Genomic DNA, 57,671 nt, shown 5'->3' on the forward strand with positions numbered 1-57,671 from the left:
GCAAGGCCGCGGACAGCGCCGAGAACGTCGGAAACTGACGCCGCAGACTCGCGATTCTGTAGCTATGTCGACTTCTGCGGGTCAATTTCGCCCGTAGAAGTCGAGGTTGGCGCCATCCAGGGCACGCAGTACCCCGATCGCCGCGTAGCTTTGTCGACCGGGGGTCCACCGCCAGCCGCTGAGGGAGCAGTCTTGGCACGGAATATCGGCAGCCGGTACACCGCCCACCAGATCCTGGGGCGCGGCAGCGCCGGCACGGTGTGGCTCGGCGAGGGGCCGGAAGGCCCCGTCGCCATCAAGCTGCTGCGCGAGGACCTCGCGTCCGACCAGGAGCTCGTGGGCCGCTTCGTCCAGGAGCGCACCGCCCTGCTCGGACTCGATCATCCGCACGTCGTGGCCGTCCGCGACCTCGTGGTGGACGGCACCGACCTGGCGCTCGTCATGGATCTCGTACGCGGCACCGATCTGCGCACCCGGCTCGACCGTGAGCGCAGGCTCGCCCCCGAGGCCGCCGCCGCGATCATCGCCGACGTCGCCGACGGCCTGGCCGCCGCGCACGCCGCCGGAGTCGTCCACCGCGACGTCAAGCCGGAGAACATCCTGCTCGACATGGAGGGCCCGCTCGGCCCCGGCGGCTCGCACCCGGCCCTGCTCACCGACTTCGGCGTCGCCAAGCTGATCGACACCCCGCGCCGCACCAAGGCGACCAAGATCATCGGAACCCCGGACTATCTGGCCCCGGAGATCGTCGAAGGCCTCCCGCCACGCGCCGCCGTCGACATCTACGCCCTGGCGACGGTGCTGTACGAGCTCCTCGCCGGATTCACGCCCTTCGGGGGCGGTCACCCCGGAGCCGTCCTGCGCCGCCACGTCACGGAGACGGTCGTCCCGCTCCCGGGCATCCCCGAGGAGCTCTGGCAGCTCCTGGTCCAGTGCCTGGCCAAGGCGCCGGCCTCCCGGCTGCGCGCCTCCGAGCTCGCGGTCAGGCTCCGCGAGCTGCTCCCGCTGCTGGGCGGCATCCCGCCGCTGGACGTGGACGAGCCGGACTCCGAACCCGAACCGCAGACCTACGACGAGCAGCAGTACACCCCCGCCGCGGAGGAGCCCCGGCGCCGCGGCGCCGTTCCCCTCGTACCCGGCTCCTCCCCGGACTCCAACCGGGACACCCACACGAGCATGCGCGTCCCGGCCCCCGACGAGCTGGCCGGAGGCCCGCTCGGCACGGCGCGCGCCCCCCGCGCGCCCGGCCGCCCGCGCCCCGGCTCGGCCCGCAACAAGTCCGCCGCCGTGCGTAAGCGACGCATCACCCTGGGTGTCGCGGCGGTCTTCCTCGGTGCGGCGGTGGGCGTCGGCGGCTGGCTTGCCACCGGCGGCGACGACGCGGGCGCGACCCCTCAGGACAGCAGGAACTCGGCGCCCACATCGCCCTAGGGCGGGCACGAAGGGGGGCCGGGTCCCGGGTGAGGGACAGCTTCACCCGTCCAGCCGTTACGCTGGACCCGTGGCAGTCGTCGATATTTCCGAAGAGCTGAAGTCCCTCTCCTCCACCATGGGGTCGATCGAGGCCGTCCTGGACCTGGATACGTTGAGGGCGGACATCGCCGCGCTCGAGGAGCAGGCTGCGGCGCCGTCCCTGTGGGACGACCCGGAGGCCGCACAGAAGATCACGAGCAAGCTTTCGCACCTCCAGGCCGAGGTCCGCAAGACCGAGGCCCTGCGCGGCCGTATCGATGATCTCGGCATCATGTTCGAGCTCGCCGAGGACGAGGGCGACGCGGACGCGCTGGCCGAGGCCGAGTCCGAGCTGGAGTCCGTGCGCAAGGCGCTGGACGAGATGGAGGTCCGCACCCTCCTGTCCGGCGAGTACGACTCGCGCGAGGCGCTGGTCACCATCCGCGCCGAGGCGGGCGGCGTCGACGCCGCCGACTTCGCCGAGAAGCTCCAGCGCATGTACCTCCGCTGGGCCGAGCGGCACAACTACAAGACCGAGGTCTACGAGACGGCGTACGCCGAGGAGGCCGGCATCAAGTCGACCACCTTCGCCATCGAGGTCCCGTACGCGTACGGCACGCTCTCCGTCGAGCAGGGCACCCACCGGCTCGTCCGGATCTCTCCCTTCGACAACCAGGGCCGCCGCCAGACGTCCTTCGCGGGCGTCGAGGTGCTGCCGGTGGTCGAGCAGACCGATCACATCGAGATCGACGAGTCCGAGCTGCGCGTCGACGTGTACCGCTCGTCAGGCCCCGGCGGCCAGGGCGTCAACACCACCGACTCCGCGGTGCGCCTGACCCACCTGGCGACCGGCATCGTCGTCTCCTGCCAGAACGAGCGCTCGCAGATCCAGAACAAGGCGTCCGCGATGAACGTCCTCCAGGCCAAGCTCCTTGAGCGCCGCCGCCAGGAGGAGCAGGCGAAGATGAACGCGCTCAAGGGCGACGGCGGGAACTCCTGGGGCAACCAGATGCGTTCGTACGTCCTGCACCCGTACCAGATGGTCAAGGACCTGCGTACGGAGTTCGAGATGGGCAACCCCGAAGCGGTCTTCAACGGCGAGATCGACGGCTTCATCGAGGCCGGCATCCGCTGGCGCAAGCAGAGCGAGAAGTAGCCCCACGCATCGAGCAGTTGAGCCCGGCCGGCCGTCCGCCGCCCGGGCTCTTCCGCGTTCCGGCGCATGTGGAGTTGGGGGAACCGCGTGGTGAATGCGTCACAGTCGTGATTCCGAATGCCCGTCAAGTTGCCCTATACCGGTGCGCATTACACGAAACGGCCTTGACGTAATCCTTAAGTCTGGACAGGGTGCTTAGGCAGCCATGCGTATGTCCGGGACGGGTGCGAACGGGGGCGGGCGGGATGACCACGGCACGAAGTGGCCCCGCCGAAATCGCAACCCCGCAGGGCCGCGGCCCCGCATATGGCTGCTCCATATTCAGAACGGCTACTGGGGGTAGCAGCAGATGACCAAGAAGACGCGAGTCCGCGTCGCGCGGATAGCCGCAGGTGCGGTAATCGCCGCGGGCGCCTCGCTCACCGCTGCCGGTGCGGCACAGGCCGTCGGCATCGGTGTCGATGTCGCCGGTCTCAGCGTGCAGGCGGAGGCCAACGAGCAGGGCCTGGAAGTGGGTGTCGACGCCTTCGACGGCGAAGACGCCGGTGGCGGCGACGCCGCGGCTGCCGGTGGTGGCGACGCCGCGGGTGGCGCTGACGCGGCAGGCGGCGCCGATGTCGCCGGTGGCGCCGACGTAGCCGGTGGCGCCGACGCTGCGGCCGGTGGCGGTGACGCCGCTGCTGCTGGTGGTGGCGACGCGGCTGCCGCCGGTGGTGGCGACGCTGCTGCTGCGGCCGGTGGCGGTGACGCTGCCGCTGCTGGTGGTGGCGACGCGGCTGCCGCCGGTGGTGGCGACGCTGCTGCTGCGGCCGGTGGCGGTGACGCCGCTGCTGCTGGTGGTGGCGACGCGGCTGCCGCTGGTGGCGGTGACGCTGCCGCTGCTGGTGGTGGCGACGCGGCCACGGGCGGCAACGGCACCTCCGGTAACGCAACCGCTGGTGCCGGTACCTCCGGCACGGACGGCGGCGCGGGCTGCACCGTCAACCTCGACGGCGTCGGCTGTGCCGACAACACCGACACCGACAGTGTCGGCAACCAGCCCGTCGAGCAGGGCAAGGGCAAGGACGAGCTCGCCGAGACCGGTGCGGCCGAGATCACGTTCCTGCTGGTCGGCGCCGCGACGATGATCGCCGGCGGCATCGGCTTCCGGATCCTTCCGCGCCTGGTGAACGGTCGCACGGTCGCCTAAGGGCGATCAGCGGCAGAGTGCGTACAGAGGGACCCGGCCCGCGCAAGCGGACCGGGTCCCTCTGTATGTCGTAGGCCCCTTGGAGGCGTGCCCGGCGGGGTCTGTGAGGCCTGCTCTACGCGAGCAGTGCCAGCGCGGCGACCAGCAGCACCATCAGTGCGATCAGCATCGCGGGATTCAGCCCGGCGAAGGGCCCCTGTTCCCGCTCCTGCTCCTGCTGCATCTGCAGCCGCACCGCCCGGCAGACGCGGCAGCGCCCCTCGTTCACGGGCGCCGCGCAGTTCGCGCACACCAATCGGTCATAGGTCATGCGCTTTCCTCCTCCCGCGCGGCGGAGCCGCATACACGTTCTCTCCGCACAACGCTCCGGGAAACGCGACTGTTCCCCCTATCACTGTGCCAGCTCCGGCGGATTTCGGCGCGCGCCGCCCGTCGGCGCCCCGCCGGATCCCGTCGGAGAGGAGCCGGAGGGCGCCGGTTTTGCCCGTTCCGGGCGTCACAAAACGCCCATTGCCGGAGCCCGCCTGCACGCCTGAGCCCGGTTCGCGTATGGTCACGCTCACCTATTCCCGGCCGACCGTGGTGCACTCGTGATCCGATTCGACAACGTCTCCAAGACCTACCCGAAGCAGAGCCGTCCTGCTCTCCGGGATGTCTCACTCGACATCGAGAAGGGCGAGTTCGTCTTCCTGGTGGGCTCTTCCGGCTCCGGCAAGTCCACTTTCATGCGGCTGATCCTGCGTGAGGAGCGCGCGAGCCAGGGCATGGTCCATGTGCTCGGCAAGGACCTCGCGCGCCTGTCCAACTGGAAGGTGCCGCAGATGCGCCGTCAGCTGGGCACGGTCTTCCAGGACTTCCGGCTGCTGCCCAACAAGACCGTCGCCGAGAACGTGGCCTTCGCGCAGGAGGTCATCGGCAAGCCGCGCGGCGAGATCCGCAAGGCGGTGCCCCAGGTTCTCGACCTCGTCGGCCTCGGCGGCAAGGAGGACCGGATGCCCGGTGAGCTCTCCGGTGGTGAGCAGCAGCGCGTGGCGATCGCGCGGGCGTTCGTGAACCGCCCCATGCTGCTGATCGCGGACGAGCCGACCGGAAACCTCGACCCGCAGACCTCCGTGGGCATCATGAAGCTGCTGGACCGGATCAACCGGACCGGCACCACCGTGATCATGGCGACCCACGACCAGAACATCGTCGACCAGATGCGCAAACGCGTCATCGAGCTCGAGCAGGGCCGTCTCGTACGTGACCAGGCGCGCGGCGTCTACGGCTACCAGCACTGAGAGGGCCCCGCCCTCGGAGCATCGAGTACTGAAAGGACGCCATGCGCGCCCAGTTCGTCCTGTCGGAGATCGGTGTCGGTCTTCGTCGCAACCTCACGATGACCTTCGCCGTCGTGGTCTCCGTCGCCCTCTCGCTCGCCCTGTTCGGCGGCGCGCTGCTGATTCGCGACCAGGTCAGCTCGATGAAGACCTACTGGTACGACAAGGTCAACGTCTCGATCTTCCTCTGCAACAAGAGTGACGCCAAGGACGTGCCCAAGTGCGCCAAGGGTGCGGTCACCACGGAGCAGAAGAAGGAGATCAAGGCTGATCTCGAGAAGATGGAGGCGGTCGAGAAGCCGGTCCTCTTCGAGACGGTCGACCAGGCGTACAAGCACTACCAGGAGCAGTTCGGCGACTCCCCGATGGCCGGCAACATCACGCCGGACCAGATGCAGGAGTCGTTCCGCGTCAAGCTGAAGGACCCGCAGCAGTACAAGGTCGTCGCGACGGCCTTCGCGGGGCGTGACGGGGTGCAGTCCGTCCAGGACCAGAGATCCATCCTGGACAACCTCTTCGAGCTGATGAACGGCATGAACACGGTGGCGCTCTTCGTCATGGCGCTGATGCTGGTCATCGCGCTGATGCTGATCGTCAACACCGTGCGCGTCTCGGCGTTCAGCCGCAGACGGGAGACGGGCATCATGCGGCTCGTCGGGGCCTCCGGGTTCTACATCCAGATGCCGTTCATCATGGAGGCGGCCTTCGCCGGCCTGATCGGTGGCCTGCTCGCCTGCGCCATGCTGATAGGGGGCAGGTACTTCCTCATCGACGGCGGACTCGCCCTCCAGGACAAGCTGAACCTGATCGAGTTCATCGGCTGGGACGCGGTTCTCACCAAGCTGCCCCTGGTCCTCGCGATCGGCCTGCTCATGCCGGCCTTCGCCGCGCTCTTCGCGCTCCGCAAGTACCTCAAGGTGTGAGATGCGCCCCTGCGCCGCGCGGCCGACCAGCCGTGCGGCGCAGGGGCGTTGTCCTAGACTCGACGCCATGCCGGGCCCTTCGTACCGCTTCGGGCCCCGCGGTCTCCGCCGCGGGGCGGCCCTGACATTGATCTTCGGGTGTGTGCTCGCCACCGCCGCCGCCACCGGGTCGCTGCCGCGTGAGGCAGGCTCCGGAAAGAACCCCGGCATACAGACCCGCTCCGTGGCCTCGGCCGCCGACCCCCGGGACCGTGAAGCGGTCCAGCACGCCGCCGCCGAGGCCGAGGCCGACGGGAAGTCCGTGACGGACGCGGCCCAGGAGGCCGTCAGCCGCAGCGGGGACCGCTGGGGCGCGGTTTACGACGAGCAGGAGTACGAGGACTTCGAGCAGGCCCTCGACGGCTCGTACACCGGTGTCGGCCTCTCCGCCCGGCGCTCGGCGGGCGGAAGCGTCTCCGTGTCCCGTGTCGAGCCCGGCGGCCCGGCCGACCGGGCGGGCATCCGTAAGGGCGATCAGCTGCGTACGGTCGACGGCCACCGTGTCGACGGGCGCCCCGTCGCCGAGGTCGTCGCCCTGCTGCGCGGAGACCGTACGGACGCCGACGCGGGCACCGTCGTGGTGCTGGGTCTCCGGCGCGACGGGCGCGGCTGGTCCGAGACCCTGCGCCGGGAGAGGCTCTCCACCGAGGCCGTCACGGTCCGGCGCCTGGGACACGGCTCCTCGTCCGCCGTCCTGATCAAGGTCACCGCCTTCACCAAGGGGGCGGGCCGTGAGATCCGGGACGCCGTGCGCGCGGCTCCCGGGGGCGCCGGAATCCTGCTGGACCTCCGTGCCAACGCGGGCGGCCTGGTCACCGAGGCAGTCACCGCCGCCTCCGCGTTCCTGGACGGTGGCCTGGTCGCCACCTACGACGTGCACGGCGAGCAGCGCGCCCTGAACGCCGAACCGGGCGGCGACACGGACCGGCCCCTCGTCGTCCTCGTCGACGGCGGCACGATGAGCGCGGCCGAACTCCTGACGGGCGCGCTCCAGGACCGGGGCCGCGCCGTCACCGTGGGTACGCGCACCTTCGGCAAGGGGTCCGTGCAGATGCCCAGCAGGCTCGCGGGCGGTTCGGTGGCCGAACTGACCGTCGGGCACTACCGCACACCGGCCGGCCGCGGCGTCGACGGCCAGGGCATCACACCGGACCTGGTGGCCGGTGCGAGGGCCCAGCAGCGGGCCGAAACAGTATTGAGTGGCCTCGGGGGTGGGTCGTAGTGCGAAAATGACCGCACTATGGCCAAGGAAAAAGACACAGGGCGCAAGATGATCGCGCAGAACAAGAAGGCGCGGCACGACTACACCATCCTCGACACCTACGAGTGCGGCCTCGTGCTGATGGGCACGGAGGTCAAGTCGCTCCGGATGGGCCGGGCCTCGCTGGTCGACGGCTTCATCCAGATCGAGGGCGACGAGGCGTGGCTGTACAACATCCACGTCCCCGAGTACGTGCAGGGGACCTGGACCAACCACGCGGCCAAGCGCAAGCGCAAGCTGCTGATGCACCGGGCCGAGATCGACAAGCTGGCGTCGAAGTCGCAGGAGACGGGCCACACCATCGTGCCGCTCGCGCTGTACTTCACGGGCGGCCGGGTCAAGGTCGAGATCGCGCTCGCCAAGGGCAAGAAGGAGTACGACAAGCGCCAGACGCTGCGGGAGAAGCAGGACACGCGGGAGACGAACCGTGCGATCTCGGCGGTCCGGCGACGTCAGCGGAGCGCCTGAGCCGGAATAGGCTGGCACCGGCGTGCGTCGGTCACGTACGATGGCAACTGCACCCCCCGGGGTGTGGCACCACCTTTGAAAAAAACACATGGGGATGATCGGTTTCGACAGCGGATGTCGAAGCAGGGGAAGCGAGTCGAGGAAGCGGCAATGATCTCGTAAACCACATGTCGCAACCAATAATCGCCAATTCCAAGAGCGATTCCCAGTCCTTCGCCCTCGCTGCCTAATAAGCAGTGACTGAAGGACCCTTAATGGGTGTCAGCCCGGGGGTGTTCCCGACCCGGACCCTGGCATAATCTAGGGGACTAAACCTCCGAGCCCGGTCACGGGGTTCGGTGGGAAATCAAACAGTGGCTGGGCCCGTCGGAGACTTGTTCGCGAGATCTCCGGGGCCGAGAAAAGCGCAGCGAACTGCACTCGGAGAAGCCCTGTTTCTGCACCGTTGGACGCGGGTTCGATTCCCGCCATCTCCACAATTCCCATGTACACGAGGACCCCGTTGCCTGCCGGCAACGGGGTCCTCGTGTTTTCCCACCGGTGCGACAGCCGTCAGGCGCGCCGGATTCCGATGGCCGCGACGACGAGGGCCAGACCCGCCGCGCCCATGGGCACCGCGTAGCCGGTCACCGTTCCCGCGTGTTCCACCGTCCAGCCGCCGGTCGCCGAACCGGCGGCTATGCCACCGAGTAGTGCGGTCACCGCGACCGTCATGCCCTCGTTCAGCCGGCCTTCGGGGGTGAGGCGCTGCACCAGGGTCATCCCGGTGACCATGGTCGGCGCGGTCGCGGCGCCCGCCACCAGGAGGCAGCCCGCGAGCACCAGCCGTGAGTCGGTCGAGGCGGCGGCGAGCAGGGGCAGGGACATCAGGGCGGTCATCGCGGCCAGGCAGAGGAGCAGCCGGCGCCGGGTGTCCCCGACGGGGCGCAGGGAACCGTAGAGCAGACCCGCGGCGCAGGAGCCGGCCGCCTGGAGGGCGAGGATCGCGCCTCCGGCGTGGGCGATGGACACCACCTCCATGGCGCCGAACACGGCCCCCGTCGCCAGGAAGGTGGCGAGGAGGACGGGCATTCCCGCCGTGCGGAACGGAGAAGCGGTGTGCGTACGGGGCGCCACCGGCGGTTCGGTGGCCCGCTGGGCCATGAAGATCAGGATGCCGGTCATCATCAGGACCGCGCCGGCCAGCGTGCCGGCCTCCGGGAACAGCGCCCCGCACAGGATCGCGGCCAGGACCGGGCCGAGCATGAAGCAGAGCTCGTCGGCGGCCTGCTCGAAGCTGTTCGCCGTGTGGAGGGCCGCCGGGTCGCCCCGGTGGATGTGGGCCCAGCGGGCCCGGGACATGCCGCCGGTGTTGGGTGAGGTGGCCGTCGCGGCGTAGGCGGCGAAGAGGGTCCAGACCGGGGCGTCGAGGTGGACGCACAGGGCCAGCGCGAGCGAGCCCGTCGCGGCGATCGCGGTGGCCGGCACGGCGACCCTGGCCTGGCCGTAACGGTCGACGAGCCGTGCGGTCCAGGGGGCGACGACGGCCATGGCTGCGAGGCCGGTCGCGGTGACCGCGCCCGCCAGGGCGTACGAGCCGTGCGCCCCGGCGATCATGATCACCGCGCTGACGCTGAACATGCCCGACGGCAGCCTTGCCAGCAGGCTGCCCGCGGTGAACGCGCGGACACCGGGCCCGGAGAGCAACTGACGGTAGGGGTTGACGTGCCTCTTCGGCGCTGCGGGCAGGGCGGGGCCAGGACGGCGCGTGGCGCCGGTGGCGGTGTCGGGCGGCATGGGTCCAGCGTCGCGGCGCCCCGCCCGCGCGGTCCAACACCTACTGCGTCACCATTAACGCGCATGTGTTGTAAATTCTGCGGGTGGCACACTCCGACATCGATCCCCGGCTCCTGCGCGCCTTCCTCGCGGTGGCCGGCGAGCTGCACTTCACCCGGGCCGCCGCCCGGCTCTACGTGGCCCAGCAGGCGCTCAGCAGGGACATCCGCCGACTGGAGCGCGAGCTCGGTGCGGAGCTGTTCGTGCGCACCACCCGCCAGGTCTCCCTCACCGCCGACGGCGAGAGGCTCCTCCCTCACGCCCGGCGGGTGCTGGACGCGCATGACGCGCTGGCCGCCGCCTTCGGTGATCCGGCCGCCCGCCCGCTGCTCGTCGACCTCAACACCGACGGCATGACCGCCGCCCGGGTGCTGGCCCGTGCGCGGGAGCTCGCACCGGAGTGCGAGCTGATGGCGCGCTTCGAGAGCGGACTCACCTGGGCGGCCGGTGAGGTGCTCGCCGGGCGGATCGACGTCTCGTTCGGCCGGGCCGCGGGGCTCGAACCCGCGGTGCGGTCCCGGCTCTCCGTCCAGCCCGTGCGGTACGAGCCGATGGCAGTTCTGCTGCCCCGTGATCATCCACGCGCCGGACAGGAGGCCGTCGCGCTGGACGAACTGGCCGGCGAGACCGTCTACGCCGGGGCGGGCAACGAGCGCACCCAGGAGTGGACCGACCTCGCCCGGCTGCTCTTCGACGAGTGGTCCATCGTGCTCGCTCCTCCCGTTCCGCTCGCCGTCGGAGTGGCCGAATTCCAACGGGTCATGGCGAAGTCCGGGAACCCGGTGCTCGCGGTCGTCGACTTTCCGCCCGTGCCCGGAACCGTCGTCCGGCCGCTGGTTCGGCCCGTGCCGGTGTCACCCCTCGTGATGGTCTGGCGCAACGGGCTGATTCATCCCGGTCTGTCCGCTCTGCGGGCCGCTGCCGCCCAACTTGCGGCGGAAGAAGGGTGGATGGTCCGCCCGTCTGGATCTTGGTTGCCTGAAATAGATGCGTCACTGATGTGTCACCGTTCCTGAACGAGACCTGGTACCGGAGCTTGAGCGTCCGGGTCGTGCGCTACATTCGTGGTCCGGGTGCACTGGGACAGGCGCGCGTGGACAGGGCTGGGGGCCCTTTCGACCGCGCGAAACCGGTCATTCCGCTTGCTCCCGGTTCTTTGAGTGGGGGATGTGCGTATACCTGTGGAAAATTGGCGTGAAGGTACCCGAACCGGGCATACGCACGAGCCGAACGAGGTCACACTCCAACTCGACGGCATAGGACGGCAACTCTCCGAACTGGCCGTCGAACCGGGCACTCCCGAGGGCTCCGACGGTCCCGTCTTCGTCGACGAGAGCGGCCGTCGCAGCAAGTCCCTCCGGCGCGTGGGCTGGCTGCTCGCGGCGATCTGCGCCGGCTACGCGGTGACGCTGGTCGTCGCCCTGCTCGGCGGCAGTTCCAACGCGCCCTGGCTGCCGCTCTCCGGCCAGGACGAGAAGTCCGCGGAGGTGGAGGTACAACCCGCGCCGTCCGAACCTGCCGGCTCGGGGACGCCCTCCGGCACCGCCACTCCCACCGCCCCACCCACGGAGACCGAAGTCCCCGGCAGCGCCGCGCAGTCGGCCAACGGCGCCGACCAGGTGCCGGCCGGAAGCGCGTCCTCCAGAGGCGTGTCGGTCCCCGTCGTGCCCTCCCGGGCGGAGGAGGCGGCAGCGTCGTCCTCGGCCCCGGCCGCGTCGGCCTCCGAATCACCCGCACCCAGCTCCTCCTCGCCCGTCGAGCCCTCGGAAAGCCCGGACCCGCCCGTCGAGACGACCGCTCCGCCGGTGGATGAACTAGAAGGCGCCCAGTAGATGACACCCCCCGCCCCGCGGGACAGGAACCACCGGAAGAAGCGGGCGAAGCGCAGACTTCCCATGCGCTATCTGCTCCCGTCCCTGCTCCTCGTCGCCCTGCTCGCCATGCTCATGCTGCGCGGCTACGTGCACAGCGAGATCCTCGCCGACCACCGTGTCCAGGCGCCTGCGCCCACCACGCAGGTGCCCGCGAACGTGCTGAAGGGCGGTCCGGTCATCGACGCCCGGTCGGACACGGGGCCCGCGAAGACGCTCCGCATACCTGACCGCAAGATCGTGCTCACCTTCGACGACGGCCCGGACCCGGTCTGGACGCCGCGGGTCCTGGACACGCTGAAGAGGTACGACGCGCACGGTGTCTTCTTCGTCACCGGCACCATGGCCTCGCGCTACCCGGGCCTCGTCCAGCGCATGGTCGACGAGGGCCACGAGGTCGGGCTGCACACCTTCAACCACCCCGACCTCTCCTTCCAGACGCCCGGGCGCATCGACTGGGAGCTCTCCCAGAACCAGCTGGTGCTGGCGGGCGCGGCAGGCATCCGCACGTCCCTGTTCCGGCCGCCGTACTCCTCGTTCTCCGACGCCATGGACAACAAGTCCTGGCCCGTCACCCGGTACATCGGCAGCCGCGGCTACCTCACCGTCGTGAACAACACCGACAGCGAGGACTGGAAGCGCCCCGGTGTCCGGGCGATCATCGAGCGCGCCACGCCCAAGGGCGAACAGGGCGCCATCATCCTGATGCACGACTCCGGCGGCGACCGCTCCCAGACCGTGGCCGCACTGAACTCGTTCCTGCCGAAGATGGCGCAGCGCGGGTACGAGTTCACCAACCTGACCGCGGCCCTCGGCGCCCCCAGCGCGCACACCCCGGCGACCGGGTTCGCCCTGCTCAAGGGCAAGGCGTTCGTCAACGCCGTCAGCGTCTCGGAGCGGATCACCGACGTGCTCGTGGTGGGCCTCGCGGCCATCGGCGTGCTGGTCATCGCCCGCTTCGGCCTGATGCTGCTGCTCTCGTTCATGCACGCGCGGCGGGTCCGCAGGAAGGACTTCAGCTGGGGCCCGCCGGTCGCACGGCCCGTCTCGGTCCTCGTTCCCGCCTACAACGAACGGGAATGCATCGCCGCGACCGTGCGGTCGCTGATGGCCAGCGACTATCCGATCGAGATCATCGTCATCGACGACGGGTCCACCGACGGAACGGCCGACATCGTCCAGGCGCTGCGGCTGCCGAACGTCCGCGTCGTCCGCCAGCGCAACGCGGGCAAGCCCGCCGCGCTCAACAACGGCATCGCGCACGCCCGGTACGACATCGTCGTGATGATGGACGGTGACACGGTCTTCGAACCGGCCACGGTCCGCGAGCTCGTCCAGCCCTTCGCCGACCCCCGGGTGGGGGCGGTCGCGGGCAACGCCAAGGTCGGCAACCGTGATTCGCTCATCGGTGCCTGGCAGCACATCGAGTACGTGATGGGCTTCAACCTGGACCGCAGGATGTACGACCTGCTCGGCTGTATGCCGACCATCCCCGGTGCCGTCGGAGCCTTCCGCCGCGACGCGCTGGACCGGGTCGGCGGCATGAGCGAGGACACGCTCGCCGAGGACACCGACATCACCATGGCCCTGCACCGCGACGGCTGGCGGGTCGTCTACGCCGAGAACGCGCGGGCCTGGACCGAGGCGCCGGAGTCCGTGCAGCAGCTGTGGTCGCAGCGCTACCGCTGGTCGTACGGCACCATGCAGGCGATCTGGAAGCACCGCCGCGCCGTGATCGAGCGGGGACCCTCGGGCCGCTTCGGACGGGTCGGGCTCCCCTTCGTCTCGCTCTTCATGGTCGTCGCCCCGCTGCTGGCACCGCTCATCGACGTGTTCCTGCTGTACGGGCTGGTCTTCGGCCCGACGGGCAAGACGGTCGCCGCCTGGTTCGGCGTCCTGGTGGTGCAGGCGGTCTGCGCCGCGTACGCGTTCCGGCTGGACCGGGAGCGCATGGTCCATCTGATCTCGCTGCCGCTCCAGCAGATCCTGTACCGCCAGCTCATGTACGTCGTGCTGCTCCAGTCGTGGATCACCGCTCTCACCGGTGGCCGGCTGCGCTGGCAGAAGCTGCGCCGTACCGGAGTGGTGGGGACGCCCGGCGCCCAGCAGAGCGGGCGCACGGACGCAGGACGGGACCGGAGGCCCGTGGCATGACCTACCCGAACCAGCCCTTCCCGCCGGCGCGTCAGCCGTTGCCGCACCAGCCGTTGCCACACCAGCCCTCTCATCACCGGCAGACGCCGCCACCGGCCTCGTCGCCGGTCAAGGCCGAACCGGCGACGAATCCTGGGACGAAGCCCGGCCGCGACCGCTATCTCGACCTGCTGCGCGCCGTCGCCCTCGTCCGCGTCGTCGTCTTCCACCTCTTCGGCTGGGCCTGGCTGACGGTGATCTTCCCGTCCATGGGCGTGATGTTCGCACTGGCCGGTTCGCTGATGGCGCGCTCGCTGGCCCGTCCGGCGTGGGGTGTCATCCGCAGCAGGCTGCGGCGGCTGCTGCCGCCGATGTGGGCGTTCGCGGCGCTCGTCGTGCCGCTCATGTTCGCGCTCAGCTGGAAGCCCGTGAGGGAGGAGGGGCTGTGGTGGTTCATCAGGCTCGGCTGCTACATCCTCCCGATCGGCTCCCCGCCGTTCCCGTACGAGAGCGGATCACCCGGCGGGCTGCTTGAGGAGTCCTGGGCCGACCAGGCCGTGGGCCCGCTCTGGTACATCAGGGCCTACCTCTGGTTCGTCCTCGCCTCGCCCCTGCTGCTGAAGGCGTTCCGCAAGCTGCCGTGGGCGACGATGCTCGCCCCGATCGGCCTCACCGCCGTGCTCGGCACGGGTCTGGTGACGGTCCCCGGCGCGGCGGGCGAGGGACTCCTCGACTTCGCGGTGTTCGGCTCCTGCTGGATTCTGGGATTCGCCCACAACGACGGGCTGCTCCAGCGGGTTCCGCGCTATCTGGTGGTGTCCTCCGCCGCGATCGTCATGGGGTTCGGCCTGTGGTGGGCCTCGGGCCACCTCACCGAGGAGGGCTGGAACCTCGACGAGATCCCGCTCGCCCAGTCCACCTGGTCCTTCGGCTTCTGCGTGATCCTGCTCGTGTACGCCCCGTCCTGGCGGCAGCTCCCGGACAGGCTCGCCGGGTGGGACGGCCTGATCACCCTGGCGAACAACCGGGCCGTGACGATCTACCTGTGGCACAACCTGCTGCTGATGGCGACCTCGCCGATCATCGACCAGCTGTGGAACGTCCCCTGGGTCGGTGACCACCTCGGCACGTACATAGACCAGTCGTACACCGTGCTCATGCTGATCCTGATCTGGCCGCTCATAGGGGTGGCGATCCTCGCGGTGGGCTGGGTCGAGGACGTGGCGGCGAAGCGCCGGCCACGCCTGTGGCCGAACGGCACGCGCAAGGAGCCCGGGAAGGCACCGCGGACACTCACGGACGCCCACGCCGGCTGACCGCTCCAGCCCCCTCACCGGGCCGTCCCCGGCCCGGTGAGAGCAAGGTTGCCTACCGGTCACCTCACAGCACCACACCGAAACGCGCGCTCCATACGGTCGGGACACAAGCACCCGACACCCCTGTGGAGGCGCGTGATGGCCGGCCGTTGGATCGAACAGTGGGACCCGGAGGACGAGACCTTCTGGAGTGAGACGGGCGAGCGAGTCGCCCGGCGGAACCTCTGGTTCTCCGTGCTCTCGGAGCACATCGGATTCTCCATCTGGACCCTGTGGTCGGTGATGGTCCTGTTCATGGGGCCGGAGTACGGGGTCGACCCGGCGGGGAAGTTCTTCCTCATCTCCACGGCCACCCTGGTCGGAGCGCTCGTCCGGGTTCCGTACACCTTCGCCGTCGCACGGTTCGGCGGACGCAACTGGACCGTGTTCAGCGCGCTGACGCTGCTCCTCCCGGCCGTCGCCGCGTTCGTGGTGATGGAACCCGGGACCTCGTACGGCACGTTCGTGGCCGTCGCCGCGCTCGCCGGCATCGGCGGCGGCAACTTCGCCTCCTCCATGACGAACATCAACTCCTTCTTCCCGCTGCGCAAGAAGGGCTGGGCCCTCGGGCTCAACGCGGGCGGCGGCAACATCGGCGTCCCCGTCGTCCAGCTCGTCGGCCTGCTGGTGATCGGCACGGCAGGGGCGACGTACCCGCGGATCGTGCTCGGTGTCTACATTCCGCTGATCGTCGTCGCCGCACTGTTCGCCGCGTTCCGCATGGACAACCTGCGGCCCGTGCAGAACGACACCGGGGCGGCCAAGGAAGCGGTGCGCGACCCGCACACCTGGATCATGTCGGTGCTCTACATCGGCACCTTCGGTTCGTTCATCGGCTACAGCTTCGCGTTCGGCCTCGTCCTGCAGACCCAGTTCGGACGGACCCCGCTCCAGGCCGCATCGCTCACCTTCATCGGACCGCTGCTCGGCTCCCTGATCCGGCCCGCCGGCGGCTGGCTCGCCGACCGGTACGGCGGCGCCCGCATCACCCTGTGGAACTTCGCGGCGATGGCCGCGGCGACCGGAGTCGTCGTCTACGCCTCCGGGATCGAGTCCCTCGGCGTCTTCCTGATCGGCTTCATCGCCCTGTTCGTCCTGACCGGCCTCGGCAACGGGTCGGCGTTCAAGATGATTCCGGGCATCTTCCACGCCAAGGCCATCAGCCAGGGCATGCGCGGCGAGGAGGCGGCCGCGTACGGGCGGCGGCTGTCGGGGGCGGCCATGGGACTCATCGGGGCGGTCGGCGCACTCGGCGGCCTCGCGATCAACCTGGCGTTCCGCCAGTCCTTCCAGACGGCGGGCACGGGGACGGCGGCCTTCTGGTCCTTCCTCGCCTTCTACGGGGTGTGCTTCACCGTCACCTGGGCGGTATACCTTCGCCGGACCGCCGCGGTGGCCGCGAAGCCGCAGCTCAGCTACGCCGAGGTGTGACGAACCCGTGTCTCGTACGGGGGGACGTAACGGGTGTGAAATACAAGTGAACCGAGGCTGTCACGCAGTGTTGGCAGTCTCGGCCCTCCGCACCACCGAGCAGTAGCGGGACACGAGAGCCGGGTATCACGCCATGCACGACGACGCACAGCACGGGCCCCTCGCGGGCTTCACGGTCGGGGTGACCGCCGCCCGCCGCGCCGAGGAACTCGGCACACTCCTCCAGCGCAGGGGCGCGGTCGTCCTGCACGCCCCCGCCCTGCGCATCGTGCCCCTGGCGGACGACAGCGAACTCCTCGCCGCCACCAAGGAACTCATCGACGACGTACCCGACGTCGTGATCGCCACCACGGCGATCGGCTTCCGCGGCTGGGTGGAGGCCGCCGACGGCTGGGGCATCGGGGACGCGCTCCTCGGGGTGCTGCGCGGCGTCGAACTCCTCGCGCGCGGCCCCAAGGTGAAGGGCGCCATCCGGGCCGCCGGACTCACCGAGGCCTGGTCACCGGGGTCGGAGTCGATGGCGGAGGTCCTGGACCGGCTCCTCGGCGAGGGCGTCGAGGGCCGCCGGATCGCCCTGCAACTGCACGGCGAACCCCTGCCCGGGTTCGTCGAGTCGCTGCGGGCCGCGGGCGCGGAGGTCGTCGGCGTGCCCGTCTACCGGTGGATGCCCCCCGAGGACATCACCCCGCTCGACCGGATGCTCGACGTCACGGTCTCCCGGGGGCTGGACGCGCTCACCTTCACCAGCGCCCCCGCCGCCGCCTCCTACCTCAACCGTGCCGAGGTGCGCGGGCTGCTTCCGGAAATTCTGTCCGCACTCCGGGACGACGTCTTGACCGTCTGCGTCGGCCCGGTGACCGCCCTCCCGCTCCAGGACAGGGGCATCGCCACGCACCAGCCGGAACGGTTCAGGCTGGGCCCGCTCGTCCAGCTCCTCTGCACCCAACTCCCCGCCACCGCCCGCCCGCTGCCGGTCGCCGGCCACCGGATCGAGATCCGCGGGCACGCCGTGCTCGTCGACGGTGCCCTGCGCCCGGTACCGCCCGCGGGCATGGCCCTGCTCCACGCCCTGGCCCGCAGACCCGGCTGGGTGGTGGCCCGGGCCGATCTGCTGCGCGCCCTGCCCGGCAGCGGCAGCGACGAGCACGCGGTGGAGACGGCGATGGCCCGGCTGCGCAGTGCGCTCGGCGCTCCCCGGCTGATCCAGACGGTCGTCAAGCGCGGCTACCGGCTGGCGCTGGACCCGGTGGCCGACACGAAATACGTCCAGTAGGCGGGCGGGAGGAGCCGCGGCACGTGTCCGGACCCCGGGATAGCGTGCTCGGATGATCAGTGACAGCCATCCCCTCGCCGACGGGACGACCCTGCGCCCCGCCACCCTCGCCGACGCCGGCCCACTGGCCTCCGCCCTGACCCGCAGCCGCCTCTACATGCGGCCCTGGGAGCCCGCGCGGACCGAGGCCTTCTACACGGAGCGGGGCCAGACGGAACGCCTCACGGTGCTCCTCGCCGACCGGGACGCGGGGCGCGCGATGCCCTGGGTGATCGCCGACGAGGAGGACCGCGCGGTCGGCGCGTTCACGCTCTCCTCCATCGAGCTCGGGCCGTTCCGCAGCGGGCGGCTCGGGTACTGGGTCGACGTCGACCGGGCGGGCCGGGGGCTCGCGACCGCCGCCGTCGGCCGGATCTGCGAGCTCGCGCGGGACGGCTTCGGGCTGCACCGCGTCGAGGCCGGGACCGTCGTGGAAAACGCCGCCTCGCAGCGGGTCCTCGCCAAGTGCGGCTTCGAGCAGTTCGGTACGGCCCCGCGCTACCTCCACATCAACGGCGAATGGCGCGACCACCGGCTGTTCCAGCGGATCCTGCACGACGGTCCGCCGCGCTGAGGGGTTACGGCCCGGCCCGGTGACGGGCACTCTGGTGGAGACTCCCCATCGGTGACCCCGAGGCGGTGACAGGCTCATGGCGGCGGGCGCGGGCGCGGGCGCGTACGACGGGCGGTTCGGCTCCGGCCGGATCTGCCTCGACCTGGTGGCGACGGGGACAGGGCCCTCCGGCCCGTGCGAACTGCTCTCCGGTCCCGGGCCGCTGGCCGCGTGGCTGGTGGCCGCCGGCCTGGTGCCGTGCGGGACCGTGCAGGCCGACGACGGCTGGCTGACCCGTTTCCTGCGACTACGGGCCGACATCGGCCGGCTGCTCACCGCCGAACTCGAAGGCGGCAGGGACGATGCCGCCCTGGACCGCGTCAACGCGCTCGCCGCCGGGGCGCCGCCCGGACTGCGCGCGGTACGGGCCGAGGGCGGCGGACTCACGCGGGCCCTGAACGCCCCGCCCGGGTGCGGGGCGTTGCTCGCCGCCGTGGCCAGGGACTGCGTGGACCTGCTCACGGACCCGGCGGCCAGAGCCGCGCTGCGGCGCTGCGAGGGCGACACCTGCCGTCGGCTCTACCTCGACACCTCACGGGGACACCGGCGCCGCTGGTGCTCCAGCGAGATCTGCGGCAACCGCGAACGGGTCGCCCGCCACCGCCGCCGGGCGCAGGCCGTCGAGGCCGGAAGCCGCCGGGAGGAGGCGCCGGGAGAGACCGCCGAAAAAAATATCGAGCGGGACTGAATGGTCCGGCCTTCCGCCCCGTACTTACGGCGAAGAGCTCCACAGGTCTCGACCAGGAGGTTCGGGTGCGCAAGGATGCGGCCGTGGCCGATGACCGTCCGCAGAGGGCCCGACATCGTAGTGAACCGCCCCGCACGGCATCCGACGTCCCTGACGAGGAGCTGATGCGGGCGCTCTACCGCGAACACGCCGGGCCGCTGCTCGCCTATGTGCTCCGCCTGGTGGCGGGGGACAGGCAACGCGCCGAGGACGTGGTGCAGGAGACGCTCATCCGTGCCTGGAAGAACGCCGGTCAGCTCAACCGGGCCACCGGCTCCGTACGCCCCTGGCTGGTGACGGTCGCCCGACGCATCGTCATCGACGCCCACCGCAGCCGGCAGGCCCGGCCGCGGGAGGTCGATCCGTCGCCGCTGGAGGTCATTCCCGCGGAGGACGAGATCGACAAGGCGTTGTGGCTGATGACGCTCTCGGACGCGCTGGACGATTTGACCCCCGCGCACCGGGAAGCATTGGTGGAGACCTATTTCCGGGGTCGCACGGTCAACGAGGCTGCCGAGGTGCTCGGCATACCCAGCGGAACGGTGCGCTCGCGGGTCTTCTACGCACTCCGTTCCATGAAGCTCGTACTGGAAGAAAGGGGGATCACGGCATGAGCGACCACGAGTGGCAGCCATTCGGGCCCCGGCACACCGGCCCCCGTGGCCCCTCAGGCCCCACCGGACCGCCTCACGGCCCCTCAGGCCCCTTCGAGCACCCCGTGGAGGGTCCGGGCCACGACGCCGCCGGGGCCTACGTCCTGGGCATCCTCGACGAGGCCGAGGCGAGCGCCTTCGAGGCGCACCTCGCGCACTGCGCGCTGTGCTCCGCCCATCTCGACGAGTTCGCCGGCCTCGAACCCATGCTCGCGATGCTCGCCGAGGCACCCGCCGCCCATCCGGGCGCCCGGCCCGTCCCGCACGTGCCCGAGCCGCCCGCCCCCGCGCTCCTCGGCCGGCTCGTCGACGAGGTCGCGCGCAAGCGCGAACTGCGCCGACGCCGCGGCAGGTATCTGCTCGCGGCGGCGGCAGCCGTGATCATCGCGGGCCCTGTGATAGCCGTCACGGCCACCGGCGGCGACGACGGGGGACGGTCCGTGGCGACGGGCGACCCGCACCCCACAAGCCCGGCCGAGGACGCCTTCTTCAACCACATGAAGGAGAAGGCCACGGCGACCGATCCCGCCACCGGCGTCGACGCCACCGTCGGCATGGAGCCCAAGGCCTGGGGCACCCACACGGTCCTGCAGCTCAAGAACGTCAAGGGCCCCGAGAAGTGCAGCCTGATCGCCGTCTCCAAGTCCGGTGAGGAGGAGGTCGTCACCTCCTGGTCCGTGCCGAAATGGGGGTACGGGATCGAGGACTCCCCGCACCCGTCGGCGAAGAATCCGCTGTACGTGCACGGCGGCGCGGCGATGGACCGCGACGACATCGACCACTTCGAGGTACGGACCTTCGACGGCGAGCGGCTGGTGGAGATCGGCACGTGAGTGCGTGAGCGCGTCGGCCCCGGTTCCGACGCGCAATCGCAATGCTGGTCACAGGTGCGGAGCGGGCCCCCTTTCGCGTACGGTTGACGGCTGCTCTATGCACATCAGAAGGGGGCCCCGGTGGCCGCGCAGGATGCCGCTGTCGATTCGTTGCGGGACCGGGAAATCGGTGTCGAGCAAGAACATCTGGACCGGGTTTACCACCGCCTCGAAGAGAAGATCGACGAGGCGGAATTTCTCATGCACGACGCCGTGAAAAGGGGCCAGGTCGGAACGCCGGGGGCGCTCGCCGAGCGCGACGCCCAGGTCTTCCGCGCAGGGGTCCATCTCAATCGGCTGAACAACGAGTTCGAGGACTTCCTCTTCGGGCGGATCGATCTGCTGCTCGGCAAGGACGGTGAGCGCGGCCCGGACGGCGCGTTCACCTCCGTCGAGCCCGCGGACGACGCCGTACGCCCGGACAGCACCGCGGACATCGCGGAGACGCTCCACATCGGCCGCATCGGAGTCCTCGACTCCGACTACGCGCCGCTGGTCATCGACTGGCGGGCCCCGGCGGCCGCGCCGTTCTACCGGTCGACGCCCAAGGAACCCGGCAGGGTCGTACGCCGACGGGTCATCCGCTCCAAGGGCCGCAAGGTCCTCGGGGTCGAGGACGACCTGATGCGCCCGGAGCTCACCGCCACCGTCGGCGGCGAGAAGCTCCCCGTCATCGGCGACGGCGCGCTGATGGCGGCGCTCGGCCAGGCCCGCAGCCACACCATGCGGGACATCGTCTCGTCCATCCAGGCCGAGCAGGACATGGTGATCCGGGCTCCCGCCGCCTCCGTCACGGAGGTGTCCGGCGGCCCCGGCACCGGAAAGACCGCGGTCGCCCTGCACCGGGCCGCGTACCTCCTCTACCAGGACCGGCGCCGGTACGCGGGCGGCATCCTGGTCGTCTCGCCGACCCCGCTGCTCGTCGCCTACACGGAGGGCGTGCTGCCCTCGCTCGGCGAGGAGGGCCAGGTCGCGATCCGCGCGGTCGGCTCGCTCTCCGACGAGGCCGCGGGCGTCGAGGGCGCCACCACCTACGACGAACCGGCCGTCGCCCGTATCAAGGGCTCCTCCCGGATGCTCCACGTGCTGCGCAAGGCGGCCCGCGGGGCGCTGGAGCAGCCCAGGGCGCAGTCGGCGTCCCAGGACGGCCAGTTGTCGTTCGGGGACGAGACGCCGGAGCAGACGCAGCCCGCCGGTACGCCCACCCGGCTCCGGGTGGTCGCCTTCGGTGCCCGCGTCGAGCTCAACGCGGACGAGCTCCAGCGCATCCGCAACAACGTGCTCAGCGGCACGGCGCCCGTCAACCTGCTGCGCCCGCGCGCCCGCAAACTGCTGCTGGACGCCCTGTGGAGCAAGTCCTCGGGCCGGGGCCGCTACACCGACCCGGAACTCGTCGCGGAACTGCGTTCCTCCTTCGACGAGGACGTCTCCACGGAGACGCCGTTCCTCACCTTCCTCAACGACTGGTGGCCCGAGCTCACCCCCCGCAGGGTGCTCGCCACGATGGCCGACGAGCGCCGGCTCGGCCGGTGGGCCCGCCGCATCCTCAACCAGGGGGAGGTGCGGAAGCTGGCGCGCTCCCTGAAGCGGCTCGACAGCGAGGGCCGGGGCCCGCTCTCCGTCCACGACGTGGCGATGCTCGACGAGCTCCAGACCCTGATCGGCACCCCGCACCGGCCCAAGCGGAAGCGCGAGTACGACCCGCTGGACCAGCTCACCGGTCTTGAGGAGCTGATGCCGCAGCGCGAGGAGACCCAGTGGGAGCGGGCCGAGCGGCTGGCGGCGGAGCGCACCGAGTACGCCCACGTCATCGTCGACGAGGCACAGGACCTGACGCCCATGCAGTGGCGGATGGTCGGCCGCAGGGGCCGGCACGCCACCTGGACGATCGTCGGCGACCCGGCGCAGTCCTCCTGGTCCGATCCTGACGAGGCCGCGGCGGCCCGGGACGAGGCGCTCGGCAGCCGCCCCCGCCGCCGCTTCACCCTCACCGTCAACTACCGCAACCCGGCCGAGATCGCGGAGCTCGCCGCCAAGGTGCTGGCCCTCGCGATGCCGGGCATGGAGTCCCCGGCGGCGGTCCGCTCGACCGGCGTGGAACCCCGTTTCGAGCCGGTGCGGGACGGGGACCTGGCCGCCACGGTCCGCGAGGAGGCGCGCAGGCTGCTCTCCGAGGTGGACGGCACGATCGGCGTGGTCGTCGCCATGAACCGCCGTGCCCAGGCCCGTGAGTGGCTCGCGGAGCTCGGGGAGCGCGTGGTGGCGCTCGGCAGCCTGGAGGCGAAGGGGCTGGAGTACGACGCCACGGTCGTCGTCTCGCCGGCGGAGATCGCGGACGAGTCACCGGCCGGACTGCGGGTGCTGTACGTGGCGCTGACCCGTGCCACCCAGCAGCTCACGGTGGTGTCGGGGGAGCGTGACATGCCCGACGAGGACGGGGTGCCGGACCTGCTGAGGGACTGAGCGGGGAGCCGGGGCGGGGCGGGGCGGAGAGCGGCCGGGTGGCTGATTTCGAATGATCCTGCGCTGCTGGAATCACTTCCCGGGGGTCTTTGTTAGCCTGGTGTTGGCACCGGCTCGATCCAAGCCCCCGGGCCCAACCTTCGTCGCTTCGAGCGACCACTTGCCGCGAGGCGAGCATGGCGGGCCGGTGCCACCTAAGTGAAGAAGACAGACCCGCGTCACCTCCCGGTGACGTGGGTCTGTTTTCGTTCCGGGGGAAGGTTCGCGAGCGGTCGGGGCTTCCGCCCGGGCGTGTACTTCTCGTATGGTGGAAAACACTTTCCGAACCGTGGCAGTCATTACCGGCTACCCGCCGGTAGGTGCGACGATCGGAACGCGTGGCGGCGGTGAGTGCCCCGTGCACGCGGCAATGAAGCTAAGGAAAGCGAAGGACTCGGCCATGGCAACGGCGCCCAGCGTCTCGTACTCGATGACGGTCAGGCTGGAGGTGCCCGCGAGCGGCACAGCGGTCTCCCAGCTCACCACGGCCGTGGAGTCCTCCGGCGGTTCGGTCACCGGCCTCGACGTGACCGCTTCCGGCCACGAGAAGCTGCGGATCGATGTCACCATCGCGGCCTCATCCACCTCGCACGCGGACGAGATCGTCGAAGGCCTGCGCGACATCGAGGGCGTGGTGCTCGGCAAGGTCTCCGACCGTACGTTCCTGATGCACCTCGGCGGCAAGATCGAGATGGCGTCCAAGCACCCCATCCGCAACCGTGACGACCTCTCCATGATCTACACCCCGGGCGTCGCCCGCGTGTGCATGGCGATCGCCGAGAATCCCGAGGACGCCCGGCGCCTCACCATCAAGCGCAACTCCGTCGCAGTCGTGACGGACGGCTCCGCCGTGCTCGGTCTCGGCAACATCGGCCCGATGGCCGCGCTGCCCGTGATGGAGGGCAAGGCGGCCCTGTTCAAGCGCTTCGCCGGCATCGACGCGTGGCCGATCTGCCTGGACACCCAGAACACCGACGAGATCGTCGCGATCGTCCGCGCGATCGCCCCCGGCTTCGCGGGAATCAACCTGGAGGACATCTCCGCACCCCGCTGCTTCGAGATCGAGGCACGGCTGCGCGAGGCCCTGGACATCCCCGTCTTCCACGACGACCAGCACGGCACCGCCATCGTCGTCCTGGCCGCCCTCACCAACGCCCTGCGCGTGGTGACCAAGGAGATCGGGGACGTACGGGTCGTCATGTCCGGCGCGGGAGCGGCCGGTACGGCCATCCTGAAGCTGCTCATCGCGGCGGGCGTCAAGCACGCCGTCGTCGCCGACATCCACGGTGTGGTGCACGCGGGCCGCGAGGACCTAGTCTCCGCCGACCCCGACTCGCCGCTGCGCTGGATCGCCGACAACACCAACCCGGAGGGCGTCACCGGCACCCTCAAGGAGGCCGTCGTCGGCGCCGACGTATTCATCGGCGTCTCCGCCCCCAACGTCCTGAACGGCGACGACGTGGCCGCCATGGCGGACGGTGCGATCGTGTTCGCGCTCGCGAACCCGGACCCCGAGGTCGAGCCCGCAATCGCCCGTCAGACGGCAGCGGTTGTCGCCACCGGGCGCTCGGACTTCCCCAACCAGATCAACAACGTCCTGGTCTTCCCCGGCGTCTTCCGCGGTCTGCTGGACGCTCAGTCCCGCACCGTCAACACGGAGATGATGCTCGCCGCCGCCGGCGCCCTCGCCGACGTCGTCGCCGAGGACGAGCTGAACGCGAACTACATCATCCCCTCGGTCTTCAACGACAAGGTCGCGGGAGCCGTCGCGGGGGCCGTCCGCGCCGCTGCGAAGGCCGCGGGCGCCACTGTGGAGAGTTCCTCGGACCTCGTCTGAGGCACGTCCTCCGCGCCGTCCTGCCCCGGCGCGCGCGGAGGGTGGGCTGCCTCACCCGCGCCGCCGTACGGCGCGTCGCGGGTCGCGGCGTCCCAAACGCCCCTTTAGGGTGGCGGGCAGCGGGCCCCGCAGGGCCCGGCATCCGCTGCGGACCGCTTCAGGGAGTCGACGGAACGTCACTACGGGCAATCCGTGGCGCTTTTCGTGTGACTCCGGAGGGTTCCGGATTGGCTTTCCCGCCGCTGGTGGGGGCAGGATGCGTATTCGGGCGAGAGGGTCTGACATCAGACCCGGGTCCGGGGACTGTCAGAGGGCCCTGGCAGCATCGGCTTCGATCTCACGCCTCACAGGCAAGAAGAACACGGGAGTACAAACATGAACCGCAGTGAGCTGGTGGCCGCCCTGGCCGACCGCGCCGAGGTGACTCGCAAGGACGCCGACGCCGTGCTGGCCGCGCTCGCCGAGACCGTCGGAGAGATCGTCGCCAAGGGCGACGAGAAGGTCACCATCCCCGGCTTCCTGACCTTCGAGCGCACCCACCGTGCCGCTCGCACCGCTCGGAACCCGCAGACCGGCGACCCGATCAACATCCCCGCCGGTTACAGCGTGAAGGTCTCCGCGGGCTCGAAGCTCAAGGAAGCCGCCAAGGGCAAGTAAGGCCCGGCGCAGCAAAACGAGGAGCGGCCACCCCCTGCGGGGTGGCCGCTCTTCGGCGTATACGGCCCTGGGAGGCCCCGTACGGCCCGTGGACGCCGAACGGCGGTGACTCCCACCCAGGGGGCCACCGCCGTCCGTAGCGGGCCGCTGTGCGCCGTCGCTAGACGAGCGATCCGCCCGGCAGCTCGACCTTCGCGCCGAGCTTCTCCAGTTTGTCCATGAAGTTCTCGTAGCCGCGGTTGATCAGGTCGATGCCGTGCACCCGCGAGGTGCCCTGCGCCGCCAGAGCGGCGATCAGGTACGAGAAGCCGCCGCGCAGGTCGGGGATGACCAGATCGGCGCCCTGCAGCTTCGTCGGTCCCGACACGACCGCGGAGTGCAGGAAGTTGCGCTGGCCGAAGCGGCAGTCGGAGCCGCCCAGGCATTCGCGGTAGAGCTGGATGTGCGCGCCCATCTGGTTGAGGGCGGAGGTGAAGCCGAGCCGGGACTCGTACACCGTCTCGTGGACGATGGACAGGCCGCTGGCCTGCGTCAGCGCCACCACCAGGGGCTGCTGCCAGTCGGTCTGGAAGCCGGGGTGCACGTCCGTCTCCAGCGCGATGGCGTTCAGCGCGCCGCCCGGGTGCCAGAAGCGGATGCCCTCGTCGTCGATCTCGAAGGCCCCGCCGACGCGGCGGAAGGTGTTCAGGAAGGTCATCATCGAGCGCTGCTGGGCGCCGCGCACGTAGATGTTGCCCTCGGTCGCCAGCGCCGCGGACGCCCAGGAGGCGGCCTCCAGGCGGTCCGGGATCGCCCGGTGCGTGTAACCGTCGAGCCGGTCGACACCCGTGATCCGGATCGTCCGGTCGGTGTCCATCGAGATGATCGCGCCCATCTTCTGCAGTACGCAGATGAGGTCCTCGATCTCCGGCTCCACGGCCGCGTTGGACAGTTCGGTGACACCCTCGGCCAGCACGGCCGTCAGCAGCACCTGCTCGGTGGAGCCCACCGACGGGTACGGCAGCCGGATCTTCGTGCCGCGCAGTCGCTGCGGGGCCTCCAGGTACTGGCCGTCGGCCCGCTTCTCGATCGTCGCGCCGAACTGGCGGAGCACCTCGAAGTGGAAGTCGATGGGACGGCCGCCGATGTCGCAGCCACCGAGCCCCGGGATGAAGGCGTGGCCCAGACGGTGCAGCAGCGGGCCGCAGAAGAGGATCGGGATGCGCGACGAGCCCGCGTGGGCATCGATGTCGGCGACGTTCGCGCTCTCGACGTGTGAGGGGTCCAGGATCAGTTCGCCCGGCTCGTCACCGGGGCGGACGGTCACGCCGTGCAGCTGCAGCAAGCCCCGGACCACCCGCACATCGCGGATGTCGGGCACGTTGCGGAGCCGGCTCGGCCCGCTGCCGAGCAGCGCGGCGACCATCGCCTTGGGCACCAGGTTCTTGGCGCCGCGGACGCGGATCTCGCCCTCCAGCGGGGTTCCGCCGTGGACAAGCAGGACATCGTCTGTGCCGGTCATGAATCTCGCGTTCCGGAGTGGTCGGGCGGGGGGCCATCGAAAAGGGTAATGGCCTCCTACCCCCCTTCCGTAAGGGCAACGGGCGTGTACGAACGTCATGAATCGGCCACAACACGCTCTGCGCAGCACAGCTAGCGGAGGGTCACCGTCCGGAACTCGGCCGAATTGTGCGCTCCCCGTGCATCCGTGCGCCCCTGAGCTGCGGTCGCAGCCCCTCCTGGACCGGCCGGGCGGGTTGGGTCCCACGGAGGCCCCGGATGCGGGATCATTTGCGCCATGACCGAGGTGTCCTCGCTCACAGGGCGGCTGCTCGTGGCCGCACCCGCCCTGGCGGACCCGAATTTCGACCGCGCGGTGGTGCTGCTCCTCGACCACGACGAGGAGGGCTCGCTCGGCGTGGTCCTGAACCGCCCGACCCCGGTGGGCGTCGGCGACATCCTCGCGCCCTGGGCCGGACTCACCGGGGAACCGGACGTCGTCTTCCAGGGCGGTCCCGTCTCGCTCGACTCGGCGCTCGGTGTGGCGGTGATCCCCGGTGACGAGGGCCCCCTGGGCTGGCGCCGGGTGCACGGGGCCATCGGCCTGGTGGATCTGGAGACCCCGCCGGAGCTGCTGGCCGCCGCACTCGGATCGCTGCGGATCTTCGCCGGGTACGCGGGCTGGGGCCCGGGGCAGCTGGAGGCGGAGCTGGGCGACGGGGCCTGGTACGTCGTCGAGTCCGAGCCCGGAGACGTGTCCTCTCCCCGCCCGGAGGGCCTCTGGCGGGCGGTTCTGCGGCGCCAGCGCAGCGAGCTCGCGATGATCGCGACGTATCCGGACGACCCGTCCCTGAACTGACGGCGCGGCCGGGCGCCGGACCGGTGGCGGGACCCGGCGCACCTGGCGGCTCCGCTACGCCGTGGCCTTCAGTACCCTTGGCGGTTATGAGCACTCTTGAGCCCGATCGCGGGGCAGGTACGGGGACCCTCGTAGAGCCGACCCCACAGGTGTCGCACGGCGACGGCGACCACGAGCGCTACGCCCATTACGTCCAGAAGGACAAGATCATGGCGAGTGCCCTCGAGGGCACCCCCGTGGTGGCGCTGTGCGGCAAGGTCTGGGTTCCGGGGCGCGACCCCAAGAAGTATCCGGTCTGCCCCATGTGCAAGGAGATCTACGAGTCCATGGGCGCCGGCGGCGACAAGGACAAGGGCAAGGGCGGCAAGGACAAGAAGTAGTCCCCGCCGGTCCGCGGGCACGGAAGTGACCGCGGGAGGACCCGGTAAGGGCCCCCGGAGCGCGCAGCGATGCGCGCCCCGGGGGCCCTTCGCGTTGCACGGGCTGCGTCCGCTGGTCACAGAGTGGTAGAGACCACTTGTCGGCTCCCTGATGCGCACCTACTCTCCTGCCAGTTGTGCAGAACGAAACGTGCGTTGCGCAGGATGCAACGACTGACCGGTAGGGGCCCCCCGATGAACCTTTCTGCCCGAATTGCCGCCCCCGCTGCGGCGCTTGTGCTGGCCGGCCTCACCGCCACTGCCTGCGCCCCGCAGACCTCCGACACCTCCGCCAAGGGGGACGAGAAGTCCGGCACGCTCCGGGTCTGGCTGTTCCAGGAGGTCGGCAACAAGCCCAAGGAACAGGTCGTCGACGCGGCCGTCGCCGATTTCGAGAAGAGCCACAAGGGTGCGGAAGTCGAGATCGAGTACATCCCCGTCGACACCCGCGCCCAGCGGATCAAGGCCGCCTTCAACGACCCGAAGAGCGCCCCGGACCTCATCGAGTACGGCAACACCGACACGGCCGGCTACGTCAAGGACGGCGGACTCGCCGACGTCAGCCAGGAGTTCGCGGCCTGGGACGAGGCCAAGGACAGCGACCCGATCGCCAAGCAGTCCGTGACGGTCGGCGGAAAGGTCTACGGAGCACCGCTCTTCGTCGGCGTCCGGGCGCTGTACTACCGCACCGACGTCTTCGAGGACCTGGGCATCGAGGTCCCCAAGTCCCAGGCGGAGCTGATATCCACCGCGAAGAAGGTCCACAAGGAGAAGCCGGAGCTCTACGGCCTCGCGGTCGGCGGAGCCTACACCTACGGCGCGATGCCGTTCATCTGGGCCAACGGCGGCGAACTGGCCAACGACACCGGTGGCACCTACAAGGCCGCCATCAACAGCGACAAGGCCCGCAAGGGCATCGAGGCCTACACCTCGCTCTTCGGCGACGCCAACTGCCCGGCCGCCAAGTGCGCCTCCATGGGCGGCAACGCGACCATCACCTCCTTCGCGGCGGGCAAGGCCGCCATGGCCATCGGCGGCGACTTCAGCCACACCGCGGTCGAGGCCGGCGCGGTGAAGGGCAAGTACGCGGTCGTGCCGCTGCCCGGTGTCGCACCCGGTTCGATCGCCCCCGCGTTCGCGGGCGGCAACAACATCGGCGTGCTCAAGAGCAGTTCGCACCGCACCCTGGCGGTGGAGCTGATGAAGTCGCTGACCGGCAAGAAGACCCAGGCCGAGCTCTTCGACGCGATGGGCTTCCTGCCGACCTACACCGACGTACGGGACAACGCCGCGAAGAAGGAGCCCTTCGCCGCCCCGTTCGTCCAGACCCTCGGCGCGGGTGCCAAGTTCGTCCCCGCCTCGCCGGGCTGGGGCCAGATCGACGCCTCGCTCGTCCTGCCGACGATGTTCCAGGAGATCGTCAGCGGCCGTAAGGACGTCGCGGAGGCCTCGGACGACGCGGCCGAGAAGATGGACGCGGCCTTCGCCGCCGCAGGCTGACGATGACCGCGAACAGCACCCTGTCCAAGGCTCCCGCGGCGGGCGGCGCACAGCCCCGCCCACCCCGGCGCCGCCGCTCCGTCCCGTCCGCGCGGCAGCCCGGCTGGACCCCCTGGCTCTACCTCCTGCCCGCGCTCGTCCTCCTGGGCGCGCTCCTCGTCTACCCGATCTACCAGCTCGGCCTGATCTCCTTCCTGGAGTACACCCAGGCCCAGGTCAGCGGCGGCGAACCGACCACCTTCAAGGGGTTCGGCAACTACACCGCGCTCTTCGGCGACAGCCAGTTCTGGCAGGTGCTCCTCGCGACCGTGGTCTTCGCCGCGGCCTGCGTCATCGCCACCCTCATGACCGGCTGCGCGCTCGCCGTGCTGCTGACCCGGATCCGTGCCCTGCCCAGGCTCGCGCTGATGATGGCCGCGCTCGGTGCGTGGGCGACCCCGGCCGTCACCGGGTCCACCGTCTGGGTCTTCCTCTTCGACCCCGACTTCGGCCCGGTCAACCGGGTCCTGGGCCTCGGTGACTTCTCCTGGACGTACGGGCGCTACAGCGCCTTCGCCCTCGTGCTCCTCGAAGTGCTCTGGTGCTCGTTCCCGTTCGTGATGGTCACCGTCTACGCGGGCATCCGGGCGATCCCCGCCGAGGTGCTGGAGGCGGCCTCGCTGGACGGGGCCTCGCAGTGGCGGATCTGGCGGTCGGTCATGGCGCCGATGCTCCGGCCGATCCTGGTCGTCGTCACCATCCAGTCGATCATCTGGGACTTCAAGGTGTTCACCCAGATCTACGTCATGACCAACGGCGGCGGCATCGCCGGCCAGAACCTGGTGCTCAACGTGTACGCGTACCAGAAGGCGTTCGCTTCGTCGCAGTACAGCCTCGGCTCGGCGATCGGTGTCGTCATGCTGGTGATCCTGCTGGCCGTGACGCTCGTCTACCTGCGCCTCGTCCGGCGCCAGGGGGAGGAACTGTGAGCACGCCCGTCAACCGATTCCGCGTCCGCAGGCCCGGCCGGCTGGCCGCCGAGGCGGCGGCCCTGCTCATCGCCGTCGCGGTCGCCTTCCCGCTCTACTGGATGGTGCTCTCCGCGTTCAAGCCGGCGGGCGAGATCCAGTCCACCGAAGCGCGGCCCTGGACGCTGTCCCCGTCCCTCGACTCGTTCCGCCGGGTCTTCGAACAGCAGGACTTCGGCCGCTACTTCCTCAACAGCCTGCTCGTCGCGGGCACGGTCGTCATCGCGTCCGCGCTGATCGCGTTCCTGGCGGCCACGGCGGTGACCCGGTTCCGCTTCAGGTTCCGCACGACGCTGCTGATCATGTTCCTCGTCGCGCAGATGGTGCCGGTCGAGGCGCTGACCATCCCGCTGTTCTTCCTGATGCGGGACTTCGGGCAGCTGAACACGCTGGGCTCGCTGATCCTGCCGCACCTCGCCTTCTCGCTGCCGTTCGCGATCTGGATGCTCCGCGGCTTCGTGAAGGCCGTCCCGGAGGCCCTGGAGGAGGCCGCCTACATCGACGGGGCGAGCCGCACCCGCTTCCTGTGGCAGATCCTCTTCCCGCTGGTCTTCCCCGGCCTCGTGGCGACCAGCGTCTTCTCGTTCATCTCGACCTGGAACGACTTCCTGTTCGCGAAGTCCTTCCTCATCAGCGACACCTCCCAGTCGACGCTTCCCATGGCGCTGCTGGTCTTCTTCAAGCCCGACGAGAACGACTGGGGAGGGATCATGGCAGCCTCGACCGTGATGACCATTCCCGTCCTGGTCTTCTTCGTACTCGTACAGCGACGCCTGGTCTCGGGACTCGGCGGAGCGGTTAAGGACTGACGTGGACAACCTCATTCCCGCGCCCGTGCGCGGCGGCGGCCAGGACGGGCCCGGGTTCACCCTGGACCGGTCCACCACGCTCACGGCTCAGGCCGGCACGGAGACCACCGAGCGGTGGCTGCGCTCCACCCTCGGAGCGGCGTTCGGCCTGCCCCTCGCGCCCGGTGGCCCCGAGCCGACCGGCAACACCCTCGCCCTGGGCGTCGATCCCGCCCTGGATCCCGAGGGCTACCGGCTGGTCACCGAGCCCACCGTGGGCGTACGGCTCACCGGAGGAAGCGCCGCGGGCGTCTTCCGCGGCGCACAGACCCTCCGTCAGCTCCTGGGCCCCGAGGCCTTCCGCCGCGCCCCCGTCGGCGCCGACGGCAAGGCCGGCATCCCCTTCACGGACATCGAGGACAGCCCCCGCTTCGCCTGGCGCGGTCTCATGCTCGACGTGGCCCGGCACTTCATGCCGAAGGAGGACGTCCTGCGCTACCTGGACCTCCTCGCCGCGCACAAGCTGAACGTCTTCCACTTCCACCTGAGCGACGACCAGGGCTGGCGTGTCGAGATCAGGCGCTACCCCCGGCTCACCGAGGTCGGCGCCTGGCGCGGCCGTACGAAGTACGGTCACCGCGCCTCCGACCTGTGGGACGAGACCCCGCACGGCGGCTACTACACCCAGGACGACATCCGCGAGATCGTGGCGTACGCCGCCGCGCGGCATATCCGGGTCGTCCCGGAGATCGACATCCCCGGCCACTCGCAGGCCGCCATCAGCGCCTACCCCGAGCTGGGCAACACCGACGTCATCGACACGACGGCGCTCTCCCCCTGGGACGACTGGGGCATCAACCCGAACGTACTCGCCCCCACCGAAGCCACCCTGCGCTTCTTCGAGGGCGTCTTCGAGGAGCTCCTCGGGCTCTTCCCCGCGGACACCTCGCCGTTCATCCACGTCGGTGGCGACGAGTGCCCGAAGGACCAGTGGAAGCAGTCCCCGACCGCCCAGGCGCGGATCGCCGAACTCGGCCTGGCCGACGAGGACGAACTCCAGTCCTGGTTCATCCGCCACTTCGACACCTGGCTCACCGCGCGCGGACGCCGCCTCATCGGCTGGGACGAGATCCTGGAGGGCGGTCTCGCCGAGGGCGCGGCCGTGTCCTCGTGGCGCGGCTACGCGGGAGGCATCGCCGCCGCCGAGGCCGGCCACGACGTCGTCATGTGCCCCGAGCAGCACGTGTACCTGGACTACCGGCAGGACGGCGGCCCCGACGAGCCGATGCCCATCGCGTACGTGCGCACCCTGGAGGACGTCTACCGCTTCGAGCCCGTACCCCCGGGCCTCTCCGAAGAGGCGGCCCGTCACATCCTGGGCACCCAGGCCAATGTGTGGACCGAGGTCATGCAGAACCGGGCCCGCGTCGACTACCAGGTCTTCCCCCGGCTCGCGGCCTTCGCCGAGGTCGCCTGGTCCCGGCTCCCGGCCCCGGCCGAACGGGACTTCGCCGGCTTCGAACGCCGGATGACCACGCACTACGCCCGGCTCGACGCCCTCGGCGTCGGCTACCGGCCGCCGGGCGGCCCGTCGCCCGCGCAGCTGCGCCCCGGTGTCCTCGGTCGCCCGATCGAGGGACCGCCCCCGAACAGGTAGACGCCGTGCGCGCGCGCTCACGGGGCCGCCGCAGGTCCCGTGGGCGCGTCGCTGGCCCGTCCCGCACGAAGGCGACAAGTCGTACGTGACTCGCTGAAGAGTGGCAATTCGCACTCTGCGCCGAAGAGGTGCGAATCCGGACCATCCCCCTGGTCAGGGGCGGAAACGGCCTTCGCGGACCCTCGCGTCGGGCCAGTTGGAAGATGTGCCAGAGTTGCCACGTCCGGGCTGTGAGCACGTACCGTACGGCGGAACAGGCGGGACAGCCGGGAGACCGGAAAGGGGCAGCTGGGTTGACCACTCACGCACCGCAGGCGATGCAGTCGGTGACGCTGCCGGCCTCGCTCGACGAGGCCGTGGCGGCGCTCGGCGCCATGCCCGCCGCCGTTCCTGTGGCGGGTGGCACGGACCTGATGTCGGCCGTCAACAAGGGGCTGCTGCGCCCCTCGGGGCTCGTGGGCCTCGGACGGATCAGCGAACTGCGCGGCTGGCACTACCAGGACGGTCACGCGCTGCTCGGCGCCGGACTGACCCACGCACGCATGGGACGGCCCGACTTCGCCGCCCTCATCCCCGCGCTCGCCGCCTCGGCCCGCGCGGCCGGCCCGCCCCAGATCCGTAACGCCGGGACGCTCGGCGGCAACATCGCGAGCGCGGCCCCGACCGGTGACACCCTGCCGGTACTGGCGGCCCTGGAGGCCGACCTGGTCGTCGCGGGCGCCGGCGGAGCCCGCCGCGAGATCCCGGTCTCGCACCTGCTCGCCGGCCGCGAGATGCTCACACCCGGCGAACTGATCGGTTTCGTCCGCGTGCCGCTGCTGCACGCCCCGCAGGTCTTCCTGAAAGCCACCGGACGCACCGGCCCCGGCCGCGCGACCGCGTCCGTGGCGATCGTCCTGGACCCGGCCCGGCGCGGAGTGCGCTGCGCGGTCGGCGCCGTCGCGCCGATGCCGCTGCGGCCCTTGGAGGCCGAACGCTGGATCGCCTCGCTGATCGACTGGGACGGCGAACGCGGCCTGGCCGCCGACGCGCTGGCAGCCTTCGGCGAGTACGTCGCCGCGGCCTGTATCCCGGATCAGGCACCGGACGACGGGGGAGAGGTACCGCCCCTGCCGCCTGCCGTACAACATCTGCGCCGCACCGTCGCCGCGCTGGCCCGACGCGCGCTCGGGAGGGCACTGTCGTGAGCAACGAGGACCCCAACGAGCAGCAGGACCGTCACGACCCGTACGCACAGCAGTACGGCGGCTGGCAGCCCACCCCGCAGAGCGGCGAGTACGACGCCGAGGCGACGGCGTTCGTCCACCTGCCCCCGGAGGACCTGGCCAACGACCCGCTGGCCGCGCCCGGCCACGGGTACGTACCGCCGATGATCCTGCCGCTGACCCCGGCGGCCGGCCTGGACCCGGCGGCGACGGGCAGCTGGGCCGTGCAGATGCCGGACACCCGGTCCCCGGACACCCGGTCCCCGGACGAGCAGGCGGGCCGCGAGCACCTCGCGCCCTCCTCGGTGCACTGGCCGGACCCGAACCAGTACCCGGTCACGTCCTCCACCACGGCCCAGTGGGACTTCAGCGAGGCGACGAACGCCGCCGCCGAACCCACCGCGGGCTCCGGAGCGGTCGGTCACACCGGCCAGTGGACGATCCCGGTCGCCGAGGGGGACCTCCCCGAGGAGTCCGGCGAGTTCGCCGCCTCCGCGCTGGCCTCGCAGTGGTACACGGACACCGCCCCGCCGGCCACGCTGCCGGGAGGTGCGCCCGCACCGTGGGCGACGCAGCACCAGGAGGAGACCGAGGCCGCGCCCCCGGCCGTCGACGAGACCGTCGACGAGGCCGGCCAGGAGACAGCCGACGAGGCACCCCGCGAGGCGTCCGAGCGCCCGGCGGAGTTCCCTGAGGCCCCGTCGGCCGCCGAGTTCCCTGGGCACCCCGAGGGCGCCGAGGACGCGGAGGCCACCGACGCGGCGGCCCCCGGCCTCGTCTCCGCCCCCGAGACCGCCGCACCGCCGACGGACGCCCCGGCCGGGCACGAGCCCGGCGAGGCCCCCGCGGCCGGTGTCGCGGCCACCCCGGTCACGGGCGCCCCGAGCGAGCACCCCTCCGCCTCGTACGTCCTGCACGTGAACGGCGCCGACCGCCCCGTGAGCGAGGCCTGGATCGGTGAGTCCCTGCTCTACGTGCTGCGCGAGCGCCTCGGCCTCGCCGGTGCCAAGGACGGCTGCTCGCAGGGCGAGTGCGGTGCCTGCAACGTCCAGGTCGACGGCCGTCTCGTCGCCTCCTGCCTGGTCCCCGCCGCCACGGCGGCGGGCAGCGAGGTCCGCACGGTCGAGGGCCTCGCCGTCGACGGTGAGCCCTCCGACGTACAGCGGGCCCTGGCCGCGTGCGGGGCCGTCCAGTGCGGCTTCTGCATCCCCGGTATGGCCATGACCATCCACGACCTGCTCGAAGGCAACCACGCCCCATCCGAGCTGGAGACGCGCCAGGCCCTGTGCGGCAACCTCTGCCGCTGCTCCGGCTACCGGGGAGTGCTCGACGCGGTGGGCGAGGTCATCGCGGGCCGCGAGGCGAACGCCGAAGCGGCCGCGTCCGAGCAGACCGACGACGCGCGCATCCCGCACCAGGCGCGCCCGGGCGCCGGTAGTGTCCAGCCTCAGCCGCACGAGGGAGGCGACCTGTGAGCGACGCACGCAGGACCGCCGCGATCCCGAGCGCCACCCCACCGGCCGACCACAGCTGCTGCCGCAGCGGGGCGAATGACAAGGAGGCGGCGTGAGCAGCGACGCAGCCACCGCGGCCAACGCGACCAGCGCCACCCGCACCACGTTCCCTGACACCACAGGTCTCGGCTCCGGCCCGGACAAGGAGCCACCCGCGCTCGGCCTGGGTGCCTCGCTCCCGCCCGCCGACGCCCGGGCGAAGACCGAGGGCACCTTCCCCTACGCGGCCGACCTCTGGGCCGAGGGCCTGCTGTGGGCGTCCGTGCTCCGCTCCCCGCACCCGCACGCCCGCATCCTGTCCATCGACACCTCGGCAGCGGCCGAGATGCCGGGGGTCCGCGCGGTCGTCACCCACGAGGACATCCCCGGCGACGGCAAGTACGGCCGCCTGGTCGTCGACCGCCCCGTGTTCGCCTCCAAGCTGGTACGCCACCACGGTGAGCCCATCGCCGCCGTCGCCGCGGACCACCCCGACACGGCACGCCTCGCCGCCGCGGCCATCGCCGTCGAGTACGAGGTCCTGGAACCGGTCACCGACCCGGAGAAGGCGTTCGCCGCCGAACCCCTCCACCCCGACGGCAACCTGATCCGCCACATCCCGCTGCGCTACGGCGACCCGGAGGCCGAGGGCGAGGTCATCGTCGAGGGCCTGTACCGCATCGGCCGCCAGGACCCCGCCCCGATCGGCGCCGAGGCCGGTCTCGCCGTGCCCCGCCCCGACGGCGGCGTGGAGATCTACACGGCCTCCACCGACCCGCACACCGACCGCGACCTGGCCGCAGCCTGCTTCGGCCTGGAGACGGACCGGGTCAAGGTCGTCGTCACCGGCGTCCCCGGCGCGACCGGCGACCGCGAGGACCCCGGCTTCCAGATCCCGCTGGGCCTGCTCGCCCTGCGCACGGGCTGCCCGGTCAAGCTGGCCGCCACCCGCGAGGAGTCCTTCCTCGGGCACGCCCACCGCCACCCCACGCTCCTGCGCTACCGCCACCACGCGGACGCCGAGGGCCGGCTGGTCAAGGTCGAGGCCCAGATCCTCCTGGACGCGGGCGCGTACGCCGACTCCTCCTCCGAGTCGCTCGCCGCCGCGGTCGCCTTCGCCTGCGGTCCGTACGTGGTCCCGCACGCCTTCATCGAGGGCTGGGCGGTCCGCACGAACAACCCGCCGTCCGGCCATGTGCGGGGCGAGGGCGCCATGCAGGTCTGCGCGGCCTACGAGGGCCAGATGGACAAGCTGGCGGCCAAGCTGGGCATCGACCCGGCCGAGCTCCGCCTCCGTAACGTGCTGTCGACCGGCGACATCCTCCCCACCAGCCAGACCGTGACGTGCCCGGCACCCGTCGCGGAACTGCTCAGGGCGGTACGGGACTACCCGCTGCCCGCGCTGCCGAAGGACACGTCGGAGGACGACTGGCTGCTGCCCGGCGGCCCGGAGGGCGCGGGCGAGCCCGGCGCCGTCCGGCGCGGCGTCGGGTACGCGCTCGGGATGGTCCACATGCTCGGCGCCGAGGGCGCGGACGAGGTCTCCACGGCCACGGTGCGGGTCCACGACGGCATCGCCACGGTGATCTGCGCGGCGGTCGAGACCGGCCAGGGCTTCACGACCCTCGCCCGGCAGATCGTGCAGGAGACCCTGGGCATCGAAGAGGTCCACGTGGCCGCTGTCGACACCGACCAGCCCCCGGCGGGCCCGGCCACGCACGGCCGCCACACCTGGGTCTCCGGCGGGGCGGTGGAGCGGGCCGCCAAGATGGTGCGCACCCAGCTCCTCCAGCCGCTGGCCCACCAGTTCGGCATGTCCACGGAGCTCCTGCAGATCGCCGACGGCAAGATCACCTCGTACGACGGGGTGCTGTCCACGACGGTCACGGAGGCCATGGACGGCAAGGAGCTCTGGGCCACCGCCCAGTGCCGCCCCCACCCGACGGAACCCCTCGACGGGGCCGGCCAGGGCGACGCGTTCGTCGGTCTCGCCTTCTGCGCGATCCGCGCGGTGGTGGACGTCGACATCGAGCTCGGCTCCATCCGGGTCGTCGAGATGGCGGTCGCCCAGGACGTGGGCCGCGTCCTGAACCCCGCCCAGCTGGCCGTCCGCATAGAGGCGGGCGTCACCCAGGGCATCGGCGCGGCCCTGACGGAGAACCTCCGCACCGCCCGCGGGCTGGTCCGCCACCCCGACCTCACCGGCTACGCGCTCCCGACGGCCCTGGACGCACCGGACATCCGCATCGTCAAACTCGTCGAGGAACGTGACGTGGTGGCCCCCTTCGGCGCCAAGGCCGCCTCGGCGGTACCGGTGGTGACGTCCCCCGCGGCCGTCGCGTCGGCGGTCCGCTCGGCCACCGGCCGCCCGGTCAACCGCCTGCCGATCCGGCCCCAGGCCGCCGTCGCGACCGTGAGGGCCTGAAGCCCCCGCCAGCCGGCCCGGCGGGGGAGCGCGCCGGGCCTGAGCGGTCGCAGTTCCCCACCGTCACCCAGCGGTATCGCGAACATTCCCGGCCTCCTCAGCGGTCGCGCGCACGTCCGCGGATCCTCGCACGGAGGGGTATGCGGACTGCGCGGCCGGCCCCGGACATGACGGAAGGGCCGCCCCCGGATTACGCCGGTGGGGGCGGCCCTTCACATGCGGGAGGTCGTCAGAGACCTGGAGACCGTGACCGGATTCGAACCGGTGTAACTCGAGTTGCAGTCGAGCCCCTGAGCCTCTCGGGCACACGGTCGGGGGTGTTTCTTCCTCGCACCGACGACGTTAGGGCGGCCGTGCCGGACCTACAAGGGGCCCGGTGGGCACGCCATACGACTGCCATACGCCGTTCATGAGCGAGGAGCGCCGTGGGGTGCGCGAGGGCCCGGGGCCTACGACCAAGGGACGAGAGCGGACCAGCATATCGACAGGGTTCAAACGGATCTATGCCCCTTACTCTTGGCTCATGACCGCTCTCGAACCGCGCGACGCCGACATGGCACCGCCCCTTCAGATCCCCGTCGTCGCCGAGAGCGGAAGCGGCACCTCCGTGCCTACCGAGGGCGTACTCGGGCGGACCCACCGCGCGCTCAGCATCGGCATCGTCTCCGTCGTGCTCCTCATCGCCTTCGAGGCCACCGCCGTCGGGACGGCGATGCCGGTCGCGGCACGTGAACTGCACGGCATCCCGTTGTACGCGTTCGCGTTCTCCGCGTACTTCACCACCAGCCTCTTCGCCATGGTGCTCTCGGGCCAGTGGGCCGACCGGCGCGGGCCGCTGGGCCCGCTCGCCGCCGGGATCAGTTCCTTCGCGGCCGGGCTCCTCCTCTCCGGAACCGCTGGAAGCATGTACATGTTCATCGCCGGGCGGGCCGTCCAGGGGCTCGGTGGCGGGCTGGTGATTGTGGCGCTGTACGTGGTGATCGGCCGGGCCTACCCGGAGCGGATCAGGCCGGCGATCATGGCCGCCTTCGCAGCGAGCTGGGTGATCCCCTCCGTCGTGGGCCCGCTCGCCGCCGGCACGGTCACCGAGCACCTCGGCTGGCGGTGGGTCTTCGTCGGCATTCCGGTGCTGATCGTCTTCCCGCTGGCCCTCGCGCTGCCCGCGATCCGTCGGATGGCGGCGGGGCCCGCCGACGGCTCCACGGGCGCGGAGCCGTTCGACCGGCGGCGCATCCGGCTCGCGCTCGGCATCTCCGTGGGTGCGGGACTGCTGCAGTACGCGGGCCAGGAGCTGAACCGGTACGCCCTCCTCCCCGCCGCCGTGGGGGTCGCGCTGCTGGTGCCCGCCGTACGCGGGCTGCTGCCGGCCGGCACCGTACGCGCGGCGCGCGGGCTGCCCGCGGTGGTGCTGCTGCGCGGGGTCGCCGCCGGTTCGTTCATCGCCGCCGAGTCCTTCGTGCCGCTGATGCTCGTGACGCAGCGTGGACTGAGCCCGACGATGGCCGGTCTGTCCCTGGCCGTCGGGGGCGCGACCTGGGCGCTCGGCTCGTACGTCCAGTCCCGCCCCCGCCTGGAGGCGCACCGTGAGCCGCTCATGGTGGGTGGCATGGTGCTCGTCGCGCTGTCGATCGCGGCGGCGCCCACCGTGCTGATCGACGGTGTGCCGGTCTGGATCGTGGCCGTGGCCTGGGCCTTCGGGTGCTTCGGCATGGGCATGGTGATCGCGTCGACCAGCGTGCTGCTGCTGAAGCTGTCGGCCCCGCGGGAGGCGGGGGCGAACTCGGCCGCCCTCCAGATCTCCGACGGCCTCTCCAACGTGCTGCTGCTCGCGGGCGGCGGAGCGGCGTTCGCCGCACTCGGCGGCGGAGCGCTGGGCGCGGCGGCGCACGGGGCGGGCGGGGGCGTGAGCTCGCACCCCGGCGCGTTCGTGGCGGTGTTCCTGCCGATGGCGGGGGTGGCGCTGGCGGGGGCGTGGGTGGCGGCCAGGGTGCGGAGTGTGAAGTAGTACCGAAGTGGCACCATTGGTGGTACCGTTTTGGTATGGCAATGAATCTGCGTATACGCGAGGACCAGCAAGAGGCGCTGAAGCTCCGGGCCGAACAGGAGGGTCGGAGCATGCACGCCATAGTGCTTCAGGCGATCGACCGGTATCTGGAGGTCGAGGCGGATCGGGAGTCGGTCAAGAGGCTCGGAGCCAAGTACGCAGTGGGTCACGCCGATCTGCTGCGGCGGCTGGGGGAGTAAGTGAAGTATCTGACAGTTCAGGAAGTTCTGGACTTGGCGGAGCTGGCCTGCGAGGGGCAGCAGGTCGCGGTGCGCGACCTGGGCCTGCTCAGCTCGGCGGTGCACCGTCCCCAGTCGGCGATGTTCGGCGTCGAGGCGTACACGGACCCGTTCCAGAAGGCTGCGGCGTTGTTGCAGTCGCTCGCGGTGAACCATCCCCTCGTGGACGGCAACAAACGCATGGCCTGGATGTCCACGGTCGTGTTCCTCGACGTCAACGGGACCGAAATGCTTGGCGTCGACCAGGACGAGGCGTACAAACTCGTCATCGAGGTCGCGATGGGCAGTCTCGAAGACGTGGACCAGATCGCTGACCGCCTGCGGGTGCTGCACGACGACATGTGACCCCGGTCTCGCGGAGTGCCGCGCCGGTGTCGTTCATACGTGGACGCGGCCGGGCCACCGGTAAGGTGGCCCGGTTGTCGTATCTCGTACGAGGTCGTGCGAGCCCCGCGGACAGCGCCACACGTACCCGAGAGACCCGAACCGGAGACCGTGACTACTACCGCCTCCCACCACCTCTCACCCGCCTTTCCCGGCCGCGCCCCCTGGGGCACGGCCGGCAAGCTGCGAGCCTGGCAGCAGGGCGCCATGGAGAGGTACATCCAGGAGCAGCCGCGCGACTTCCTCGCCGTCGCGACGCCCGGCGCAGGGAAGACCACCTTCGCGCTGACCCTCGCCTCGTGGCTGCTGCATCACCACGTCGTGCAGCAGATCACCGTCGTCGCGCCGACGGAGCACCTCAAGAAGCAGTGGGCCGAGGCCGCGGCCCGGATAGGGATCAAGCTCGACCCCGAGTACAGCGCGGGCCCCGTGAGCAAGGAGTACCACGGGGTCGCCGTGACGTACGCGGGCGTCGGCGTCCGGCCGATGCTGCACCGCAACCGGTGCGAACAGCGCAAGACCCTCGTGATCCTCGACGAGATCCACCACGCCGGGGACTCCAAGTCCTGGGGCGAGGCGTGCCAGGAGGCGTTCGACCCGGCCACCCGGCGGCTCGCGCTCACCGGGACGCCCTTCCGGTCCGACACCAACCCGATCCCCTTCGTGGCGTACGAGGAGGGGAACGACGGCATCCGGCGTTCCTCGGCCGACTACACGTACGGCTACGGCAACGCCCTCGCCGACGGTGTCGTGCGCCCCGTCATCTTCCTCAGCTACAGCGGCAACATGCGCTGGCGCACGAAGGCCGGAGACGAGATCGCCGCGCGGCTCGGCGAGCCGATGACCAGGGACGCCATCGGGCAGGCGTGGCGCACCGCGCTCTCGCCCACCGGTGACTGGATCCCCAACGTGCTCTCCGCCGCCGACAAGCGGCTGACGGAGGTCCGCAAGGGCATCCCGGACGCCGGCGGGCTCGTCATCGCGACCGACCAGGAGTCGGCCCGCGAGTACGCCAAGATCCTCAAGAAGGTGACCGGCGAGAAGCCCACCGTCGTCCTCTCCGACGAGAAGGCCGCCTCGAAGAAGATCGACCAGTTCACCGACGACGGATCGCGGTGGATGGTCGCGGTCCGGATGGTGTCGGAGGGTGTCGACGTGCCGCGCCTCGCGGTCGGCGTGTACGCCACCACCATCTCGACCCCCCTCTTCTTCGCGCAGGCCGTCGGGCGCTTCGTGCGTTCGCGGCGCCGGGGCGAGACCGCCTCCGTGTTCGTACCCACCATCCCGATGCTCCTCGACTTCGCGAACGAGATGGAGGTCGAGCGGGACCACGTCCTCGACAAGCCGAAGAAGGCCGGTGAGGAGGAGAACCCGTTCGCCGAGGAGGACAAGCTCCTCTCCGACGCGGAGAAGCTGGAGGACGAGGAGACCGAGGAGCAGCTGCCCTTCGAGGCGCTGGAGTCCGACGCGGTCTTCGACCGGGTGCTGTACGACGGTGCCGAATTCGGTATGCAGGCGCACCCGGGCAGCGAGGAGGAGCAGGACTACCTCGGCATCCCGGGGCTGCTCGAACCCGACCAGGTGCAACTGCTGCTCCAGAAGCGGCAGACCCGGCAGATCGCGCACAGCCGGCAGAAGCCGGCCGCGGAGGCCGACCTGCTGGAGAAGCCGGCCGAGGCCCGGCCGGTCGTCACGCACAAGCAGCTGCTCGGGCTGCGGAAGTCGCTCAACACGATGGTGTCGGCGTACACGCACCAGAGCGGCAAGCCGCACGGCGTGATCCACACCGAGCTGCGGCGGGTGTGCGGCGGTCCGCCGAGCGCCGAGGCGACGGCCGGACAGATTCAGGACCGGATCAAGAAGGTCCAGGAGTGGGCGACCCGCATGACGTGAGCGGGGCGCCGAGCACCGCGCACAGAACCGTCCGGCCCGGACGAGGAGCCACACCCGCTCCTCGTCCGGGCCGGACGCGTGTCCGGCGCCTTCCCGGGCCCTCGTGCCGCTCTCGCGGGGATTTCATGGAAATTTTTTGGCCGATTGTTTACGGCTTGTTAACGCTGGTTCACATGTGGTGCACATGCCGTATACGGAGCGTGGCGGAACGAGTCGCCCGACCAGGACGCGCGTAGATGTCCGGGTTCCGGACGGTGGGGCGCTGACCGGCGCTTATGCGTCCCGGCCGAAGCGGGGTTTCCGCGTACGCCCGGATTCTGGACGAGGTCTTCCGCTGAGCGGACTGGCTCGCTACTGTCCCGGCCATATGAACGCCCCGTGGCAACGCCGCCGCGGAGCGCAGCCGGTGCCATGGCCTGCCGGCGGCCTCTTCGTGCGTCGCCGCCGGGACCGGTGTCGCCACTGCCGTGAGAGAGCCGCCGCCACTCACCAAGAGGGAGAGGGCGTCGTGACCGCGGAGACATCCCAGACGCTCGACCGAGGACTGCGCGTCCTCAAACTGCTCGCCGATACCGACCACGGCCTGACCGTCACCGAGTTGTCCAACAAACTCGGCGTCAACCGCACCGTGGTCTACCGTCTGCTCGCCACGCTGGAGCAACACGCCCTGGTGCGCCGTGATCTGGGCGGACGCGCCCGGGTGGGCCTGGGCGTGCTCCGCCTGGGCCGTCAGGTGCACCCGCTCGTCCGGGAGGCCGCGCTGCCCGCGCTGCGTTCACTGGCCGAGGACATAGGGGCCACAGCCCACCTCACCCTGGTCGACGGCACCGACGCCCTCGCAGTCGCGGTCGTCGAGCCGACCTGGACCGACTACCACGTCGCCTACCGCGCCGGCTTCCGGCACGCGCTCGACCGGGGCGCGGCGGGCCGGGCGATTCTCGCCGCACGCCAGCAGCCCACACCGGGCCACCCCGGCTACACCCTCACGCACGGAGAACTCGAAGCCGGGGCGAGCGGGGCCGCCGCGCCGCTCGTCGGGGTCTCCGGGGTGGAGGGCAGCGTCGGTGTGGTGATGCTCGCCGACGCCGTACCGGAACGGGTGGGTCCGCGCGTACTGGACGCCGCCCGGGAGGTGGCGGACGCGCTGCGGTGACGGGCGCCCCGGGCAGGCCCTGTCCCGGGCCCGCCCGGCCGCGTGGGGCGCGGCGGCAGATAGATTGGGCGGGTGCTCTCTCGTCTCTCGCGCCCCCGCGCGCTCGCCCTCTGCGCGCTGCCCGTCCTCGCGGTGTTCGGTACGGCCGCCTTCGCGCCGCTGCCGTTCACACTGGCGGAGCCGGGGCTGACCGCAGACGTCCTGGGTGAGGATCGCGGCAGCCCGGTGATCACCATCAAGGGCGCCCCCACGCGGACCACCGAGGGCCAGCTCCGTATGACGACGATCGTCGCCACCGGGCCGACGGCCGACGTCCGGGTCGGCGAGGTGATCGACAGCTGGTTCAGCACGGACCGGGCGGTCATGCCGCGGGACGCCGTCTATCCGACCGGCGGCTCCGAGAAGGAGATCGAGCGGCACAACCTCCAGGACATGGAGGAGTCGCAGGACGTCGCCGTCGACGCGGCCCTGAAGTACCTCGGCAAGGACCCCGGCTCCCTCGACATCACCCTGAACCTCGCCGACGTGGGCGGACCCAGCGCCGGGCTCTTCTTCTCCCTCGGCATCATCGACAAGCTCGTGGGCGACGGATCCGGCGGAGACCTCACCGGGGGCCGCAGCATCGCCGGTACCGGCACGATCGCCGCCGACGGCAAGGTCGGCGCCGTCGGCGGTGTCTCGCTGAAGACTCAGGCGGCCCGCCGCGACGGGTCGACGGTCTTCCTCGTACCGAAGGCCGAGTGCACGCAAGCGCGGGCGGAGCTGCCCGAGGGTATGCGGCTGATCCCTGTCACGACGCTGAGCGGCGCGGTGTCGTCCTTGCGGGCGCTGGAGCAGGGGGGCAAGGTCCCGAGCTGCTGACGCCCTTCGAGGCGACCGCTCGCGGTTCCTCCATCGTGCGCCACGCGGGGAAGACCAGCGGGCTCAGCGTGGCGAGGAAGTAGACCCCGCCCATCGCGAGCAGCGCTCCGGTCGCGCCCGTGCTCTCCACCAGCAGGCCGGCCGCCAGGCCGCCCACCGGCATGGCGAGTTCGCAGCCCGCGGTGAGTGTCCCGGACACCCTGCTCCGCAGCTCCTCGGGGACGCGTTCGTACGTCATCGTGGTCAGGATCGGGTTCAGCATTCCGCCCGCGACCCCGCCCAGCACCATCGTGACGGCCAGCGGCAGGGTCGTACCGGTGAACGCGGCGACCAGGAACCGGGGCGCGCCGCACAGGATCACGCACACCGCGAAGACCGTGCGCCGTGAGAAGCGGTGCCCCACGGCCCCGTACAGCAGTGCTCCCGTCAGCCCGCCCGCCCCGAACAGGGCGGTGAGCAGGCCGAGAGCGGTGGCCCCGCCCAGCTCGCCCTCGGCGTGCACGGGCAGCAGGACCGCGTTCCAGCCCTGGTCGGTGCCGTTCATGAACATCACCATGACCACGACGGCGAGCAGCAGCCGGTTGCCCAGCAAGTAGGCGTATCCCTCGCGGAGTTCGGCCCGGTAGGCGCGCAGCGACACCGGGGCGCCGGACGTGTGGGGCTCCGCCGCCCGTACCCCTCGTACGCCCGTCGCGACCAGCAGCGCGGACGCGGCGAACGAGGCGGCGTCCAGCAGGAGCACGGTCTCGGCGCCGACGAACGCGATCAGCACACCGGCCAGCGCGGCCCCGATCATCCGGGCACCGCGCGACACGGCGTCGAAGAGGCTGGCCGCGCGGGCGAGCGTGGTGCCCGCGTGTTCGGCGAGGTCGGGGACGAGGACGTACCGTGCCGTGTTGCCCGGCGTGTGGGCGAGGCAGTTGAGCGCCATCAGCGCACACAGCATCCAGAATTCGAGCGCTCCCGCGTGGTGAAGCAGCGGGATGGTGGCGATGGCCGTGCCGCAGACCGCGTCGGAGGCGACGGAGACCCGGCGCCGGCCGATCCGGTCGATGACGGGCCCGCCTACCAGCGCGGCGACGACGATCGGCAGGGTCGCGCAGAAGGCGACGACGCCGGCGCGGCCCGCGCTGCCCGTGGTCTCCAGGACGAACCACGGGACGCCGATGAGCGTGAGCGAAGTGCCTGCGGTGGATATGGAGTTGGCCGCGAGCACGGCCGCCAGCGGTGCACGCCGACCCATGGTGATTCCCCCCGGTCGTGGTCTAGGCGGTGCGGAAGGCGGGCGCGTGTACGAGCCGAAGTCCCAGCTCGACGAGGGTCCAGCCGAGCCGGGTGCGCAGATCCTTGGACGGAGGCCGTAACCGGGCCGCCTCGGCCTGCAGTTCGGCGGCCCGGCCGGCGTGGATCAGTGCGTGGACGTCGGGGTGCATGAGGGTTCCTCTCAGCCGGATGTGCGAGGGAAGGCGTGCAGGTGGAAGCGGACCTTGGCGGACCCCTCGGTGTCAGGAGCCACCTCCCGCTCGCGGTAGCTGTTGATCAGCTCGTGCACCTTGGAGTCCAGTTCCATGGCGAGCTCCGGGGTGAGCCGGAGTGTCCAGTCGCTGAGGTCGTGGGCGTCGGCCCAGTCCGGCCAGTCGCCCATGGTGCCGATGAAGGTGCTGAGTTCCTGGGTGTGGATGGAGGCGACCTCGTGGGTGAAGAGGTTCGCGGCGCCCCGCACCGTGGGGTCGGCGTCGGTGTGGAGCTCGGAGTTGAACCGGATGGACTCGTGGGCCGCCTGCCACCAGCGCTCGCGGCCCTTGCCGTGCTCGGGGGCGTCCTCGATGAAGCCGTAGGCGGCGAGCTGGCGGAGGTGGTAGCTGGTCGCCCCGCTGGACTCGCCCAGGGTCGCGGCGAGTTGCGAGGCGGTGGCGGGGCCGTCGGCCCGCAGTCTGCTCAGCAGGCGCATCCGTAGGGGGTGGGCCAGCCCCCGCAGGGTGCGGGGATCGAGCTCATGGACTCTGTCCTGCGGGATCTCGGGCATGAGCTCACCGTAGAGTTGCAAAGGAGTCGTTGCAAGTGTTTTTTGCAACGACTCCTTTGCAACTTTTCGAGTGTGGTGCGGGCTGCCGGGCAGCGCCGGAACGCTCCGGCTCAGTCGGTGTCCCGGGCCGCCTGCTCGACCAGCGGGATGATGCGGAGCGGGACCGGGTTCTCCATGACGATCGCGGTGGAGGCCCTGACGATGCCCTCGAAGCCGACGACCAGGTCGATCACGCGCTGCAGATCCGCGTTCGACCGGGCGACGAGCCGGCACTGCATGTCTCCGTGCCCGGTCGTGGTGTGCAGCTCCAGCACCTCGGGCACGCCCCCCAGGTGGGCCCGTACGTCAGCCCCCTGGCCCTGCTTGATCTCCAGCGTGGCGAAGGCCGTGACGGGGTAACCGAGCGCCGACGGGTCGACGTCGGGGCCGAAGCCCCGGATCACGCCGTTCGCCTGGAGGCGGTCCAGCCGGGCCTGCACGGTCCCGCGTGCCACCCCGAGGCGCCGGGACGCTTCGAGCACGCCTATGCGGGGCTCGCGGGCCAGCAGCACGATGAGCCGCCCGTCCAGTCGGTCGATCGCCACGGTCCGCCTCCGGAGGGTCCACTATGTGATGGTCATCCTGTACAGATGACCGCACGGGGCAGCGTACCCGCTGAACACATTGTCCAGTCGGGTCGCGAACTGTTGCGCACCTTGCGAAGCGGCGGGAACCTTCCGGTATGACTGAGACTCTGCACACCACCCCCGACACCGCCCGGCAGGCCGACCCCTTCCCGGTCAAGGGAATGGACGCGGTCGTCTTCGCCGTGGGCAACGCCAAGCAGGCCGCGCACTACTACTCGACGGCGTTCGGCATGAAGCTCGTCGCCTACTCCGGACCGGAGAACGGCAGCCGCGAGACCGCGAGTTACGTCCTGACCAACGGCGCCGCCCGCTTCGTCCTGACCTCGGTCATCAAGGCGTCCACCGACCACGGCCGCTTCCTTGAGAAGCACGTCGCCGAGCACGGTGACGGCGTCGTCGACCTGGCCATCGAGGTCCCGGACGCGCGCGCCGCCTACGCCTACGCGGTGGAGCACGGTGCCCAGGGCATCACCGAGCCGTACGAGGTCAAGGACGAGCACGGCACGGTCGTGCTGGCCGCCATCGCGACCTACGGCAAGACGCGCCACACCCTCGTCGAGCGCGGTGGCTACGACGGCCCCTACCTGCCCGGCTTCGCCGCCGCCGACCCGATCGTCGAGCCGCCGGCCAAGCGCACCTTCCAGGCCATCGACCACTGCGTCGGCAACGTCGAGCTCGGCCGGATGAACGAGTGGGTGGCCTTCTACAACAAGGTCATGGGCTTCACGAACATGAAGGAGTTCGTGGGCGACGACATCGCCACCGAGTACTCCGCCCTGATGTCGAAGGTCGTCGCGGACGGCACGCTGAAGGTCAAGTTCCCGATCAACGAGCCCGCGATCGCGAAGAAGAAGTCGCAGATCGACGAGTACCTGGAGTTCTACGGCGGCGCGGGCGTCCAGCACATCGCCCTGGCCACGAACGACATCGTCGCGACGGTTCGCTCGATGCGCGCCGCTGGCGTCGCCTTCCTGGACACCCCCGACTCGTACTACGACACGCTCGGCGAGTGGGCCGGCGAGACCCGCGTCCCGGTCGAGACCCTGCGCGAGCTGAAGATCCTGGTCGACCGCGACGAGGACGGCTACCTGCTCCAGATCTTCACCAAGCCGGTCCAGGACCGTCCGACGGTCTTCTTCGAGATGATCGAGCGCCACGGCTCGATGGGCTTCGGCAAGGGCAACTTCAAGGCGCTGTTCGAGGCGATCGAGCGCGAGCAGGAGAAGCGCGGCAACCTCTGACCGGGCCACAGCCTCCCCGGAACCACCCCCGACCCCGGCCGCTTCCCCGGCCGGGGCAGCGGAACGGGCCCCCGACGGGGGCCCGTTCTCGCGTTTCCCCGCAGTGTCACTGCCCCGCTGACGGGCCGGCGGACGGGGCCGTCCGCGTCGGGGACGGGGTGGGCGTCGCGGTGGGGGACTGCGTCGGGGTGGGGGACGGGGCCGGGGTCGCCGTCTTCGGAGGGGCCGACGCCGATTCCGTCGGTTCCGGAGCCGGCTCCGGGGTCTCGGGCGGGGGTGTGGAGGACCGCATCTCCAGCGGGCCGCCGTCCGCGGGCTCGCCGATGGCGGTCAGGGCCTCCTCCGCCAGCGGCGCGGCCAGCGGCGAGAAGGACGGATTCGTCCTCAGGGCCTCCTTCAGGTGGCGGCGGGCCGGGCCGTACTGGGCCAGTTCCCGCTCGATCACCCCCAGGTGGTAGGCGTACGACGCGTTCCTGACACCCGTCTCCATGGCCCTGCGGGCGTACTCCAGGCCCTGCGCCGAGTCCCCCGACCGGTGCAGCGCCCACCCCAGCGCGTCGGCCACAGCGGCGCTGCGGTGCTGGCGTGACCATTCCGAACGCAGCAGTTCCACGGCGGTCGCCGGGCTGCCGTGGTCCGTCTCCAGGCGGGCCAGTACCAGGGTCTCGTTCACCCCGGCGGTCTTGGCCCGGCGCAGCATCTCGCGCAGCTTCCCGTACTGGCTGAGGGCGTCGCCGTCGAAGCCCAGGGACTCGTACAGTTCGCCCAGTTCGAGGACGTACTCCGGGCGGGGCAGCTCCCTGACCGCCCTCTCGTAGGCGGCCAGGGCCTCATCGGTACGGTCCAGGGCCACCAGCGCGCGCGCCCGGCCCGCGTGCGAGGCGTGGTGGCCGGTGTCGGTGCGCAGCGCGGCGTCGTACTGGGCCACCGCCTCGTCCGGCTCACCCCGCTCCCAGGCCAGCTCACCCAGCCGGTGCAGGGCCTCCGCCTTCTCGGTCGGGGTGGCCGCCCGGTCCGCCGCCTCCTGGGCGGTGGCGAGCGCGTCCTCGCGCCAGCCCCTGTCGCGGTACATCTCGGCCGTACGGGCCAGGGCGGGCACCCCCTTGCGGAGCCGGGCGAACTTCTCCGTCGCCGCTCCGGCCGACTTGTAGTCGCCCAGGCCGTTGTACGCGTCGATCAGGACCGCGTACGTCCGCCAGGACTTCGGCTCCCGCGCCTTGACCGCCTCGCCCCACTTCTTCCCCCCGAGGAAGTCGTGCCGCGCGTTGGCGAGCGCCGCCAGGCCCACCCATGCCTCGCCGTTCCCGCGTTCACCGGGCTCGGCGGCCAGCGAGCGCCGGAGTGCCTGCTCCGCACGGGTGTAGTTGGCCGCGTCCGCAGTACGCCGCCCCCTCTCCACGTACGCCGAACCCAGCACCGCCCACGACGGCGCGTCCTTCGGATGCCGGGCCACCCACTCCTGCCGGTCCGCGATCAGGGCCGTCAGGTCCGGGAGCGCGGCGGGGGAGCCCGCGGTCGTCGCCTCCTCGGCCCGTTGCACGGCTCCCGGCCCGCCGGTGTCCCTCCGGTTCTCCGGCACGGCCACCACCGCCCCCGCCACGAGCACGGCCGCGGCCACCGCGCCGAACGCGGCCCGGCGCAGGGTGGTGCGCATCGTGGGGGGAGGAGGTGCGACGGCCGTGGCACCCTCGGACGGGAGCTCGGCCGTGCCGGGCGGGTCGGCGTACGGGTCGGGCGGCTGACGGGATTCCGGGTCCTGCTGCGGCATGACGTCCATACCGATCACTCTGCGTCAGTACGAAGAGCACACCGCTCCTTGCGAACGCTGCCGCAGACGGGTTCACACCATTGGCCCCGGGTGTCACGCTTGGATCATGGACGATCTTCTCGAACAGCTGCGCGCCGGTCTGCCCGCCGAGGCACTGATCACCGATCCGGACGTCACCGCCTCGTACGCCAACGACATGGCGAGCTTCTGCGACGCGGGCACGCCCGCCGTCGTCGTGCTCCCGCGCACGGTCGAGCAGGTCCAGCACGTCATGCGCACGGCTACGGCCCTGCGCGTCCCGGTCGTCCCGCAGGGTGCGCGTACCGGCCTGTCGGGCGCGGCCAACGCCTCCGACGGCTGCATCGTGCTGTCCCTGGTCAAGATGGACCGGATCCTGGAGATCAGCCCGGTCGACCGGATCGCCGTCGTCGAGCCGGGCGTCATCAACGCGGTCCTGTCGCGCGCCGTGAACGAGCACGGTCTGTACTATCCGCCGGACCCCTCCAGCTGGGAGACGTGCACCATCGGGGGGAACATCGGCACCGCCTCCGGCGGGCTCTGCTGCGTGAAGTACGGGGTCACCGCCGAGTACGTGCTCGGCCTGGACATCGTCCTCGCCGACGGACGCCTGCTCACCACAGGCCGCCGCACCGCCAAGGGCGTCGCCGGGTACGACCTCACCCGGCTCTTCGTCGGCTCCGAGGGCAGCCTCGGGATCGTCGTCAAGGCCGTCCTCGCGCTGAAGCCGCAGCCGCCGCAGCAGCTCGTCCTCGCCGCGGAGTTCCCCTCCGCGGCGGCGGCCTGCGACGCGGTCTGCCGGATCATGGAGCGCGGCCACACCCCGTCACTCCTCGAACTGATGGACCGTACGACGGTGCGCGCCGTGAACGCGATGGCCGGCATGGGCCTCCCCGAAACCACCGAGGCCCTGCTCCTCTGCGCCTTCGACACCCCGGACCCGTCCGCCGACCTGGCCGCCGTGGGGGAACTGTGCACCGCGGCGGGAGCCACCGAGGTCGTCCCCGCCGAGGACGCCGCCGAGTCGGAGATGCTCCTCCAGGCCCGCCGGATGTCGCTGACCGCCCTGGAGACCATCAAGTCCGCCACGATGATCGACGACGTGTGCGTACCGCGCTCGAAGCTCGGCGCGATGCTCGACGGGACCGCCGCGGTCGCCGAGAAGTTCGGCCTCACCATCGGCGTCTGCGCCCACGCCGGCGACGGCAACACGCACCCCGTCGTCTGCTTCGACCACACCGACGCCGACGAGTCCCGCCGGGCCCGCGAGTCCTTCGACGAGATCATGGCCCTCGGTCTCGAACTCGGCGGCACCATCACCGGTGAACACGGCGTCGGCGTACTGAAGAAGGAGTGGCTCGCCCGGGAACTGGGTGACGTCGGCATCGAGATGCAGCGCGGCATCAAGGCCGCGTTCGACCCGCTGGGACTCCTCAACCCGGGCAAGCTCTTCTGACACCCGGACCGTCACGCCTCACCGTCCGGGGACGGGAACTCGTCGGACCACGGGTCGCTCAGCCACAGGTCGTCGGCAGGCAGCGGCGCCAGCAGCTCGGCCAGGGCCTCGTCGAGACCCAGCCGGTCGCTCTCCGTGCCGGGCGGCACCACGCGCAGCGTCCGCTCCACCCAGGCGGACACGGCGGCGGACGGCACCTCCAGCAGGGCGTTGCCGTCGGGCGAGGTCAGGGCGACACAGATGACGTTGCTCCCGTCGATCTTCGTCGGCCAGATCCGTACGTCCCCGTGCCCGCACGGCCGGAACACCCCCTCGACCAGGAGCTCGCGCGCGAACGTCCAGTGGACGGGCGCCTCCGAGCCGATGTGGAACGTGATGTGCACGGCATAGGGGTCGGACGAGCGGTAGCTCAGCCGGGCGGGGACGGGGATGGAGCGCTCGGGCGACAGGACAAGCTTCAGTTCCAGCTCGCGTTCCACGACGTTCAGCATGAGAGTGCACGACCTTCCGGTGCTCGGTGGCCGGTCCCATGACCGGCCCGCACAAGGAGAGAGCGCCCTCCCTGCCACCTATTACGCGACTTCTCAAAAAAACTTCAGAAGTTCCCGGAAGAAGGTCCAAACAGCGGGACCGGCCCGGGGGCGGGCGGCCGTCTGATAGATGTGGACCCTTGTACAGACGGTCTGAGACCTCGAAGAGATACGGGACCACGGTGATGAGCGCGCCAACCCCGGCACCCGGTGACGACAGCCCCCGCGAGGGGTACTACCCCGACCCCTCCATTCCCGGTTACGTCCGGTACTGGAACGGCGCCTCGTGGGTTCCCGGTACGAGCCGGCCGGCGCCCCAGCAGGGCGGGACGGTCCCCGCGCCGCCGCCCTCGGGCGCGGCAGCCGAGCCGGGCCGGCGGACGGCCTCGGTGGAGGAGACCGGGCCGGTCTTCTTCGACGACGTCGAGGACGTCGACGAAGTCCACGGAACCGACGGCGAACAGGCCCCCGGTGGCCGGCCGTCCGCCGGAAGCCGTCCGGAATCGGCGCCCGCCTGGCAGGCCGACACCTCCCGGCAGTCCGGCTTCGGCGGCGACCGCGACCGCCGCGTCTCCTGGGGCGGCGGCCAGGCGGCCTCCGAAGCCCGCACCCCCGAGGCCCGCACCCCCGCCGACGGCGACCCGGCGGACCGGACCCCCGCCGACCCCCGGCGGCCCGCGGCGCAGGACCCGACCGGCGGCGCGCTGCCCGGTATGCGCGACAGCGGCGCCCCCGCGCCCGTCCCCGACGGCACGGTGACGATCCGGGCCACGGGCAGGCAGGGCGGACAGGGCGGCGGAGCCGGGCCGAACCGGCCGCGCGACACCGGGCCCGTGCCCGCCGACGGCACGATGACGATCCGCTCGGTGGGCTCCGGCCCCACCCCGCAGCCGGCCGCACCGCGACCCTCCGCCACCCAGCCCCCCGCCCCTGCCCAGCGGCAGGCGCCGCCCGAGGCGCCCCAGCCCTCCCAGGCGGCCCGTAACCAGGCCCACAACCAGGTCCCGGCGCCCGCCCCCGCTCCGGCCCCAGCCCCCGTGCCCCCGGCGCTCCACACGCCTCTCACGCCCGGCCCCGGCGGCGGCTCGCCCTCCTGGGCCCAACAGGTGCACCAGCTCGCCCAGCCCGAGCAGGCGGCGCGCCCTCCGCAGCAACTCCAGCCCCAGCAGCCCCAGCAGCAGGGGCACCAGCAGCACCAGGGGCAGCAGGCCGGGCGACCCGACCAGCCGGTCGTGCCCTGGAAGCCGCCCGTCGACGACCACTTCCAGCAGCTCGCCCGCGCCCAGACCTCGGCCAGGCCCGCCGGGCTCGGCAAGCGGTTCGTCGCCCGGCTCCTCGACACCGTCGTACTCGGGGCGGTCGTCGGGGCGGTCGGATTCCCGCTCGTCACCCAGGCCCTCGACCACATCGACGGGAAGATCGAAGCCGCCAAGCTGTCCGGCGAGACGGTCACCGTCTGGCTGGTCGACTCCACGACAGCCGGACTGTTCGGCGGAGTGCTCGCCGCCTTCCTCGTCCTCGGCTTCCTCCTGGAGGCGCTGCCCACCGCCAAGTGGGGGCGCACGCTCGGCAAGAAGCTCTGCGGCCTGAAGGTGCGCGACATCGAGTCGCACGGGCCGCCCACCGTGGGGGCCGCGCTGCGCCGCTGGCTCGTCTACGGCGTGCTCGGCCTCCTCGCCGTGGGTGTCCTCAACGTGCTGTGGTGCCTGATCGACCGTCCGTGGCGCCAGTGCTGGCACGACAAGGCGGCCCGCACCTTCGTGGCCGGCTGACGCCCCGTCGGCCGCCCGTGGCCGCGCCCCTTCCCCCGAACGCACCTGAGCCGTTGCGGGCGGGGGTGGGCCGGGGTGCACTGCCCCCATGAGTAACGACCAGCCGACGCCCGGCCAGCCGCCAGAGGACGACGATCCGTTCCTCAAGAAGCCGCAGGAGCCGACGCCGCCGTCCGGGGGTTCTCCCTACGGCGGCATGCCGCCTCCGCCGCCTCCGCCGCCTCCGCCGCCGCCGTACGATCCGGGCGGGTCCGGCGGTCCGTACGGAGGTGTCGACCCGCTGGCGGGTATGCCGCCCCTCGCCGAACCGGGCAAGCGGATCGTGGCGCGTCTGATCGACTTCCTCATCATCTCGATCCCGCTGTACCTGATCTCGCTGCCCTTCGGGGGCGCGGTCGACGTCACGAACGACAACGGTGACGAGGACTTCTCCTCGGCCGTCAGCAACTCGTACACCGGGCACCAGCTGCTGTGGTCGCTGATCGGCCTCGTGGCCTACGTCGCGTACGACACGCTGCTGACCAGGAAGGACGGCCGGACGCTCGGGAAGCGGCTGCTGAAGCTGCGCGTCGCGATGCTCAACGACGGGCGGGTGCCGGACACCAGCGCCTCGCTGATGCGCGCGGTCGTGCTGTGGGTTCCGGCGCTGCTGTGCTGCCCGTGCCTGTGGTGGCTGATCAACATCGTGCTCATGTTCACGGACAAGCCGTACCGCCAGGGCCTCCAGGACAAGGCGGCCAAGACGGTGGTGGTGACGGTTCCGTAGGCCCTGGTGCGCTCGGCATCCGGAAAGCCGGAGGCCCTGGGCTCAGCGGCGCAGGGAGTGTTCCCCGACGCGCTCGGCGGGACGTCCGGCCTGGCGGGCCGCGGGGACCTTCGCCGAGAAGCCGTCGAGTGCCCGGTCCGTACGGTCGGCGGCCGGCCGTGTCGCCGTGCCGGCCGTCCGCGACGCCTTCGGGCGTTTCTGCGGATGTACGGCCACGGCCACCAGCAGACCGAGCGCGAGCGCGGCGGTGCACACGGCCGCCACACCGGCGAGGGAACCCGTGCCGGAGAGCAGCAGCATGGCGAGGGCCGAGAAGACGACGGTGACCGAACCGTAGGAGAGCTGTGCGGCAGTCGGATGCGGCATGGCGATTTCCGTCCTCGGGACGTCGGTTGGGCGGTCTCTCAACACGGTCGCACTGTCAAGCGACTCTACGACGGTGGATGCCCGAGCGGAACGTGCAGTAAGCGTGACCTAACCCACGGTGCCGATGCACGGGGGGCGCACTGGGTCACGGCATCGCCGAACATGCCTGTTCGACGCGCCCGTTGCGGTCCGGTGAACGTCCGGATACCGGAAAGAGGCTCCTGCATAGTGCAGTTGGTGTGTTCAAGTCAAGGTCTGTCTTTTCTTCCGTAACTCCGATCGAATGTCGTCACTTGTGACGCGTTTACGCGCGCGGCCCTTAGATACCCCCTGGCCGCGGACGCGGGCGCTGGGGAGGACTGCATCAAGTGACCACTAAGAGACGTGCGCTTCGCGCCACCGCGGTTGCCGTGGCTCTGGCCGCGAGCGCCGCTACGGCGTCGGCTTTCGCCACTGCCCAGGCAGACGACCAGCCCTCGGGCTCGGGTGCTTCCCTCATCGACCGCCGTGACCCGGCGGCACCGGCGAAGGGGCACGACCACGACCTGGAGGGACCCTTCAGCAAGCAGCAGGACGCGCAGCGTCAGGCCGCTCTGGAGCAGGTCATCTCCGGAGACAAGAAGGTCTCGGACCGCAACGGTTCCAAGGTCGTCAAGCTCGACGACAAGAAGTACGTCGAGCTCGGCCGCGAGAAGACCGACAAGATCTTCACCATCCTGGTCGAGTTCGGTGACCAGGTGGACAACACCACCATGTTCGACCCGGACGGCGACGGTCCCAAGCCGCCCGTCAAGAAGTTCGGCGGCACGCCCGGCCCGGCGCACAACCAGATAGCCGAGCCCGACGAGGCGAAGGACAACAGCACCGCCTGGAAGGCCGACTACAACCAGGCCCACTTCCAGGAGCTGTACTTCGGCGAGGGCGCGGGCGTCAACTCGCTCAAGACCTACTACGAGAAGACCTCGTCCGGCCGCTACTCGGTCGACGGCGAAGTCTCCGACTGGGTCAAGGTCCCGTACAACGAGGCCCGTTACGGCTCCAACTACTGCGGCAGCAGCAACTGCGCCAACGTGTGGGACACGGTCCGCGACGGCGTCAACGCCTGGGTCGCGGACCAGAAGGCCAAGGGCCGCACGCTCGAGCAGATCAAGACGGACCTGGCGCAGTACGACCAGTGGGACCGTTACGACTTCGACGGCGACGGCAACTTCAACGAGTCCGACGGCTACATCGACCACTTCCAGCTGGTCCACGCCGGCGAGGACGAGTCGGCGGGCGGCGGTGCCCAGGGCACCGACGCGCTGTGGGCGCACCGCTGGTACGCCTACGGCACCAACGCCGGCGCGACCGGCCCGGCCAACAACAAGGCCGGCGGCGCCCAGATCGGTGACACCGGCATCTGGGTCGGTGACTACACCGCGCAGCCCGAGAACGGCGGCCTGGGCGTCTTCGCCCACGAGTACGCGCACGACCTCGGTCTCCCGGACCTGTACGACACCTCCGGCGGCGGCGAGAACTCGGTCGGCTTCTGGTCCCTGATGTCGGCGGGCTCCTGGCTCGGCACCGGCACCGGTGAGATCGGCAACCTGCCGGGCGACATGACCGCCTGGGACAAGCTCCAGCTGGGCTGGCTCGACTACGCCACCGCCAAGGCGGGCAAGAGCTCGCTGCACAAGCTGGGCGTGTCGGCGTACAACACCAAGGACAAGCAGGCGCTCGTCGTCGAGCTCCCCGAGAAGGCCGTCACCACCTCTGTCACGAAGCCCGCCGAGGGCTCGAAGCAGTGGTGGAGCGACATGGGCGACGACCTGTCGAACACCCTGACCCGCTCGGTCGACCTGACCGGCAAGTCCGCCGCGTCGCTGGACCTCTCGGGCTGGTACGACATCGAGGCCGACTACGACTACCTCTACACCGAGGTGTCGGAGAACGGCGGCGCCAACTGGACCGCGCTCGACGGCACCGCCGACGGCAAGGCCATCCCGCGTGACGCCAGCGACAAGCCGGCGCTCACCGACGTCTCGGGCGCGTACAAGAAGCTCTCGTACTCCCTGAACGCCTACGCGGGCAAGAAGTTCGACCTCCGCTTCCGCTACCAGACGGACGGCGGC

At 71.1% G+C, this 57,671-nt stretch carries 51 protein-coding genes, 1 tRNA gene and 1 other RNA gene (2 of these 53 cut by a window edge); 42 read left to right on the forward strand and 11 right to left on the reverse strand.

What is annotated here, in order from left to right; genetic code table 11:
• From AB0C82_RS27285 to AB0C82_RS27300, 4 genes are all read left to right on the forward strand, one after another.
• Positions 1–38, forward strand: the end of a protein-coding gene (locus tag AB0C82_RS27285) for a serine/threonine-protein kinase (protein ID WP_362846740.1). Its footprint begins 1,627 nt before the window's first position; the window shows 38 of its 1,665 coding nt (coding positions 1,628–1,665); its start codon lies beyond the left edge, outside the window; the stop codon is at positions 36–38.
• Between the two features lie 154 nt (positions 39–192).
• Positions 193–1,431: a serine/threonine-protein kinase gene (locus AB0C82_RS27290; RefSeq protein ID WP_362846741.1), complete on the forward strand. Its 1,239-nt coding sequence runs from the start codon at positions 193–195 to the stop codon at positions 1,429–1,431.
• 70 nt (positions 1,432–1,501) lie between these two features.
• Positions 1,502–2,608 (forward strand): peptide chain release factor 2, encoded by a 1,107-nt coding sequence (prfB, locus tag AB0C82_RS27295; protein ID WP_362846743.1) that lies wholly within the window; start codon positions 1,502–1,504, stop codon positions 2,606–2,608.
• A gap of 349 nt (positions 2,609–2,957) precedes the next feature.
• Positions 2,958–3,797: a hypothetical protein gene (locus AB0C82_RS27300; protein WP_362846745.1), complete on the forward strand. Its 840-nt coding sequence runs from the start codon at positions 2,958–2,960 to the stop codon at positions 3,795–3,797.
• A gap of 115 nt (positions 3,798–3,912) precedes the next feature.
• Here AB0C82_RS27300 and AB0C82_RS27305 read toward each other — a convergent pair whose 3' ends face one another.
• Positions 3,913–4,107 carry a hypothetical protein gene (locus AB0C82_RS27305; RefSeq protein ID WP_362846747.1) on the reverse strand — a complete coding sequence of 65 codons (195 nt, stop codon included), beginning with the start codon at positions 4,105–4,107 and terminating at the stop codon, positions 3,913–3,915.
• A 280-nt stretch (positions 4,108–4,387) separates the two neighbouring features.
• Here AB0C82_RS27305 and ftsE point away from each other — a divergent pair, with 280 nt between their 5' ends.
• The 5 genes from ftsE (at position 4,388) to ssrA (ending at position 8,286) form a co-directional block, all read left to right on the forward strand.
• Positions 4,388–5,077, forward strand: coding sequence for a cell division ATP-binding protein FtsE (gene ftsE / locus AB0C82_RS27310; protein ID WP_014046319.1), 690 nt, complete (start codon positions 4,388–4,390; stop codon positions 5,075–5,077).
• Between the two features lie 41 nt (positions 5,078–5,118).
• Entirely contained in the window at positions 5,119–6,039 is a 921-nt protein-coding gene (ftsX, locus tag AB0C82_RS27315; RefSeq protein WP_362846749.1) for a permease-like cell division protein FtsX, read from the forward strand.
• 67 nt (positions 6,040–6,106) lie between these two features.
• Positions 6,107–7,300: a S41 family peptidase gene (locus AB0C82_RS27320; RefSeq protein ID WP_362846751.1), complete on the forward strand. Its 1,194-nt coding sequence runs from the start codon at positions 6,107–6,109 to the stop codon at positions 7,298–7,300.
• 18 nt (positions 7,301–7,318) lie between these two features.
• On the forward strand, positions 7,319–7,807 hold the full coding sequence (smpB, locus tag AB0C82_RS27325; protein ID WP_362846753.1) for an SsrA-binding protein SmpB: 489 nt from the start codon (positions 7,319–7,321) through the stop codon (positions 7,805–7,807).
• Between the two features lie 90 nt (positions 7,808–7,897).
• Positions 7,898–8,286: a transfer-messenger RNA gene (ssrA, locus tag AB0C82_RS27330) on the forward strand.
• A gap of 73 nt (positions 8,287–8,359) precedes the next feature.
• Here the strand turns inward: ssrA and AB0C82_RS27335 are convergent.
• Entirely contained in the window at positions 8,360–9,583 is a 1,224-nt protein-coding gene (locus tag AB0C82_RS27335) for an MFS transporter (protein WP_362846755.1), read from the reverse strand.
• A gap of 83 nt (positions 9,584–9,666) precedes the next feature.
• Between AB0C82_RS27335 and AB0C82_RS27340 the strand changes: the two genes are divergently transcribed.
• The 13 genes from AB0C82_RS27340 to AB0C82_RS27400 all read left to right on the forward strand — a co-directional run bounded on the left by AB0C82_RS27340 (position 9,667) and on the right by AB0C82_RS27400 (position 25,585).
• Complete coding sequence (locus AB0C82_RS27340) at positions 9,667–10,638, forward strand: LysR family transcriptional regulator (protein ID WP_362846757.1); 972 nt, start codon at positions 9,667–9,669, stop codon at positions 10,636–10,638.
• A gap of 165 nt (positions 10,639–10,803) precedes the next feature.
• The gene (locus AB0C82_RS27345) at positions 10,804–11,454 is read left to right on the forward strand and encodes a hypothetical protein (protein ID WP_362846759.1); all 651 of its coding nucleotides are present in this window, start codon (positions 10,804–10,806) and stop codon (positions 11,452–11,454) included.
• A gap of 63 nt (positions 11,455–11,517) precedes the next feature.
• Positions 11,518–13,647, forward strand: a complete 2,130-nt coding sequence (locus AB0C82_RS27350) for a glycosyltransferase (RefSeq protein ID WP_362847220.1) — start codon at positions 11,518–11,520, stop codon at positions 13,645–13,647.
• Positions 13,644–14,942 carry an acyltransferase gene (locus AB0C82_RS27355; protein ID WP_362846761.1) on the forward strand — a complete coding sequence of 433 codons (1,299 nt, stop codon included), beginning with the start codon at positions 13,644–13,646 and terminating at the stop codon, positions 14,940–14,942. Before AB0C82_RS27350 ends, AB0C82_RS27355 begins: the two co-directional genes overlap by 4 nt.
• Before the next feature lie 138 nt (positions 14,943–15,080).
• Positions 15,081–16,412 carry a nitrate/nitrite transporter gene (locus AB0C82_RS27360; RefSeq protein ID WP_362846763.1) on the forward strand — a complete coding sequence of 444 codons (1,332 nt, stop codon included), beginning with the start codon at positions 15,081–15,083 and terminating at the stop codon, positions 16,410–16,412.
• Positions 16,413–16,545: 133 nt separating this feature from the next.
• Positions 16,546–17,685 carry a uroporphyrinogen-III synthase gene (locus AB0C82_RS27365; RefSeq protein ID WP_362846765.1) on the forward strand — a complete coding sequence of 380 codons (1,140 nt, stop codon included), beginning with the start codon at positions 16,546–16,548 and terminating at the stop codon, positions 17,683–17,685.
• Between the two features lie 52 nt (positions 17,686–17,737).
• Complete coding sequence (locus tag AB0C82_RS27370; RefSeq protein WP_362846767.1) at positions 17,738–18,298, forward strand: GNAT family protein; 561 nt, start codon at positions 17,738–17,740, stop codon at positions 18,296–18,298.
• Positions 18,299–18,374: 76 nt separating this feature from the next.
• On the forward strand, positions 18,375–19,025 hold the full coding sequence (locus AB0C82_RS27375) for a CGNR zinc finger domain-containing protein (RefSeq protein ID WP_362846769.1): 651 nt from the start codon (positions 18,375–18,377) through the stop codon (positions 19,023–19,025).
• Positions 19,026–19,090: 65 nt separating this feature from the next.
• Positions 19,091–19,678: a sigma-70 family RNA polymerase sigma factor gene (locus tag AB0C82_RS27380; RefSeq protein WP_362846771.1), complete on the forward strand. Its 588-nt coding sequence runs from the start codon at positions 19,091–19,093 to the stop codon at positions 19,676–19,678.
• Entirely contained in the window at positions 19,675–20,550 is an 876-nt protein-coding gene (locus AB0C82_RS27385; protein ID WP_362846773.1) for a zf-HC2 domain-containing protein, read from the forward strand. The genes AB0C82_RS27380 and AB0C82_RS27385 overlap by 4 nt, the downstream gene beginning before the upstream one ends.
• Positions 20,551–20,670: 120 nt before the next feature.
• Positions 20,671–23,052: a UvrD-helicase domain-containing protein gene (locus AB0C82_RS27390; protein WP_362846775.1), complete on the forward strand. Its 2,382-nt coding sequence runs from the start codon at positions 20,671–20,673 to the stop codon at positions 23,050–23,052.
• Between the two features lie 439 nt (positions 23,053–23,491).
• On the forward strand, positions 23,492–24,928 hold the full coding sequence (locus tag AB0C82_RS27395) for an NAD-dependent malic enzyme (RefSeq protein WP_362846777.1): 1,437 nt from the start codon (positions 23,492–23,494) through the stop codon (positions 24,926–24,928).
• Between the two features lie 375 nt (positions 24,929–25,303).
• Positions 25,304–25,585, forward strand: coding sequence for an HU family DNA-binding protein (locus AB0C82_RS27400; RefSeq protein WP_003968811.1), 282 nt, complete (start codon positions 25,304–25,306; stop codon positions 25,583–25,585).
• A gap of 160 nt (positions 25,586–25,745) precedes the next feature.
• Here AB0C82_RS27400 and murA read toward each other — a convergent pair whose 3' ends face one another.
• Entirely contained in the window at positions 25,746–27,086 is a 1,341-nt protein-coding gene (gene murA, locus AB0C82_RS27405; protein ID WP_362846779.1) for a UDP-N-acetylglucosamine 1-carboxyvinyltransferase, read from the reverse strand.
• 276 nt (positions 27,087–27,362) lie between these two features.
• Between murA and AB0C82_RS27410 the strand changes: the two genes are divergently transcribed.
• The 9 genes from AB0C82_RS27410 (at position 27,363) to AB0C82_RS27450 (ending at position 38,417) form a co-directional block, all read left to right on the forward strand.
• Positions 27,363–27,923 carry a YqgE/AlgH family protein gene (locus tag AB0C82_RS27410; RefSeq protein ID WP_362846781.1) on the forward strand — a complete coding sequence of 187 codons (561 nt, stop codon included), beginning with the start codon at positions 27,363–27,365 and terminating at the stop codon, positions 27,921–27,923.
• An 86-nt stretch (positions 27,924–28,009) separates the two neighbouring features.
• Entirely contained in the window at positions 28,010–28,303 is a 294-nt protein-coding gene (locus AB0C82_RS27415) for a DUF3039 domain-containing protein (protein ID WP_362846783.1), read from the forward strand.
• Positions 28,304–28,537: 234 nt separating this feature from the next.
• Positions 28,538–29,842 carry an extracellular solute-binding protein gene (locus AB0C82_RS27420; RefSeq protein WP_362846785.1) on the forward strand — a complete coding sequence of 435 codons (1,305 nt, stop codon included), beginning with the start codon at positions 28,538–28,540 and terminating at the stop codon, positions 29,840–29,842.
• Between the two features lie 2 nt (positions 29,843–29,844).
• Positions 29,845–30,810: a sugar ABC transporter permease gene (locus AB0C82_RS27425; RefSeq protein WP_362846787.1), complete on the forward strand. Its 966-nt coding sequence runs from the start codon at positions 29,845–29,847 to the stop codon at positions 30,808–30,810.
• Complete coding sequence (locus AB0C82_RS27430) at positions 30,807–31,658, forward strand: carbohydrate ABC transporter permease (RefSeq protein WP_362846789.1); 852 nt, start codon at positions 30,807–30,809, stop codon at positions 31,656–31,658. Before AB0C82_RS27425 ends, AB0C82_RS27430 begins: the two co-directional genes overlap by 4 nt.
• A gap of 1 nt (position 31,659) precedes the next feature.
• Complete coding sequence (locus tag AB0C82_RS27435; protein WP_362846791.1) at positions 31,660–33,294, forward strand: beta-N-acetylhexosaminidase; 1,635 nt, start codon at positions 31,660–31,662, stop codon at positions 33,292–33,294.
• A 293-nt stretch (positions 33,295–33,587) separates the two neighbouring features.
• The gene (locus tag AB0C82_RS27440) at positions 33,588–34,481 is read left to right on the forward strand and encodes an FAD binding domain-containing protein (RefSeq protein WP_362846793.1); all 894 of its coding nucleotides are present in this window, start codon (positions 33,588–33,590) and stop codon (positions 34,479–34,481) included.
• Positions 34,478–35,974, forward strand: a complete 1,497-nt coding sequence (locus AB0C82_RS27445; RefSeq protein WP_362846795.1) for a 2Fe-2S iron-sulfur cluster-binding protein — start codon at positions 34,478–34,480, stop codon at positions 35,972–35,974. Before AB0C82_RS27440 ends, AB0C82_RS27445 begins: the two co-directional genes overlap by 4 nt.
• Positions 35,975–36,065: 91 nt before the next feature.
• Positions 36,066–38,417, forward strand: coding sequence for a xanthine dehydrogenase family protein molybdopterin-binding subunit (locus AB0C82_RS27450; protein WP_362846797.1), 2,352 nt, complete (start codon positions 36,066–36,068; stop codon positions 38,415–38,417).
• Between the two features lie 238 nt (positions 38,418–38,655).
• Here the strand turns inward: AB0C82_RS27450 and AB0C82_RS27455 are convergent.
• Positions 38,656–38,730, reverse strand: a tRNA-Cys gene (locus AB0C82_RS27455).
• Positions 38,731–38,940: 210 nt separating this feature from the next.
• Between AB0C82_RS27455 and AB0C82_RS27460 the strand changes: the two genes are divergently transcribed.
• From AB0C82_RS27460 to AB0C82_RS27485, 6 genes are all read left to right on the forward strand, one after another.
• The gene (locus AB0C82_RS27460) at positions 38,941–40,422 is read left to right on the forward strand and encodes an MFS transporter (RefSeq protein ID WP_362846799.1); all 1,482 of its coding nucleotides are present in this window, start codon (positions 38,941–38,943) and stop codon (positions 40,420–40,422) included.
• 35 nt (positions 40,423–40,457) lie between these two features.
• Positions 40,458–40,661, forward strand: coding sequence for a CopG family transcriptional regulator (locus tag AB0C82_RS27465; RefSeq protein ID WP_362846801.1), 204 nt, complete (start codon positions 40,458–40,460; stop codon positions 40,659–40,661).
• Positions 40,662–41,045 (forward strand): type II toxin-antitoxin system death-on-curing family toxin, encoded by a 384-nt coding sequence (locus tag AB0C82_RS27470; protein WP_362846803.1) that lies wholly within the window; start codon positions 40,662–40,664, stop codon positions 41,043–41,045.
• Positions 41,046–41,195: 150 nt separating this feature from the next.
• On the forward strand, positions 41,196–42,977 hold the full coding sequence (locus tag AB0C82_RS27475) for a DEAD/DEAH box helicase (protein ID WP_362846805.1): 1,782 nt from the start codon (positions 41,196–41,198) through the stop codon (positions 42,975–42,977).
• Positions 42,978–43,485: 508 nt separating this feature from the next.
• Positions 43,486–44,130 (forward strand): helix-turn-helix domain-containing protein, encoded by a 645-nt coding sequence (locus AB0C82_RS27480; protein WP_362846807.1) that lies wholly within the window; start codon positions 43,486–43,488, stop codon positions 44,128–44,130.
• Between the two features lie 72 nt (positions 44,131–44,202).
• Positions 44,203–44,991: a S16 family serine protease gene (locus AB0C82_RS27485; protein WP_362846809.1), complete on the forward strand. Its 789-nt coding sequence runs from the start codon at positions 44,203–44,205 to the stop codon at positions 44,989–44,991.
• Here AB0C82_RS27485 and AB0C82_RS27490 read toward each other — a convergent pair.
• The 4 genes from AB0C82_RS27490 to AB0C82_RS27505 form a co-directional block, all read right to left on the reverse strand.
• Entirely contained in the window at positions 44,921–46,234 is a 1,314-nt protein-coding gene (locus AB0C82_RS27490; RefSeq protein ID WP_362846811.1) for an MFS transporter, read from the reverse strand. The genes AB0C82_RS27485 and AB0C82_RS27490 overlap by 71 nt on opposite strands.
• Before the next feature lie 22 nt (positions 46,235–46,256).
• Positions 46,257–46,424 carry a hypothetical protein gene (locus AB0C82_RS27495; protein WP_362846813.1) on the reverse strand — a complete coding sequence of 56 codons (168 nt, stop codon included), beginning with the start codon at positions 46,422–46,424 and terminating at the stop codon, positions 46,257–46,259.
• A gap of 11 nt (positions 46,425–46,435) precedes the next feature.
• Positions 46,436–47,017: a winged helix-turn-helix domain-containing protein gene (locus tag AB0C82_RS27500; RefSeq protein WP_362846815.1), complete on the reverse strand. Its 582-nt coding sequence runs from the start codon at positions 47,015–47,017 to the stop codon at positions 46,436–46,438.
• Positions 47,018–47,127: 110 nt separating this feature from the next.
• Positions 47,128–47,601 (reverse strand): Lrp/AsnC family transcriptional regulator, encoded by a 474-nt coding sequence (locus tag AB0C82_RS27505; protein WP_362846817.1) that lies wholly within the window; start codon positions 47,599–47,601, stop codon positions 47,128–47,130.
• A 137-nt stretch (positions 47,602–47,738) separates the two neighbouring features.
• On the opposite strand from AB0C82_RS27505, the gene hppD reads away from it, so the two are divergent.
• A complete protein-coding gene (gene hppD / locus AB0C82_RS27510; RefSeq protein WP_362846819.1) occupies positions 47,739–48,884 on the forward strand; it encodes a 4-hydroxyphenylpyruvate dioxygenase in 1,146 nt (381 codons plus the stop codon).
• A gap of 106 nt (positions 48,885–48,990) precedes the next feature.
• Here hppD and AB0C82_RS27515 read toward each other — a convergent pair whose 3' ends face one another.
• On the reverse strand, positions 48,991–50,661 hold the full coding sequence (locus AB0C82_RS27515) for a tetratricopeptide repeat protein (RefSeq protein ID WP_362846821.1): 1,671 nt from the start codon (positions 50,659–50,661) through the stop codon (positions 48,991–48,993).
• A gap of 97 nt (positions 50,662–50,758) precedes the next feature.
• Here AB0C82_RS27515 and AB0C82_RS27520 point away from each other — a divergent pair, with 97 nt between their 5' ends.
• The gene (locus tag AB0C82_RS27520) at positions 50,759–52,126 is read left to right on the forward strand and encodes an FAD-linked oxidase C-terminal domain-containing protein (protein WP_362846823.1); all 1,368 of its coding nucleotides are present in this window, start codon (positions 50,759–50,761) and stop codon (positions 52,124–52,126) included.
• An 11-nt stretch (positions 52,127–52,137) separates the two neighbouring features.
• On the opposite strand, the gene AB0C82_RS27525 is transcribed toward AB0C82_RS27520, so the two are convergent.
• A complete protein-coding gene (locus AB0C82_RS27525; RefSeq protein WP_362846825.1) occupies positions 52,138–52,617 on the reverse strand; it encodes an SsgA family sporulation/cell division regulator in 480 nt (159 codons plus the stop codon).
• A 224-nt stretch (positions 52,618–52,841) separates the two neighbouring features.
• Between AB0C82_RS27525 and AB0C82_RS27530 the strand changes: the two genes are divergently transcribed.
• Positions 52,842–54,428: an RDD family protein gene (locus tag AB0C82_RS27530; RefSeq protein ID WP_362846827.1), complete on the forward strand. Its 1,587-nt coding sequence runs from the start codon at positions 52,842–52,844 to the stop codon at positions 54,426–54,428.
• 88 nt (positions 54,429–54,516) lie between these two features.
• Entirely contained in the window at positions 54,517–55,194 is a 678-nt protein-coding gene (locus tag AB0C82_RS27535; protein ID WP_362846829.1) for an RDD family protein, read from the forward strand.
• A 42-nt stretch (positions 55,195–55,236) separates the two neighbouring features.
• Here AB0C82_RS27535 and AB0C82_RS27540 read toward each other — a convergent pair whose 3' ends face one another.
• Positions 55,237–55,560, reverse strand: coding sequence for a hypothetical protein (locus AB0C82_RS27540; protein ID WP_362846831.1), 324 nt, complete (start codon positions 55,558–55,560; stop codon positions 55,237–55,239).
• Between the two features lie 368 nt (positions 55,561–55,928).
• On the opposite strand from AB0C82_RS27540, the gene AB0C82_RS27545 reads away from it, so the two are divergent.
• Positions 55,929–57,671: the 5' portion of an immune inhibitor A domain-containing protein gene (locus AB0C82_RS27545; RefSeq protein WP_362846833.1), read on the forward strand. Its footprint extends 660 nt past the window's final position; only the first 1,743 of its 2,403 coding nucleotides appear in the window; the start codon lies at positions 55,929–55,931; its stop codon lies beyond the right edge, outside the window.

Source organism: Streptomyces sp. NPDC048560 (genome assembly GCF_040650955.1).
In the GTDB taxonomy this organism is placed as follows: domain Bacteria; phylum Actinomycetota; class Actinomycetes; order Streptomycetales; family Streptomycetaceae; genus Streptomyces.

Bases quoted from the DNA above. Each gene is read 5' to 3' on its own strand.
- AB0C82_RS27300 (WP_362846745.1), top strand. From the start codon at position 2,958: ATGACCAAGAAGACGCGAGTCCGCGTCGCGCGGATAGCCGCAGGTGCG.
- AB0C82_RS27305 (WP_362846747.1), bottom strand. From the start codon at position 4,107: ATGACCTATGACCGATTGGTGTGCGCGAACTGCGCGGCGCCCGTGAAC.
- ftsX (WP_362846749.1), top strand. From the start codon at position 5,119: ATGCGCGCCCAGTTCGTCCTGTCGGAGATCGGTGTCGGTCTTCGTCGC.
- AB0C82_RS27320 (WP_362846751.1), top strand. From the start codon at position 6,107: ATGCCGGGCCCTTCGTACCGCTTCGGGCCCCGCGGTCTCCGCCGCGGG.
- smpB (WP_362846753.1), top strand. From the start codon at position 7,319: ATGGCCAAGGAAAAAGACACAGGGCGCAAGATGATCGCGCAGAACAAG.
- AB0C82_RS27335 (WP_362846755.1), bottom strand. From the start codon at position 9,583: ATGCCGCCCGACACCGCCACCGGCGCCACGCGCCGTCCTGGCCCCGCC.
- AB0C82_RS27350 (WP_362847220.1), top strand. From the start codon at position 11,518: ATGCGCTATCTGCTCCCGTCCCTGCTCCTCGTCGCCCTGCTCGCCATG.
- AB0C82_RS27355 (WP_362846761.1), top strand. From the start codon at position 13,644: ATGACCTACCCGAACCAGCCCTTCCCGCCGGCGCGTCAGCCGTTGCCG.
- AB0C82_RS27360 (WP_362846763.1), top strand. From the start codon at position 15,081: ATGGCCGGCCGTTGGATCGAACAGTGGGACCCGGAGGACGAGACCTTC.
- AB0C82_RS27365 (WP_362846765.1), top strand. From the start codon at position 16,546: ATGCACGACGACGCACAGCACGGGCCCCTCGCGGGCTTCACGGTCGGG.
- AB0C82_RS27370 (WP_362846767.1), top strand. From the start codon at position 17,738: ATGATCAGTGACAGCCATCCCCTCGCCGACGGGACGACCCTGCGCCCC.
- AB0C82_RS27375 (WP_362846769.1), top strand. From the start codon at position 18,375: ATGGCGGCGGGCGCGGGCGCGGGCGCGTACGACGGGCGGTTCGGCTCC.
- AB0C82_RS27385 (WP_362846773.1), top strand. From the start codon at position 19,675: ATGAGCGACCACGAGTGGCAGCCATTCGGGCCCCGGCACACCGGCCCC.
- AB0C82_RS27395 (WP_362846777.1), top strand. From the start codon at position 23,492: ATGGCAACGGCGCCCAGCGTCTCGTACTCGATGACGGTCAGGCTGGAG.
- AB0C82_RS27400 (WP_003968811.1), top strand. From the start codon at position 25,304: ATGAACCGCAGTGAGCTGGTGGCCGCCCTGGCCGACCGCGCCGAGGTG.
- murA (WP_362846779.1), bottom strand. From the start codon at position 27,086: ATGACCGGCACAGACGATGTCCTGCTTGTCCACGGCGGAACCCCGCTG.
- AB0C82_RS27410 (WP_362846781.1), top strand. From the start codon at position 27,363: ATGACCGAGGTGTCCTCGCTCACAGGGCGGCTGCTCGTGGCCGCACCC.
- AB0C82_RS27415 (WP_362846783.1), top strand. From the start codon at position 28,010: ATGAGCACTCTTGAGCCCGATCGCGGGGCAGGTACGGGGACCCTCGTA.
- AB0C82_RS27420 (WP_362846785.1), top strand. From the start codon at position 28,538: ATGAACCTTTCTGCCCGAATTGCCGCCCCCGCTGCGGCGCTTGTGCTG.
- AB0C82_RS27425 (WP_362846787.1), top strand. From the start codon at position 29,845: ATGACCGCGAACAGCACCCTGTCCAAGGCTCCCGCGGCGGGCGGCGCA.
- AB0C82_RS27460 (WP_362846799.1), top strand. From the start codon at position 38,941: ATGACCGCTCTCGAACCGCGCGACGCCGACATGGCACCGCCCCTTCAG.
- AB0C82_RS27465 (WP_362846801.1), top strand. From the start codon at position 40,458: ATGGCAATGAATCTGCGTATACGCGAGGACCAGCAAGAGGCGCTGAAG.
- AB0C82_RS27490 (WP_362846811.1), bottom strand. From the start codon at position 46,234: ATGGGTCGGCGTGCACCGCTGGCGGCCGTGCTCGCGGCCAACTCCATA.
- AB0C82_RS27495 (WP_362846813.1), bottom strand. From the start codon at position 46,424: ATGCACCCCGACGTCCACGCACTGATCCACGCCGGCCGGGCCGCCGAA.
- AB0C82_RS27500 (WP_362846815.1), bottom strand. From the start codon at position 47,017: ATGCCCGAGATCCCGCAGGACAGAGTCCATGAGCTCGATCCCCGCACC.
- hppD (WP_362846819.1), top strand. From the start codon at position 47,739: ATGACTGAGACTCTGCACACCACCCCCGACACCGCCCGGCAGGCCGAC.
- AB0C82_RS27515 (WP_362846821.1), bottom strand. From the start codon at position 50,661: ATGGACGTCATGCCGCAGCAGGACCCGGAATCCCGTCAGCCGCCCGAC.
- AB0C82_RS27520 (WP_362846823.1), top strand. From the start codon at position 50,759: ATGGACGATCTTCTCGAACAGCTGCGCGCCGGTCTGCCCGCCGAGGCA.
- AB0C82_RS27525 (WP_362846825.1), bottom strand. From the start codon at position 52,617: ATGCTGAACGTCGTGGAACGCGAGCTGGAACTGAAGCTTGTCCTGTCG.
- AB0C82_RS27530 (WP_362846827.1), top strand. From the start codon at position 52,842: ATGAGCGCGCCAACCCCGGCACCCGGTGACGACAGCCCCCGCGAGGGG.
- AB0C82_RS27535 (WP_362846829.1), top strand. From the start codon at position 54,517: ATGAGTAACGACCAGCCGACGCCCGGCCAGCCGCCAGAGGACGACGAT.
- AB0C82_RS27540 (WP_362846831.1), bottom strand. From the start codon at position 55,560: ATGCCGCATCCGACTGCCGCACAGCTCTCCTACGGTTCGGTCACCGTC.